The sequence below is a fragment of the Gordonibacter sp. RACS_AR49 genome (genome assembly GCF_030418435.1).
Taxonomy (GTDB): Bacteria; Actinomycetota; Coriobacteriia; order Coriobacteriales; family Eggerthellaceae; genus Gordonibacter; species Gordonibacter urolithinfaciens.
In genome coordinates this window covers 1-57671 of the sequence record NZ_JAIUDM010000007.1, presented here as the reverse complement: position 1 = coordinate 57671, position 57671 = coordinate 1, and the positions used below count along the sequence as shown (strand labels likewise).

General features: G+C 68.7%; 49 protein-coding genes and 3 tRNA genes (1 of these 52 running past the window's edge). 13 read left to right on the top strand and 39 right to left on the bottom strand.

Annotated features, from left to right (window positions below; genetic code table 11):
* From LB310_RS11540 to LB310_RS11525, 4 genes are all read left to right on the top strand, one after another.
* On the top strand, positions 1-582 hold the 3' portion of the coding sequence (locus LB310_RS11540; protein WP_096228322.1) for a RimK family alpha-L-glutamate ligase. It extends 291 nt beyond the left edge of the window; the window shows 582 of its 873 coding nt (coding positions 292-873); its start codon lies off the left edge, out of view; its stop codon occupies positions 580-582.
* Between the two features lie 22 nt (positions 583-604).
* Entirely contained in the window at positions 605-1279 is a 675-nt protein-coding gene (locus LB310_RS11535; RefSeq protein ID WP_096228321.1) for a 4Fe-4S dicluster domain-containing protein, read from the top strand.
* A gap of 175 nt (positions 1280-1454) precedes the next feature.
* Positions 1455-1994: a CarD family transcriptional regulator gene (locus tag LB310_RS11530; protein WP_096228320.1), complete on the top strand. Its 540-nt coding sequence runs from the start codon at positions 1455-1457 to the stop codon at positions 1992-1994.
* A 219-nt stretch (positions 1995-2213) separates the two neighbouring features.
* Entirely contained in the window at positions 2214-2813 is a 600-nt protein-coding gene (locus LB310_RS11525; protein WP_096228319.1) for a helix-turn-helix domain-containing protein, read from the top strand.
* A 48-nt stretch (positions 2814-2861) separates the two neighbouring features.
* Here the strand turns inward: LB310_RS11525 and LB310_RS11520 are convergent, their stop codons facing one another.
* The 3 genes from LB310_RS11520 to LB310_RS11510 form a co-directional block, all read right to left on the bottom strand.
* A complete protein-coding gene (locus tag LB310_RS11520) occupies positions 2862-3416 on the bottom strand; it encodes a flavodoxin domain-containing protein (protein ID WP_096228318.1) in 555 nt (184 codons plus the stop codon).
* Entirely contained in the window at positions 3413-4054 is a 642-nt protein-coding gene (locus LB310_RS11515; RefSeq protein WP_096228317.1) for a TetR/AcrR family transcriptional regulator, read from the bottom strand. The genes LB310_RS11520 and LB310_RS11515 overlap by 4 nt, the downstream gene beginning before the upstream one ends.
* A 274-nt stretch (positions 4055-4328) precedes the next feature.
* On the bottom strand, positions 4329-4751 hold the full coding sequence (locus tag LB310_RS11510; protein WP_015539900.1) for a DUF488 domain-containing protein: 423 nt from the start codon (positions 4749-4751) through the stop codon (positions 4329-4331).
* A gap of 296 nt (positions 4752-5047) precedes the next feature.
* On the opposite strand from LB310_RS11510, the gene LB310_RS11505 reads away from it, so the two are divergent.
* Complete coding sequence (locus LB310_RS11505) at positions 5048-6742, top strand: bifunctional diguanylate cyclase/phosphodiesterase (RefSeq protein ID WP_123674105.1); 1695 nt, start codon at positions 5048-5050, stop codon at positions 6740-6742.
* Between the two features lie 15 nt (positions 6743-6757).
* Here the strand turns inward: LB310_RS11505 and LB310_RS11500 are convergent, their stop codons facing one another.
* From LB310_RS11500 to LB310_RS11490, 3 genes are all read right to left on the bottom strand, one after another.
* A complete protein-coding gene (locus LB310_RS11500) occupies positions 6758-7750 on the bottom strand; it encodes a GGDEF domain-containing protein (protein ID WP_161959750.1) in 993 nt (330 codons plus the stop codon).
* A 224-nt stretch (positions 7751-7974) separates the two neighbouring features.
* A complete protein-coding gene (locus LB310_RS11495) occupies positions 7975-8631 on the bottom strand; it encodes a hydrogenase maturation protease (protein ID WP_301155086.1) in 657 nt (218 codons plus the stop codon).
* Positions 8631-9059: a viscotoxin-A3 gene (locus tag LB310_RS11490; protein ID WP_087190557.1), complete on the bottom strand. Its 429-nt coding sequence runs from the start codon at positions 9057-9059 to the stop codon at positions 8631-8633. Before LB310_RS11490 ends, LB310_RS11495 begins: the two co-directional genes overlap by 1 nt.
* A 176-nt stretch (positions 9060-9235) precedes the next feature.
* Here LB310_RS11490 and LB310_RS11485 point away from each other — a divergent pair, with 176 nt between their 5' ends.
* The gene (locus LB310_RS11485) at positions 9236-9796 is read left to right on the top strand and encodes an NADPH-dependent FMN reductase (protein ID WP_087190556.1); all 561 of its coding nucleotides are present in this window, start codon (positions 9236-9238) and stop codon (positions 9794-9796) included.
* Here the strand turns inward: LB310_RS11485 and LB310_RS11480 are convergent.
* The 5 genes from LB310_RS11480 to LB310_RS11460 form a co-directional block, all read right to left on the bottom strand.
* The gene (locus LB310_RS11480; RefSeq protein WP_301155085.1) at positions 9793-10818 is read right to left on the bottom strand and encodes a DMT family transporter; all 1026 of its coding nucleotides are present in this window, start codon (positions 10816-10818) and stop codon (positions 9793-9795) included. The two genes, LB310_RS11485 and LB310_RS11480, sit on opposite strands and share 4 nt — an antisense overlap.
* Positions 10815-11747, bottom strand: a complete 933-nt coding sequence (locus tag LB310_RS11475; protein ID WP_301155084.1) for an AraC family transcriptional regulator — start codon at positions 11745-11747, stop codon at positions 10815-10817. Before LB310_RS11475 ends, LB310_RS11480 begins: the two co-directional genes overlap by 4 nt.
* Before the next feature lie 235 nt (positions 11748-11982).
* Positions 11983-12681, bottom strand: a complete 699-nt coding sequence (locus LB310_RS11470) for a cytochrome b/b6 domain-containing protein (protein WP_087190553.1) — start codon at positions 12679-12681, stop codon at positions 11983-11985.
* A gap of 1 nt (position 12682) precedes the next feature.
* On the bottom strand, positions 12683-14329 hold the full coding sequence (locus LB310_RS11465) for a nickel-dependent hydrogenase large subunit (RefSeq protein WP_087190552.1): 1647 nt from the start codon (positions 14327-14329) through the stop codon (positions 12683-12685).
* Between the two features lie 6 nt (positions 14330-14335).
* Positions 14336-15619: a hydrogenase small subunit gene (locus LB310_RS11460; protein WP_087190551.1), complete on the bottom strand. Its 1284-nt coding sequence runs from the start codon at positions 15617-15619 to the stop codon at positions 14336-14338.
* A gap of 364 nt (positions 15620-15983) precedes the next feature.
* Between LB310_RS11460 and pheA the strand changes: the two genes are divergently transcribed.
* The gene (pheA, locus tag LB310_RS11455; protein ID WP_087190550.1) at positions 15984-16835 is read left to right on the top strand and encodes a prephenate dehydratase; all 852 of its coding nucleotides are present in this window, start codon (positions 15984-15986) and stop codon (positions 16833-16835) included.
* Positions 16836-16840: 5 nt separating this feature from the next.
* On the opposite strand, the gene LB310_RS11450 is transcribed toward pheA, so the two are convergent.
* From LB310_RS11450 to LB310_RS11415, 8 genes are all read right to left on the bottom strand, one after another.
* Positions 16841-17419: a manganese efflux pump MntP family protein gene (locus LB310_RS11450; RefSeq protein ID WP_087190549.1), complete on the bottom strand. Its 579-nt coding sequence runs from the start codon at positions 17417-17419 to the stop codon at positions 16841-16843.
* A 427-nt stretch (positions 17420-17846) separates the two neighbouring features.
* Positions 17847-18722, bottom strand: a complete 876-nt coding sequence (locus tag LB310_RS11445; RefSeq protein ID WP_087190651.1) for an adenine glycosylase — start codon at positions 18720-18722, stop codon at positions 17847-17849.
* Complete coding sequence (locus LB310_RS11440) at positions 18713-19261, bottom strand: Rrf2 family transcriptional regulator (RefSeq protein ID WP_087190548.1); 549 nt, start codon at positions 19259-19261, stop codon at positions 18713-18715. Before LB310_RS11440 ends, LB310_RS11445 begins: the two co-directional genes overlap by 10 nt.
* A 5-nt stretch (positions 19262-19266) precedes the next feature.
* The gene (locus LB310_RS11435; protein WP_087190547.1) at positions 19267-20898 is read right to left on the bottom strand and encodes a ribonucleotide reductase subunit alpha; all 1632 of its coding nucleotides are present in this window, start codon (positions 20896-20898) and stop codon (positions 19267-19269) included.
* A 198-nt stretch (positions 20899-21096) separates the two neighbouring features.
* The gene (locus LB310_RS11430; RefSeq protein ID WP_087190546.1) at positions 21097-21849 is read right to left on the bottom strand and encodes an HAD family phosphatase; all 753 of its coding nucleotides are present in this window, start codon (positions 21847-21849) and stop codon (positions 21097-21099) included.
* A gap of 83 nt (positions 21850-21932) precedes the next feature.
* A complete protein-coding gene (locus tag LB310_RS11425; RefSeq protein ID WP_278805752.1) occupies positions 21933-23813 on the bottom strand; it encodes an ABC transporter ATP-binding protein in 1881 nt (626 codons plus the stop codon).
* On the bottom strand, positions 23810-25972 hold the full coding sequence (locus tag LB310_RS11420) for an ABC transporter ATP-binding protein (RefSeq protein ID WP_278805751.1): 2163 nt from the start codon (positions 25970-25972) through the stop codon (positions 23810-23812). The genes LB310_RS11425 and LB310_RS11420 overlap by 4 nt, the downstream gene beginning before the upstream one ends.
* Complete coding sequence (locus tag LB310_RS11415) at positions 25963-26490, bottom strand: MarR family winged helix-turn-helix transcriptional regulator (protein ID WP_087190543.1); 528 nt, start codon at positions 26488-26490, stop codon at positions 25963-25965. Before LB310_RS11415 ends, LB310_RS11420 begins: the two co-directional genes overlap by 10 nt.
* Before the next feature lie 211 nt (positions 26491-26701).
* Here LB310_RS11415 and LB310_RS11410 point away from each other — a divergent pair.
* The 3 genes from LB310_RS11410 (at position 26702) to LB310_RS11400 (ending at position 27357) form a co-directional block, all read left to right on the top strand.
* Positions 26702-26778: transfer RNA gene (locus tag LB310_RS11410), tRNA-Asp, on the top strand.
* A 111-nt stretch (positions 26779-26889) separates the two neighbouring features.
* Positions 26890-26966, top strand: a tRNA-Asp gene (locus LB310_RS11405).
* Positions 26967-27177: 211 nt separating this feature from the next.
* Positions 27178-27357 carry a hypothetical protein gene (locus LB310_RS11400; RefSeq protein WP_087190542.1) on the top strand — a complete coding sequence of 60 codons (180 nt, stop codon included), beginning with the start codon at positions 27178-27180 and terminating at the stop codon, positions 27355-27357.
* 266 nt (positions 27358-27623) lie between these two features.
* Here the strand turns inward: LB310_RS11400 and LB310_RS11395 are convergent, their stop codons facing one another.
* Genes LB310_RS11395 through LB310_RS11360 form a run of 8 tightly spaced genes read right to left on the bottom strand, consistent with a single transcriptional unit; the run spans position 27624 to position 37540 of the window.
* A complete protein-coding gene (locus LB310_RS11395) occupies positions 27624-28343 on the bottom strand; it encodes a TIGR03936 family radical SAM-associated protein (RefSeq protein WP_162457391.1) in 720 nt (239 codons plus the stop codon).
* Positions 28336-30300 carry a TIGR03960 family B12-binding radical SAM protein gene (locus LB310_RS11390; protein WP_087190540.1) on the bottom strand — a complete coding sequence of 655 codons (1965 nt, stop codon included), beginning with the start codon at positions 30298-30300 and terminating at the stop codon, positions 28336-28338. The genes LB310_RS11395 and LB310_RS11390 overlap by 8 nt, the downstream gene beginning before the upstream one ends.
* A 31-nt stretch (positions 30301-30331) precedes the next feature.
* Positions 30332-31588, bottom strand: a complete 1257-nt coding sequence (locus tag LB310_RS11385; RefSeq protein ID WP_087190539.1) for a YcjF family protein — start codon at positions 31586-31588, stop codon at positions 30332-30334.
* On the bottom strand, positions 31572-32801 hold the full coding sequence (gene rodA, locus LB310_RS11380) for a rod shape-determining protein RodA (RefSeq protein WP_087190538.1): 1230 nt from the start codon (positions 32799-32801) through the stop codon (positions 31572-31574). The genes LB310_RS11385 and rodA overlap by 17 nt, the downstream gene beginning before the upstream one ends.
* Before the next feature lie 14 nt (positions 32802-32815).
* Entirely contained in the window at positions 32816-34990 is a 2175-nt protein-coding gene (gene mrdA / locus LB310_RS11375) for a penicillin-binding protein 2 (RefSeq protein ID WP_096228301.1), read from the bottom strand.
* A 10-nt stretch (positions 34991-35000) separates the two neighbouring features.
* Positions 35001-35525, bottom strand: a complete 525-nt coding sequence (gene mreD, locus LB310_RS11370) for a rod shape-determining protein MreD (RefSeq protein WP_087190536.1) — start codon at positions 35523-35525, stop codon at positions 35001-35003.
* On the bottom strand, positions 35522-36466 hold the full coding sequence (gene mreC / locus LB310_RS11365) for a rod shape-determining protein MreC (RefSeq protein ID WP_278805750.1): 945 nt from the start codon (positions 36464-36466) through the stop codon (positions 35522-35524). Before mreC ends, mreD begins: the two co-directional genes overlap by 4 nt.
* A gap of 18 nt (positions 36467-36484) precedes the next feature.
* On the bottom strand, positions 36485-37540 hold the full coding sequence (locus LB310_RS11360; protein WP_080142680.1) for a rod shape-determining protein: 1056 nt from the start codon (positions 37538-37540) through the stop codon (positions 36485-36487).
* Between the two features lie 108 nt (positions 37541-37648).
* On the opposite strand from LB310_RS11360, the gene LB310_RS11355 reads away from it, so the two are divergent.
* On the top strand, positions 37649-38524 hold the full coding sequence (locus LB310_RS11355; RefSeq protein WP_367316815.1) for a transposase: 876 nt from the start codon (positions 37649-37651) through the stop codon (positions 38522-38524).
* Positions 38525-38596: 72 nt separating this feature from the next.
* Here the strand turns inward: LB310_RS11355 and LB310_RS11350 are convergent, their stop codons facing one another.
* The 8 genes from LB310_RS11350 to rlmD all read right to left on the bottom strand — a co-directional run bounded on the left by LB310_RS11350 (position 38597) and on the right by rlmD (position 46738).
* Positions 38597-39889, bottom strand: coding sequence for a Ni/Fe hydrogenase subunit alpha (locus LB310_RS11350; protein ID WP_087190533.1), 1293 nt, complete (start codon positions 39887-39889; stop codon positions 38597-38599).
* Between the two features lie 9 nt (positions 39890-39898).
* A complete protein-coding gene (locus LB310_RS11345; RefSeq protein ID WP_087190532.1) occupies positions 39899-40684 on the bottom strand; it encodes an NADH:ubiquinone oxidoreductase in 786 nt (261 codons plus the stop codon).
* Between the two features lies 1 nt (position 40685).
* Positions 40686-41597 carry an FAD/NAD(P)-binding protein gene (locus tag LB310_RS11340; RefSeq protein ID WP_087190531.1) on the bottom strand — a complete coding sequence of 304 codons (912 nt, stop codon included), beginning with the start codon at positions 41595-41597 and terminating at the stop codon, positions 40686-40688.
* A complete protein-coding gene (locus LB310_RS11335; RefSeq protein WP_087190530.1) occupies positions 41587-42624 on the bottom strand; it encodes a 4Fe-4S dicluster domain-containing protein in 1038 nt (345 codons plus the stop codon). Before LB310_RS11335 ends, LB310_RS11340 begins: the two co-directional genes overlap by 11 nt.
* Positions 42625-42697: 73 nt before the next feature.
* Positions 42698-43102: a nucleoside-diphosphate kinase gene (gene ndk / locus LB310_RS11330; protein ID WP_087190529.1), complete on the bottom strand. Its 405-nt coding sequence runs from the start codon at positions 43100-43102 to the stop codon at positions 42698-42700.
* Positions 43103-43175: 73 nt separating this feature from the next.
* Positions 43176-44537 carry a tetratricopeptide repeat protein gene (locus tag LB310_RS11325; protein WP_278805836.1) on the bottom strand — a complete coding sequence of 454 codons (1362 nt, stop codon included), beginning with the start codon at positions 44535-44537 and terminating at the stop codon, positions 43176-43178.
* 52 nt (positions 44538-44589) lie between these two features.
* A complete protein-coding gene (locus tag LB310_RS11320) occupies positions 44590-45123 on the bottom strand; it encodes a peptidylprolyl isomerase (RefSeq protein ID WP_015539885.1) in 534 nt (177 codons plus the stop codon).
* Positions 45124-45394: 271 nt separating this feature from the next.
* The gene (gene rlmD, locus LB310_RS11315) at positions 45395-46738 is read right to left on the bottom strand and encodes a 23S rRNA (uracil(1939)-C(5))-methyltransferase RlmD (RefSeq protein WP_301155083.1); all 1344 of its coding nucleotides are present in this window, start codon (positions 46736-46738) and stop codon (positions 45395-45397) included.
* Positions 46739-46802: 64 nt separating this feature from the next.
* Between rlmD and LB310_RS11310 the strand changes: the two genes are divergently transcribed.
* Positions 46803-46878 (top strand) — tRNA-Arg (locus tag LB310_RS11310).
* A gap of 88 nt (positions 46879-46966) precedes the next feature.
* Here LB310_RS11310 and LB310_RS11305 read toward each other — a convergent pair.
* Complete coding sequence (locus LB310_RS11305; RefSeq protein ID WP_278805834.1) at positions 46967-47386, bottom strand: GtrA family protein; 420 nt, start codon at positions 47384-47386, stop codon at positions 46967-46969.
* A 40-nt stretch (positions 47387-47426) separates the two neighbouring features.
* Positions 47427-49643, bottom strand: a complete 2217-nt coding sequence (locus LB310_RS11300) for an ATP-binding protein (RefSeq protein ID WP_301155082.1) — start codon at positions 49641-49643, stop codon at positions 47427-47429.
* A gap of 281 nt (positions 49644-49924) precedes the next feature.
* Between LB310_RS11300 and LB310_RS11295 the strand changes: the two genes are divergently transcribed.
* Positions 49925-50869, top strand: a complete 945-nt coding sequence (locus LB310_RS11295) for a glycosyltransferase family 2 protein (RefSeq protein WP_096228688.1) — start codon at positions 49925-49927, stop codon at positions 50867-50869.
* A gap of 315 nt (positions 50870-51184) precedes the next feature.
* Here the strand turns inward: LB310_RS11295 and LB310_RS11290 are convergent, their stop codons facing one another.
* Entirely contained in the window at positions 51185-54835 is a 3651-nt protein-coding gene (locus LB310_RS11290; protein ID WP_301155080.1) for a UvrD-helicase domain-containing protein, read from the bottom strand.
* A gap of 3 nt (positions 54836-54838) precedes the next feature.
* The coding region (locus tag LB310_RS11285) for a PD-(D/E)XK nuclease family protein (protein WP_301155079.1) at positions 54839-57671 on the bottom strand (2833 nt) is incomplete at its 5' end.

Here is a 57671-nt window from a genome sequence, read left to right as displayed (position 1 = left end):
AAGCGCCTTGCGACCGAGACGCTGGCCGCGGCCGGCCTCGTCACGCCCGCCGTCTACGCCTGCGCGATTCCAAAGGACGTCGACCCCGCATCACTCTCCTACCCCTGCGTGCTCAAGCCGAACTGCGGCGGCCGCACCACCTGCACCGCCATCGCGCGCAGCGCCGACGAGGCCCGGTCGTTCTTGGCCGGGGCCCCCGCCATCGCGTTCATCGCCGAGGAGTACGTGGAGCCGGCGCGCGGCTTCCTCACGCGCATCGAGGTGGTGGACGGCGCGTGCGCGCTCGTGGTGAAGCGCTCCGTGGCGGACAACGGCCTGTCGGCCTACCGCTTCGGCTCCACCTACGCCGCCTACCCCGACGTTCCCCGCGAAATCACCGACGCCGCGGAGCGGGCCGCCGCCGTGCTGTCCATCGAGCTGGGCAGCTTCGACGTCATCGAGTGCGGCCGCGGCCCCTGCATCATCGACGCGAACTCCGTGTCGAACGTCTCCGAGGACTGCACCGAGCTTTTGGGGATGGACCTCATGCGCGCCCACGCCGAGGCCATCGCCCGCCGCTGGCGCGCCCTGCCCACGAACTGACCTGCGAGAAAGGACCCGGCCCATGCTCACCATGAAGGAAGTTTTCGACCGTTTCGACGAGATCGGCTGCTGCAGCTTCGCCACGCCCGACGGGCACGGCGGCGTGGAGGCGCGCATCGCCCACTTCTTCGCCTACGACGACGAGGGGCTCTACCTGCGCACCATGGACGTGAAGCCGTTCTACCGCCAGCTTAAACAGAGCGGGCGGCTGGCCGTGAACGGAGAGCGCACGGAGGCCAAGGTCGTGTTCGACGAGAACAACCTGCCCCTGTTCAAGCCCGGCTACCAGATGCGCGTGGCCGGCGAGGTGCGCGAACTATCGATGGCCGAAGTCGAGGCCAAAGCCCCGCACGACCGCAACTTCAACGTGGCCGTGTACGACATCGCCAAGTACCCCGAGACGCGCGTGTTCGTGCTGCACCGCTTCCACGGCGAGCTGTACGACTACGACTACGCCATGGTCAACCGCGACCATAAGCTCCACCGCGAGCGCTTCGCGTTCGGCGGCGACGCGTACGAGGAGCCGGGCCTGCGGATCACGGACGACTGCATCGCCTGCGGCACCTGCCTCGCGGGCTGCTCGTTCAAGGCCATCGTGCCCGGCGAGCCCTATGCCATCCTGGGCGAGCGCTGCGACGAGTGCGGCAACTGCTACCACGCCTGCCCCGCCGGCGCGGTGGAGGGCAAGGGGGAGTAGGGCCCTTCTCCGCGCGCCTGGCAGGAAAGCTCTTCGTCGCCGCGACCGTTCGCCGATCGCACGCGGGCGCCATCGGCGCCAAAATTGGTACAATAGCCATGCTGATCTGCGCCGTCCTTCTGACGCGATGGAATCGCGCAACCGTTTCCCCACCCAATCAGACCAGGAGGTCGCCATGGTTTCCCCCGGAGACATCGTCGTCTACCGCCATCACGTCTGCAAGGTGGCCGCCGTGCGCGAGGCGTACTTCGAGAGCCGGGACTACTTCGAGCTGCACGCGCTGTTCGAGAACTCCCTCAAGCTCTTCGTAGCCGTCCCCGAGGCCGAGCCGCCCGCGCTGCGCCCCGCCATGTCGCGCAAGGAGGCGCTCGCGCTCATCGATTCCATCGCCGACGCGCAGACCATCGACGAGGACGTCCTGAAGCCGGGTGCGAACACGCCCACGCTGCTGGAGCGGCGCCTGAAGGAGGAGTACGACAAGCGCCTCAAGACGTTCTCGCCGCAGGACCTCGTGCCCATCATGAAGTCCGTGCACGAGCGCACCGTGCGCCGTTCCGGCGCCGGCCGCCAGATCACCGCCACGGACAAGAAGTACTTCGACCTGGCCGAGAACCTGCTGTGCGACGAGCTGTCCGTGTCGCTGGGCATCGAGCGCGACGGCGTGCGCGACTTCCTCGTCGATCGCGTGAAGAAGGCCGAGGCGCGCCGCCGCTGACGCATCTCCGGGAACGGGGCCTGCCATACTCGCGGCTCCTTTGCGCGGGGCCGTGAGCCTGCGCAAAGGAGCCGCACCGTCGAGCTGCCCGAGGCCCTCGTTCTAGCCCGGCAGACGGACCACGCCTTCGCCGACCGCACTCTACGGAGCGTTCATTGCGCGCGCCGCCGCGCACGGGTATCGTGGGACGGCACGCGAAACCGAACCAGGAGGAGAACCATGGACATCAGACGCACCGGCGAGCTCATCCGCAGCCTGCGGGAGGAGCGCGGGCTCACGCAGCTCCAGCTGACGCAGCTCGTGGGCGTGGGCGACAAGGCCGTGTCGAAGTGGGAGCGCGGGGGCGGCTGCCCCGACGTGTCGCTTTTGCCCGCGCTCGCCGAAGAGCTGGGCGCCACCGTCGAGGCGCTTTTGGCAGGCAGCCTCTCCCCCGACGAGCTCCAAGGAGGCACTATGAGGCGCACGGCATTCCGCGTTTGCCCTTCCTGCGAGAACATCATCACCACCACGGGGGACGCCGACGTCTCCTGCTGCGGCAGGAAGCTCGGGCCGCTGCCCGTGCAAGCCGCCGACGACGTGCACGCCGTGCGGGTGGAGGACGCAGAGGGCGACTGGTACCTCACGTTCGACCATCCCATGGAGAAGGCCCACAGCCTGGGCTTCGCCGCCGTCGTGGGCTACGACAGCCTGGCCGTGGAGAAGCTGTACCCCGAGCAGGGCGGCGAGGCGCGCCTGCCGCACCTGCCCGGCGGCACGCTCTACACCTGGTGCACCGAGCACGGCCTCATGCGGCATCCCGCCGCGCACCCTCGCCGCTAGGCGCATCCGGCTCGGCAAGCGGTCGGCGACGGGCCGGCCGAGCACCCGTCAGGCCGGCGGCTGGCCGGCCGCGGCCGCCAGCTCGCGCACCCGGGCGACCACCGGCGCGATGGCGGCGCGGTCGGTGCCGTCGAAGCCGCCGCGCATCCCCGAGAGCATCTCGGCGGCGCGTGGGTCGGTGGCCGCCTGCTTCTCCTGCATCTTGAAGAACATCTTAATGGCCAGCTTGTTCGGCAGGCTCAGCCTCTCGTAGGCGAACCCGCCGCGCAGGTAGAACCGCTCCACGCCGTCGAGCTCCGGCGAGGGAAACTCCCGCGCCATCGCCTCGTCCACCATGTCGGTCCACTCCGGCGGCGTCGCGCCCACGGCGAACGCGACGAAGGGGGTGCCCGGGTGCGCTGCCCGGGTGCGCGCGAGCCACTTCTTCCCCACCAGGCCGCCCGCATGGAACCAGCCGCCGAACACGACCACGTCGCACGCGCCTGCATCTATCGCGTCAGCCCGCTCCACCGGCACGGCCTCGCAGCCCAGCTCCTCTGCGATCCATTCCGCGTACCGGCGCGTGAACCCTGTCTGCGACGCGTACACCACGATGGCGCTCATCGCGCGCCTCCTTCCGCCGCAGCGCCCGCAGGTGCCCCGATCGCATGTGCAGAGAAGAACCGTCCCAGGTGGTCGCGTATGAGCGGCTCCGCGTCCTCCCAGGGAACGTCCGAGAGCAGCAGCAGGAACACCGGCCCGTAGAACTCGCGCGCGAGGGCCTGGGCGTCGTCGAGTGCGAACTGCCCGATGGCCATCAGGTGCTCGAACACCGCGCGCTGGATGGCCAGGGGCTGCTCCACGAACACGAAGCGGAACGCCTCCGCAGCGTGGGCGTCGGCGTACCGGCTTGCGGCCAGCAGCCGGCGCAGCCGGACCATGTCCCCGTCCGCGAAGAAGTGCCGGAACCCCGCCAGCACCCGCCGCTCCGTCTCCTCGAACGCACCGGCGTACCCGGCGGGGTCCTCGACCGGCGCGGTCATGACGCCCTGCTCCGCGAACACCGCGCGCGTGCGCTCGAGCTGCGCGGCCAGCACCGCGTCGAAGATGGCCTGCTTGCCCGGGAAATGGTTGTAGAGCGACGCGTCCTTGACACCCACCGCCGCCGCGATGTCGCGCACGGAAACGGCATGGTACCCCTGCTCCGCGAACAACCCGAACGCCGCCTCGACGATTCGCCCTTTCGTGTCCCTGCTCCTCACGTATCCTCCTAAAACTAGTGTGCGCTAGCTATTATACTAGTAATTGCTAGTTTTGCAAGGAGACCCAACAACCGTACCGATGCTTCCCATGGAGCATCGGCATAGGGAAACGGGAAGAGCAGGGCTTGAGACGGTCTCGCAGGAAGCGGGCCCGAAGTGCGTGGATCGCACGCGCTGACGGAATCACCGCTCGGCGGATGGCAAGGCTGGCTCGGCGCAAGACCAGGCGCAGGCGGCGTGAAAGCGGGCGCCCGATGCCGGCGAAGCGAGGGCGCTAGCCCTTCGTCGCGGCCTCGAGCATCTGCTGGAGCACCTCGACGTGGCTGCGACGCTTGTGGGTGGCGGTGCCCAGGAGGCAGACGCTTTTGTACTCGCCGTAACGGTCGTAGAACTGCGGCACGGCCTCGCGCTCGCGGATGTCCTCGCGATAGGCGTCGGCGTAGGCGTCCCAGCCGATGTTGCCGTGCAGGTAGCGCTCGAGCATGGTGGGCGCCGGGGCGAACAGCTTGTCGTGCACGTAGTCGGCGTGCAGGAGCTTCGGCACGAAGTACGCCAGGTCGTTCTTCTTGGTGAAGCCTGCCAGCTGGTTCGTGTTCTTCAAGCGCGTGTCCAGCAGCAGGTCGACGTCCCATGACTCCAAGGCGCCGAAGAACTTCTCGGCAGTGGTCTCGTAGGCGCTGATCGTGTTGATTCGCATGGCGGAAGGCTCCTTCTCGGCCGCGCGCGAACGCGGGCCACGGCTTTTCGGAACACCATAACCGCGCCGCCCGCGCTCCAGAGCCGCGCGCAGCCGTTGTGGCGCAACCGCAGGCGTTTCGTCACGCAACCGCCACGGCCGAGCCCGCCGGACCCCGCGCACCGGCGCCCGGGCCGGCCGCAGCCTGCCGAAAACCCCTCTCCTTGCGTTTTCTGCTCGCCGAGAAGGCCGATTGACCTTACAATACGATCAACGTTAATTTGAATGCCCGTCAACAAGACGCGAGGTAGCCCTGCATGGACGCGAATGAAGCGCTGAACTCCTTCGACCTCGATCCGCGCCTGTTCTACGATGCCATAGCGTACAGCACGGACGACTACCTTTACATCATCGACATGAAAACGGACATGGCGCTCGTGTCCGAGAACATGCTGCACGACTTCGACCTGCCCGGACGCGTGTTCGAGGGGCTCATTCCCCGATGGCGCGAGCTCATACTTGAGCGCGACCGCCAGAGCTTCGACGAATCCATCGACGACATGCTCTGCGGCAAGACCGACGAGCACGACCTGGAGTACCAGGTGCGCAACCGCAAGGGCGAGTACATCTGGATCGTATGCCGCGGGCTGCTCATGCACGACGACGACGGCGCGCCCGTGCTGTTCTCGGGCGCCGTCACCAGCTTGGAGCGCAAGGGCAAGGTGGACGCCACCACGGGCCTGTTCATGCACGGCAAGTGCCTGCAGGTGCTCGACCGCCTGCTCGCCCACGAGCGCCCCTCGGGCGGCGTCCTGCTTTTGGGGCTCGACGACTTCTCGCGCATCAACTCGCTCAACGACCACTCGTTCGGCAACGGCGTGCTGCGCCAGTTCGCGCAGACGCTCCAGCGCCTGCTGCCCGAGAACGCCTCGGCGTTCCGCTTCGACGGCGACGAGTTCGCGGTCGTGCTCGACGATGCCGACCGCGGCGCCATGGAGGACCTGTACCGCACCGTGCACGCCTTCGCCAACCGCCAGCAGGCCATCGAGGGCGTGCCGTACTTCTGCACGGTGTCCGGCGGCATCGCCATGGTCGGCGAGGACGGCTCCACGGGGCTCGACCTCATCAAGCATGCCGAGAGCGCGCTGGAGGAGAGCAAGCACCGCGGCAAGAACACCGTGTCGTTCTTCTCGTCGGACATGTCGAGGGAGAAGCTGCGCCGCCTGGAGCTCAGCGACCGCCTGCAGGCGTCCGTCATGGACGGCATGCGGGGCTTCCCCTTGCACTACCAGCCGCTCGTGGACGCCGACACGCTGCGCATCGTCGGCGCCGAGGCGCTGCTGCGCTGGAGCGCAGACGAGTTCGGCAGCGTGAGCCCGGCCGAGTTCATCCCCGTGCTGGAGTCCTACGGCCTCATCGGCGCCGTGGGCCGCTGGGTGTTCCAGCAGGCCGTCCGGCAGTGCGCGGCATGGGACCTCGTCCAGCCCGACTTCATCATGAACGTGAACATCTCCTACCTGCAGCTGCTCGAGGCCGACTTCGTGCCGTTCGTGGAGCATGCCCTGGTCGAGGCCGGCACCAAGCCGAGCCGTATCGTGCTGGAGATGACGGAGAGCTACTTCGTCACCGACCTGGAGGCGCTGCGCGCGACGTTCGACCGGCTGCGCGCCATCGGCATACGCCTGGCCATGGACGACTTCGGCACGGGGTACTCCTCGCTCGGCCTGCTGTCGCAGTCGCCGGCCGACATCGTTAAGATCGATCGGCTGTTCATCAAGAACATCCATGCCGAGTCGTTCAACCGCGCGTTCATCGACGCCGTCATCGATCTCTGCCATAGCGTGGACATCGAGGTGACGGTGGAGGGGGTTGAGGAGCGAACCGAGCTGGACACCGTGCGCGCCATCGGTGCAGACAGCGTGCAGGGATTCCTCGTTTCGCGCCCGCTGACCGCCGGGCAGTTCGAGGAGCGCTTCCTGGGCGCGGGCGGCCCCGGAAAGCAAGAGGCCTGACCGGCCCCGCGCAGGTCAGGCCGCAGGCTGGGTACGCGGCGCCCCTTTCCGCGCGGAGCGCCGCAGGCTGCGGCGCTCGGGCGCCCCGGACAGGGCCGACGCGGGGGCGGCGGGGCCGTCCATTACGGCCACGCGGTACGCGCTCTTCCCCGTGCGCTTGATGCGGTACAGCGCCTGGTCGGCCACGCGGTAGTACGACTCGTACGACCAGCCGGGCCTCCCCACGGCAGCGCCGATGCTCACGCTCACCGGCACGCCCTCGGCCGAGAGCCGCTCGACGCCCGCGATGACGTCGGAGCATATCCGCTCGGCCACGCAGGCGCACGGGATGTCGGCCACGAACGCGGAGAACTCGTCGCCGCCCGCGCGGAACACGATGTCGGTACGCCGGAACGACTGCTCCAGCAGCTGGGCGAACCCGCGCAGCACGTCGTCGCCGCGGTGGTGCCCGTGCTCGTCGTTCACCTTCTTGAAGTCGTCCACATCGAACATGAACAGCGCGCTGCACGCACCCTCCCAGCGCGGTTCGGCAAGGGCGCCCTCCACGAGGCGCCTGCCCTGCCGCACATGGTACAGGCCGGTCAGCGGATCGCGCATGGCCTGGCGCTCCAGGAGACGACGCTCCTCGCGCAATCGGCGGTCCAGCAGAGCCTGCTCGGTAACGTCCTGGAGCACGCAGGCGCAGAAGCCCTCGCGGGGGCGGTAGGAACGCACGGAGAAGTAACGGTCGCCGGAAACGCTGCGGCAGGTGAAGTACTGCGCGGCGCCCGTGCGCGCCGTGTCGTCCAGCACTCCCAGCATGCAGCGCGCAACATCGGGGCAGGCATCGAACACCGACGAGCCCACGAGCACCTCGCGCGCGCAGCCTGCCAAGGCGATGGCGGCATCGTTTACATAGGCGAACACCAGGTCGACGGTGCGCCCCTCCTCGTCGGGGATGGTCTTGACGACGGCGAACGGCACGGGCATGGCACGCAGGTAGTCGGTCTCTTCGCTGGGGTTCGGCACGGTGCTCGGCACTCCTCTTGCTGGCTCTCTGGAACGGGAGGAGGAGGCCGCGACGCATCGGCGCCGCACCAAGGGCGGCCGAAGGGCCGCGCGGGGCATTACGGGGTTGCCTCCATAAAGGGCCGTCCTCACGAGGTCAGCATGCTACCAGCGGCGTCGGCTCCCTGTAAAGGCGCTTCACGGAACGTTGGCTGCGTTGAAACCGTGCCGTTACGAAGCCGTCCTTATCCGGCTGCACCCGCGCGCGGGACAAGCGGCGAGCCCAGTCGCGCAAGCTCGCCCGCCACCGTCTCCACCAGGAGGGGCAGCGCGGCGGCCACCTTCGGCGTGAGGCCCACCGTCACCACGGCCGGCGAAGGGTTCTCCACCTGCATGCCCAGGCACAGGCCCTCGGCCTCGTAGCCCAGCAGCGTGGCGGCGTCGAACAGGTCGACGAGCTTCAAGTCGTGCAGCGATGCCGTGGCACCCGAGTGGCGCGCCATGGCGTCGGGCTCGAAGCGGAACACGGTGCCCGGCTCGGCGTCCGTGCTGTCTACCGCGTCCACGGTGAGGAGCACGTCGAAGTCGCGCACGTACGGCAGCATATCCATGCTCAGGCAACCCACGTCGAAGAGCTCCACGTTGCCGGGCGCCTCGTAGCGCTCTACCAGCTCCTCGTACACGGCGGTGCCCAGCCCGTCGTCCAGCATGAGCTTGTTCCCCACGCAGAACACCCCGATGCGCCGCACAGCGCCGCCCTCCGGCGCGCCCGCGGCGCCGCCGCGAACCTGGGCGCTTCCTTCCGATGCGCTCGCAGCCGCACGCTCGTCGGGCAACAGGCCGTCCTCCGGCGCGCCCGTCGCGACCGCGCCGCCCGCGGCATGCTCCTCCCCCATGCCCATCACGCCCCCAACGTCGGGCGGATGGCCAGGTTGTAGTACGTGGCCCCGGCGATCATGACGCAACCCGCGACCACGCTCACCGCGGCCCATACGCGCTGACGGCGCAGGTACGCATCCTTCTCCACGCCGCGCGAGGCGGCGCGATGCGCAGCGAAGGGCTGCCCGATGAGGGAGAAGGCCACCGTGCCCGCCGTGAGCGTCACGAAAACGGCTGCCGCCACGATGAGCGCAAGCGGCGTGCGCTCCGTCCATGCCGCGTAGAACGTGTTGTCCGCGAACAGCCAGATGGGATAGAACAGGAGCGCCGCCCACATGCCATGAGCCGGCCCCCAGATGGGCGGAAGGAACAGCGCACCCACGTTGAGGCGCGGTATGCCCTCCAGGAACTTCTCTTCCCGTGCGATCTGCTGGTCCGTCAATTCAGCCACCGATATCTCCTTCGCTCTCGTGATCGCCGCCTATTATAGCGAAGCCGTCGCCTGCAGAAGGCGCAGGGGGCCAAGCGGTTTTCCGTGACGGTTCAACGCCAATCCAAGCCGCGACATGTCAAACGTGCTATCATATGACACCAAGATGATAACATTAATGGATCGAGAGGCACCTCATGGACATACTCGCCATCGCCGGATCGCTTCGGCAGGGAAGCTACAACCGCCAGCTCGCCGAGGCCGCGGGGGCTGCGCTGGGCAGGCTGCACCCCGAAGCAGGCTTCCGGCTGCTCGCTTGGGACGACGTCCCGCTCATGAACCAGGATATCGAGCACCCTGCGCCCGGCGCCGTGGCGCGCGTCCGCGACGAGGTCAAGCGCGCCGACGGGCTGTGGCTGTTCAGCCCCGAGTACAACCACGCCATCCCCGGCCCGCTGAAGAACCTGATCGACTGGCTCTCGCGCCCTGTGAGCGAGGCCGAGGGCCAGGTGCTGGCCGGCAAGCCCGTGGCGCTGGCCGGCGCCAGCATCGGCATGAGCGGGGCGGCGCATGCGCAGGAGCAGCTCGTGGGCGTGCTCAGCTTCCTGGATGCGCGGATCATGAACCAGCCGCGCCTGGCCATCCCCCACATTGCCACCCAGGCCGCAGACGGCGTGCTCGCGCTGGACTCCTCGGCACCCTACCTGGAGCGGCAGGCGCGGGCGTTCGTGCGCTTCATCGAGCGCGAGGGCCTCTAGCGCCGGTCGGGCGCAGCCTCCTCGCAGCCGTGGACTCCAGCGCCGCCCGCGGCCTCCGCGCCCACCGCGCCCGCGCAGCCGTCCCCGCACGCTGCGGCCTCCGCAGGCGGCGCGCCCTTGCCTCGCTCGGACAGCACGAGCCCGGCGCAGGTCAGCACGACGCCGACGCAGATCTGCGGCGTGAGCGGCTCGCCCAGCACCAGCACCGACGCCGCAACCGTGATCACCGGCACGAGGTAGATGTAGGCGCTCGTCTTCACGGCGCCCAGAAGCTTCACGGCGATGCCCCACGTGGCGAAGCACGCCGCCGACGCGCCCACGCCCAGGAACAGCATGTTCGCGGCCGCAACCGGATCGGTGAACCGCTCGATGCCGAACTGGAAGTCCAGCAGGAACAGCGCCGGCACCATGAGCACGAGGCCCCAGGCGAACGTGCGCTTCGTCATCTGGATGGTGTCGTCGCACAGCAGCGAAAGCTTGCGGGTGAGCACGGCGTAGAACGCCCACACGGCCGCGGCCGCCACCGCAAGCGCGTCGCCCACCACGCCGCCCGTGCCCAGCCCCTCCCAGCTGATGAGCACGATGCCCGCCATGGCAAGCGCGAACCCGGCGAAGAACACCGGGTGCAGCTTCTCGTCGCGCAGCAGCGCCGAGGACAGCAGCGCCGTGAAGAACGGGTTCACCGCCACGATCACGCCCACGTTGCTGGCCGTGGTGTAGGTGAGCGCGATGTTCTCGAACAGGAAGTACAGCACCACCCCCGTGAGCCCGGCCGCCGCTACGAGCGCCTCCTCGCGCCAGCCGCCGAGCCTCACATGGCGAGGACGGCACGCCCACAGCACCAAGAACCCTATGAGGAAGCGGTAGAACAGTATCTCGATGGGCGCGAAGTCCACGAGCAGCACTTTCGTGGCCACGAACGTCGTGCCCCACACCGCCACGGTGAAGAGCGCGAACAGGTGCCCGCGCGCCGCCGACCCTCCGGCCGCCCGCGCGACCGCCGCCGCCTCGCGTGCGCTCATATGGCATCCCCCGCGCAGGCGGCGCGGTAGCGCGCCGGCGTGAGCCCCGTCACGTTGCGGAACACGCGCCCGAGGTGGGCCTGGTCTGCGAAGCCTGCGAGGCCGGCGGCCTCCACGGGCGTGCAGCCCTGCTCCAGCAGGCTCTTCGCGTGCATGACGCGCACGGCCGCGATGTAGCGGCCCGGCGTGATGCCCAGCTCCCTTTTGAAGGCGCGCACGAGCGCATAGCGGCTCGTGCGCGCGACGGCCGCCAGGTCCTCGAGCGCGATGCGCTCGGCGTAGCGCTTATCCACGAACGCCCGTGCGGCGGCCACGGGGCCTCCCAGCTCCGCACACGCCCGCGCGCCGCCGGCCGCCGCGTCGGCCGCGTCGAGAAGGGCGCGCAGCAAACCGTCGAGCTCGTCGAGCGCCGGTGCACCCTCGTGCGCTCCCCGCTTGAAGAACGCGTCCGCCCGCTCGAACAGCGCGGGATCCCGCAGCACGGGAACGGCGAACCGTGGCGCGGGCGCGGCGGGCGCCGAACCGTCCGCGGCCCGGCCGGGCGGGCCCGCAACGGCCCCGACCTCGGCAGTCGGCGCACCTCCCGCGGCGCGGGCGCGCTCGGGCGCGTCCGCCGGTCCCCCGCCCGGCCCGGCAAGCGCGGCCATCGCGGCCACCGGCACGTTCGCGCAGCGGTACGCGAACGGCTCGTCGTCGAGCGGGTCGCAGGCATGGGGGTCGCCGGGGTTGACCAGGAACACGTCGCCGGGCTCCAGCACGTGCAGCTCGCGGGCGCTGATGGTGAGCGCGCGGCGGCTGGCGTACAGGGCTCCCACCACGTAATGGTCGTGCAGGTGGTTCGGGAACGCCCGGATGTTCCCGGCCAGCGAGCACACCTCCACGATGGACCCGTCGGGGCGCGCGAGCGCCCGCACCTCGCGCGCGTCCATGCCCCGCGGCTCCTCCGCCGCCTGCGGACCCCCGGTCCGCCCGCCTTCGCATCGCATACGCCTGCTCTCCTTTCGCAAAGGCACAGTATAGTCGATGCATGCGCCGCGGCGCTTGTACGTTATTGCACGCCCGGCAGACGGCGCACGCCTCTCCGCCCGCGAAAAAGGGAGGGGACCCGGTTTCCCAGGTCCCCTCCCTCATGGAGACGCGATGCGCGGAGCGAATGCCGAGCGCTTACGCCTTCTCGCCGTGATGCAGGTCGTCGTCGCCCACGATCGTGTGGTGCTCGGGATCGTACACGAGTCCGCCGTGCTCCTTCCAGAAGAACATGAGCAGCGTCGGGGAGATGCCCTCGATGTTCGCCAGGTAGATGTGGATGAACATGAAGCAGATGAAGACGTACATCATGAAGTAGTGGATGATGCGCATCGACATGAGGCCGCCCACCAGATCCGTGCCGGCCGCGAAGAAGCCCATGTTCATCGTGGGAGCCCACAGGGCCAGGCCCGTGTAGAACATCAGGATGATGAGGATGGGGATGGCCAGGTAGCTGATCTTCTGTGGAACGCCCAGCTTGGCGCCCAGCGGGTGGTCCTTCTTCAGGAACAGGTAGTACTTGATCCATGCGCCCAGCTGGTGGCGGTTGTCGGCCTGGGGCAGCCAGGTCTTGTAGTCCGTGACCTGGTAGCGCGTGCCGCCGGCCGGCGAGGACTTCACGAAGAAGGCCATGATCACGCGGACGATGCAGTTGATGAACAGGATGAAACCGCAGAACACGTGCACGCCGCGGGCGATGCCCATGAACGCGGGCCAGAACGGGAAGTGAATGCTGAAGCCCGTGACGATCAGCAGGATCATGCAGACGAGGTTGATCCAGTGCGTGATGACGAAGGGCATCGGATGCGCTTCGCGGTAGTGTGCCAAGTGCGCCATGCTACTTCACCCCCCAAGGGCTCGTGACGGTCTCGAAGCTCTTGCCCGTCGCCGGCTCGGTGATGTGGACCGCGCACGCCGTGCAGGGGTCGAAGCTGTGCACCGTGCGCAGCGCGTTGATGGGCTTCTCGATGTCGCCCACCGGGTTGCCGATGAGGGCCTGCTCCATCGGGCCGCTCTCGCCGTTGGCGTTCTTCGGCGCGAGGTTCCAGGTGGTCGGGATGATGATCTGGTAGCCCGTGATCTTGCCGTCCTTGACCTCCTCGGAGTGGTAGAGCGCGCCGCGCGGCGCCTCCCAGAAGCCGGTGCCGGAGCCGGTGATGGTGGCGGGCTCGCGGAAGTACTCGCTGTCGCCGCTCTTCACGGCCTCGCAGAGCTCGGCGACCCAGTCCTTCATGAGGCCGGCGATGTAGAGCGTCTCGATCTGGCGGACGGCGGTGCGGCCGAGCGTGGACTGCGCCACGCCGATCTGGCCGGGGGCGCCCAGCGCCTCCAGCAGGCCGTCTACCTGCTCCACGATGAACGGCACGTTGCGCTTGTACGCCGCGAGGATGCGGGACAGGCCGCCGGCCTCGTAGGGCTTGCCGTCGTAAGCGGGGCACTTGACCCACGTGTAGCGGTCGTTCACGTCGTAGGAGGTGAACTCGGGCTCGGTGACGAAGTACGGGGACGTGTAGGTCTCCTCGCCCCTGTACCAGGAGTGGCCCATGTACTCGGTGATGAGCTCTTCCTTCACGTCGGAGAGGTTGAGCTTGTCGTCGATGACGCCCATGGGCAGGTAGCGGTCCTTGAGCTCCATGCTCTCGTTCTCGAACACGCCCCAGGCCACGTAGCGGCCGCAGCCCTTGCCCCAGTTGAGCGCGTCGATGTAGTACGGCGCGATGGCGAGCGTGTCGGGGATCATCGTGGCCTCGACCCAGTTGTAGATCTCGTCGACGAGGTACTTGAGGTCGTCGAGCTTCTGGTCGGTGGGAACGAACGCCGTGCCACCCGGGATCAGCGTCATGACGTGCGGCATCTTGCCGCCGATGATGGCAGAGACCTGGGAGGCCTTGGCCTGCATCTGCAGCGCCTCCAAATAGTGGGCCGTGCAGATGAGGTCGAGCTCGGGCGGCAGCTTGTAGCCGGTGCCGTCCTCGGCGTCGAACCAGTTGCCCGAGAAGATGGACAGCTGGCCGTTGTCGGCGAAGTTCGACAGGCGCTCCTTCAGGGCCACGAAGTCGCTGTTCGTGGACGTGCCGGCGGCCTGGGCGAGGTCGTAGGCATCGGCCGCGTCGGCCTTGAGAGCGTTGAGCGGGTTCACGTAGTCCAGCGCAGCCAGGTTGTAGAACCACAGGATGTGGCTGTGCAGGAACTGGGCGCCTTCCAGAATGTTGCGGATGATGCGCGCGTTGTTCGAGATCTTGATGCCGTAGGCCTTCTCGGCCGCGATGGCGGACGAGTGGGCATGCGACACCGGGCACACGCCGCAGATGCGCTGCACGATCTGCGCGGCGTCTTCGGGCGTGCGGTTCTCCACGACCATCTCCATGCCGCGGAAGCAGCCGCCGGATACCCAGGCGTCGGAGACCTTGCCGTTGGTGACCTCCATCTCCACGCGGAGGTGGCCCTCGATGCGGGTGATCGGGTCGATAACTGAACGGGTCATGTAGGCTTACCTCCCTTCTTCTTCATCGGATTCGACAGCCTTCGCGTTCGCGTTGCGGCTGCTCTTCTCGCACGCGGCCTTGGCCTCGTCGCGCGTGAGGTCGTACTTCCCGATCGCCTTGTCGGGGTGGTTCTTGTCCCAGGCGCGGACCTTCTCGAAGTCGGCGCCGCCGTCCATGCGGCCCGTGATCTTCATGCCGAAGCCGTGCACGACGAGCGCGGCGGCCAGGATGCCCGTGATGCCGAGCGCGATCGTGCCGGGCTGGACCATCCAATCGCCGATGCGCAGGTCGCGATGGCGCTTGTAGAACGGGGTGTTGACCTCGACCCAGTTGTGGCCGGGATCGTTCGGCGCAGCCTCGCAGCAGCCGATGCAGGGGGAACCCGCCTGCACGCACCAGCTGCGGCGGTTGTTCCACAGCGTCACGCCGCAGTTGGACTTCGTCTGCGGCCCGCGGCAGCCGAGCGGGTACAGGCAGTACCCCTTGGCCTCCTCCTCGGAGCCGAACTGGTAGACGAACTCGCCGTTCTCGAAATGGCCGCGACGCTCGCAGTTGTCGTGGATCGTCTGGCCGAAGATGCCCTCGGGCTTGCCCTCGTTGGTGAGCGGGGGCAGCTTCTCGAGCATGATCACGTCCACGAGCACGGACACGAGCCACTCGGGGTTCGCGGGGCAGCCGGGGATGTTGATGACATCCACATCGATGCCCGCCTTCTCCAGGAACTGCTGCACGCCGAGCGCGCCCGAGCTGTTCGGATGGGCGCCCATCCACCCGCCGTTGACGGCGCAGGAACCCAGCGCCACCACGGCGTTGGCCTTCTCCGCAGCCTCGATCAGGTGCTCCGTGCCGGGCTTGTCGGCCACGCGCAGCGCCTGGCCTTCCCAACCCTCCAGCACGGCACCCTCGTACACGAGGATGTAGTTGCCGGCCTCGATCGTCTGCTCCTTGGCTTCCTCCATCGACCAGCCCGCAGCCGCGGAAAGCGTCTCCGAATAGTTGAGCGAGATCAGCTCCAGCACGACGCTCGCGGGATCCGGCGTCTCGACCTGGGCGAACGACTCGGTACATCCCGTGCACGACGCGCCTTCGATCCAGATGACCGGGTAGAGCTTCCCCTTCGTAGCGCCGATCACGGATTTCTCGAGGGCCTGCGCTATCTGCGGCGCGGCGAGCTGGGACAGCCCGGCAGCCGCGGCAACGGCGCCGCAAAGCTTCATGAAGCTCCGCCGCGTCACACCGCGAGCGGAGAGCATCTCCTGAAACTCTGAAACCGTGGCCTCTGTTTCCATGTGCACACCTCCTCAGGTGCTTCTCGTCTGACATTCACTGCTAGCATTTTCCCCGAGAAGTGTTTCTTGTGGCTTAGCGTCTACGCGAGCGCAACGTTTGGGCCGCAAATGGTACAAAAATGTTACAGATACCCCTACTCGTAACATGATTTATGCAGGTTAGGCGCGATTTTATGCAAAATCTCGCATAACGGGGCCAACCTCCTCGAACCACGTGCGATACAAGGCCGCTCATCGAAAAACAGGAGAAATGTTGGATTCCTGCATAGAAGCGACCCACTCCTCGGGCAACACCGCTCGGAAGGATATCATAAGATGGCGCGCAAAGCGACCGTCGCATCCACATCGACCGAAGGACAACCCCATGCCCGTCTCCGCACCCGTGTTCGCCTACCTCGGCCCCGCCGGCACCTACACCCACGAGGCCGCCCGCGCCTTCGCGGCGCGCCTCGGCATCGACGAGCCCGCGCTCCTGGAATGCGCGTCGTTCGACGAGGTGTTCGACGCCGTGGACCGCGGCAAGTGCGAGTTCGGCGTGGTGGCGAAGGAGAACTCGCTCGAGGGGTCGGTCACCGCCACGCTCGACAACTTCGCGTTCAAGAGCCAGGCCTCCATCCTGGGCGAGCACGTGCTCGACATCCACCACTGCCTGGTGCTGCACCCCGACGCGAAGCTGGAGGACGTGACCTGCGTGGCCTCGCACGCCCAGGGGCTCGCGCAGTGCCGGCGCTTCCTGGCCGAGCGGCTGCCGGGGCGCGCGACGATCACCACGTCGTCCACGGCCGAGAGCGCGCGCATGGCCGCCGAGGACGTGCACGTGGCCGGCATCGCCAACGCCTTCGCGGCCGAGCTGCACGGCGCGCGCGTGGCCGAGCGCGACATCGAGGACCATTTCGGCAACCAGACGCTGTTCGCCCTCATCGGCCGCCAGGGCCACCCCGCCGTGTTCCGCGGCGAGCGCTACAAGACCTCGCTCGCGCTGTTCCTGCAGGTTAACCGCGCCGGCACGCTCAACATGATACTGTCGGAGTTCGCCTACGCGGGCATCGACCTGTCCATGATCCAGTCGCGTCCCACCAAGCAGCAGCTGGGCGACTACATGTTCTTCATCGAGTTCGAGGAGAGCGCGAACGCCCTGGCCGTGCAGACCGCCTTGAACTGCCTGAGGCTGAAGCTGCGCGAGGTGAAGGTGCTCGGCAGCTACCCCGTGGATTAAGGGCGCTAGAGCGCCAGGATGCCCAGGTGCTCCAGCAGGATCTTCGTGCCGATGAGGACGAGGACGACGCCTCCGGCGATGGCGGCGGCTTTCTCGTAGCGCGCGCCGAAGCGATGGCCTACGGCCACGCCCACGAGAGCCAGCACGAACGTGGTGACGCCGATGAGCCCCACGGACAGGGCTATGTCCACGCGCAGGAACGCGAACGTGATGCCCACGGCGAGCGCGTCGATGCTCGTGGCGATGGCGAGCATGACGAGCTCCCGCAAGTCGAGCCTGCCGTCGGCAGGGCAGGACAGCTCATCGTCGTCCTCATGGAAGGCGTCCCACAGCATCTTGCCGCCGATGAGCGCCAGCAGGCCGAAGGCTATCCAGTGGTCCACCGGCGTGATGTAACGCTCGAACTGCGTCCCCAGCGCCCAGCCGAGGAGCGGCATAAGTCCCTGGAAACCGCCGAAGAACAGCGCGATGACCAGTGCCTGGCGCATGTCCAGGCGCTTCATGCACAGGCCCTTGCACACCGATACGGCGAAGGCGTCCATCGACAGCCCCACCGCGATCAAGAACAGCTCCGCGAATCCCATGGTCGTATTCCTCTCGTCTTCTCCGCGATCCCCCTGGCCGCGCCGCAGCGCCGATCCGGGCTGCAGGCAAAAAAACACCGGCGCGTGCGCACCGGCTGCAGAAGCGAGCGGTGCGGCGTCGGGCGCCACACCGCGAGTCTTGTCGTTTCAGGTTGCGCCAGCTTCGAGAAGAAGCAGCATGTTGACGCAGCCGCACCTTTCGGCGCCGACTACTCCCCCACGGGATTCGGATATTCTAGCACAGGTTTCCGCCGCCAAGACGGGAAACGCCATGCCACAGCCTCCGTTTTCGTCCGCTTCCCTGATCAGGCGCAATATGCTCTATCACCTGATCAGGAGCTTGCCGAGACGTTGACGAGAACAGAGGCTATGGCAAATACCGGCCCCGTGGGCGCCCAGTCGACGCGGACCATAGCCGCCCCGCCCCCTAAGCGAAGAGCAGGTCGCCCTCCCGGCGGAAGAAGCCCTCGGAAACCAGGTCGGCGACGATGCCGTCGAACACGTCCGCATCCACGCAGGGGCGGCCGGCAGCCTGCTCGAAGGCGTCCAGGCGCTCGGCCAGCTCCGGCACGGCGATGCCCGGAGCAGCCAGCACGATGCGCACGAGCTCGGCGCGCTTCTGCCGTCGCGACCCCTCGAAGGCCGACTGGCGCGTATGGTGGGCGCTGCGCCGCGACGGGTTCGCCACCTGCGTCTTCAGATGCGCACCGTAGTCCAAAAGCGCGTAATACCATGCCCGGGCGCCCTCCTCGGGGCACGTGTCCGCCACGAGGGGAGCCAGCTCCCGATCCCTCACGCCCTCGCGGTTCGGGAACAGCTCGTGCAGGAACACCGTGCGCACGTTCGTCTCCAGGTAGAGCGAGGGGCGGTCGAAGGCGAACGCCACGACGCCGGCCGCCGTGGCCGGGCCGATACCGGGCAGCTGCACCAGCTCCTCGGCCGTGCAGGGCAGCTGACCGCCGCGCTCGGCGGCGCAGAGGTCGGCCGTCCTCTTCAGCGCAAGGGCACGGCGGTTGTAGCCGAGCCCCTGCCACTGGGCCAGAACGTCGGACGTGTCGGCCGACGCAAGCGCGTCGATCGTGGGGAACAGCGCCATGAAGCGCTCCCAGAACCGCCCCACGCGCGCCACCTGCGTCTGCTGGAGCATGATCTCAGACACGAGCACGGCGTAGGGATCGTCGAGGTTGCGCCACGGAAGGTCGCGGTAAAGAGCCGCCCCCCGCTCGCGCACGAGCGCCGTGAACGCCTCGCGGTCGGGCACGGCGGGCGGCCACGCGGGCCGCGGGCCGTCCGTCAGCGGCATGGGCCCTGCGTGCAGGTCCGGCGCGCGCACGCGCAGGCGCTCGCCCGCGCCTCCGACGCGTCGCGGGGCACGACGGCGCCGACGGCCGGCGAGGGCGCCTCCCCTGCTCCCATGGCCCCCTCCACCACGGGATGGGTGGCTCCCTGTTCGAACAGGTCCTTGAGCGTGATGGATGCAAAGTAGCCGTTGAGCAGCCTGTCCGCGCCCTGCCACACCTTGTTGTAGGCGCATTCCGGCTGCTTCTGGCAGTAGTCGGGATCCAGGGCGCACAGCGAGATGCTCACCGGCCCCTGGATGGCCTCCAGCACTTCCAGCAGCGTCACCTCGGCCGGATCGCAGTTGAGTATGAGACCGCCGTGCGCGCCGCGCACGGTCTTTATGAGGCCTCCCTTCACCAGGTCGTGCTGGATACTGCGCGCGAACGCGTAGGGTATGTCCTCGTCCTCGGCGATGTCGGACACGGATACGTAGGCGTCGCCGCTCTTGTAGGCGGCCCGGAGGATACGGCAGGCGTAATCGCAGCGTCGCGTGATATCCATAAAGTCTACTCCTCGGTTCCTTTCAGCAGATCGTCGAGATGGTCGAGGTCGCGGCGGAAGTCCCGCACGACGGCGTCCTCGAGGGCACGGTACTCGTCCGAGTCGAGCGGCTGGTATGCCGCCAGCTTGTCGAACAGGTTGTCTGCGGTGACGGGCACGTAGCGCCGTGCCACGAGGCTGGCCTTGTAGGCTTCCTCGATGGCCTCGCGCGCCGCCATGTAGATGTCGTAGCGGGGCATGCCGGAGGACAGACGCACGAGGTCGACCCGGTTCACGCCGCGCAGCGACGGATGCTCGCGCGCGATCTCCATCCAGATGTCCACGCGCTCCTCCGGCGTGGGATAGTCGATGTCCACGATGGACAGCGGCTCCAGCAGGTCGTAGAAGAACGGGTCGATCTCCCCCGCCTCCGCCGCCGAGGCCAGCACGAACACGTCCGGGTTCTCCACCGCCGAGCGGACGAGGCCGATAGCCTCGCGCGCACCGCGCGACAGGCTGGAGAACACGAAGCCGCCGAAGTCGTCGCCGCCCTCGGTCATGGGCGACGCCCACAGGTCCAAGTCCTCCAGCATGAGCACGCCCGGCCCCTCGAAGGCGTTGCGCGCGGCGTTGAGCTGGGGCTGGTTGTCGGCCTGCGCCATGACGCACAGCACGGGCATGCCCTGGAGGTTCTCCTCCATGCGCATGCGGATGGCCGGCATGTCCAGCTCGCCGAGCGTGGCCGCCATGAAGCGGTTCGCGTCCTCGCGGGCGGGCGAGCGGAAGAGTATCGCGTCGGCAGCCGGCATGCGGTCCAGGCCGTGGCGCGCGTTGAGCAGCTCCACAAGGCTCTGGAACTGGGGGTCGTCCTGCATTCCCAGGCCGAAGTCGCGCATGAGCGCTACCGCGTCGTTGTAGCCGACGATATCGGCGTAAGAGATGCGCTCGATCGCCGACACCACGGCGTGCGCGTCGGCATCGGCGCCCATGGCGTCCTCTACCGCCTTGGCAGCCTGGGCGAGCGCCGCGGCATGCTCGGAAGATGCGCCCTTCCCCTGGTCGCCCTTCGTGCCGCCTGCCTCGCGCCGCCAAGCTGCGGCGCCCTTGTCGGCTTCACCGGCGTTCTCGGCAGCCTTCGCCGTATCGTCCCCGGCTCCGGCAGCCTCCGCCTCCTCCGGGTCGGGCAGCGCCGCACGCGGTGATCGCGGGAGCGTGACGTGCTCCACCTTCATGAGCCGAGGCGCATCGATGCCGAGGAAGTCCTGGGAGATCATGTCGGTCATGTCCTCCAGGTCCTCGCGCGTCAGCCCGAACTCCTCCAGCTTGTCGAGCGCAAGGCGCTGCAGCTGCTCGGCGCAAGCGGCCACCTCGTCGGAAGCCAGATAGGGCTCCAGCTTCTCGAAGATGTACTCGGCAAGCGAGCGCTCTTTCAGCTTGCAGGCCAGGGCCCATGCCTGGCGGAGGCCCCCCACGGCCTCGTCGTCGGGCGCGTAGGCGCCGTGCGCCCCCTTCTCGAAGGCGGCGAGGTACAGGTGCATGCCCAGCACCGCGTCGCCCGCCGCGCAAGCTTGCGCGGCGCGGTGCAGGTAGTCGGCGGCAGAGTTGCCGTATTCGTCGTTTTGGCTTGGTGAGCTGTTCGCGTCAGCGTTCTCGAACATGGACCCACCTCCTTCGCAAGTATGTTTCGCCTGTCAGATGCGCAATTGTATATGGTCAAGTCGCATTTTACCGGACTGGAGGGCAGGCGCATAGGGCGCGCCGCAAAAACCTCAAAACGTCACGGGATGGAAAGGGATGGGACAGGGGGACGGGGATGCCGCCGCAAGCGAATGAGACGTCATCCCCGTCCCCCTGTCTCACCAGCCGAGAACCGTCCAGCCCTTCTCGCGGGCCGTGCGGGCGAGCGGTCGGTCGGGGTCGACGGCAAAGGCGTGCCGGGCGGCGCCCAGCACCGCGCGGTCTGAGTGGTGGTCGCCGTAGGCGCTGTCCAGCACCCAGTTCCCCGGCCCGAAGCGGTTGTCGCCGAAGCGCTGCACGGCCGCAATCTTCTCCTCGCCCTCCACGGGCAGGCCCTCCACCTCGCGGGTGTACGTGCCGTCGGGCGCCTTGCGCATGCGCGTGGATATTTGGAACGCGAAGGGATGGTGCTCCATGGCGCGCAGGATGATGGGCTCGAAGGTGGCCGAGATGACCACCACCGTGTCGCCCGCCGCCGCATGGGCGCGCATGGCGGCATCGGCTTCGGGGCGGAACAAAAGCGCGATGCGCTCGTCGTAGAAGTCGGCCAGGAATCGGTCCACCTCCTCGGCCGATCGCCCTTCGAACGCCGTGAACACCAGGCTGCGCACCTTGCTCTCGTTCTGGGGCAGGCGCAGCTTGTAGGCCGCCGCCCACAAGAGGATGCGGAAGATCACCCGCTTGCGCAGCATGCCGCGCTCCATGAGGTGCTGCACGAGCAGCACGGGCGAGTTGCCCTCGATGCTCGTGCCGTCGAAGTCGAACACTGCGAGCCGCGCCGGCCCGGTGCCCTCGCGGCCCGTGTCAGGGCCGGCGAACGGCACGCCGTCGCCCTGGTGTTCTTCCGTATTCGTCTCCCCCGGTCGGGACATAGGCCATCCTCATCGTCGCGACGAGGTCCGGCCCGCATGCCCGGCCGCGGGCCCGCGCGCGGCGGGCCCCTCCCGCGGTCGCGCTAGTCCTCGATCTCGTCGATAGTCTCAGCGAACTGTGAATTATACAGCTCCGCGTAGAAACCGCCAAGTTGAAGCAGCTCCTCGTGCGTGCCCTGCTCCACGATATCGCCGTCGCGGATGACGAGGATGAGGTCCGCGTTCTTTATGGTGGACAGGCGGTGCGCGATGACGAACGAGGTGCGCCCGGCCATGAGGTTGTCCATGGCCTTCTGGATGCGCTCCTCGGTGCGCGTGTCCACCGAGCTCGTGGCCTCGTCCAGGATGAGCATGCGGCGGTCGGCCAGGATGGCGCGCGCGATGGTGAGCAGCTGGCGCTGTCCCTGGCTGATGTTGCTGGCATCCTCGTTGATCTCGGTGTCGAAGCCCTCAGGCAGCGTCTGGATGAAGTGGTGCACGTAGGCCGCCTTCGCCGCCGCCTCCACCTCCTCGTCGGTGGCGTCCAGCTTGCCGTAGCGGATGTTGTCGCGGATGGTGCCGTGGAACAGCCACGTGTCCTGCAGCACCATGCCGAACATCGAGCGCAAGTCGTCGCGCGCGAAGTCGCGGATGTCGTGGCCGCCTATCTTGATCGAGCCCGACTGCACGTCGTAGAAGCGCATGAGCAGCTTCACCATCGTGGTCTTGCCGGCGCCGGTGGGGCCCACGAGCGCCACGGTCTGCCCCTCGGTGACGCGCGCCGAGAAGTCCTCGATGACGGGCTTGGCCGGATCGTAGCCGAAATGCACGTGGTCGAACTCGACCTCGCACTCCACCTCGCCAGACGTCACCGTCGCATGGTCCGGCTCCTCCTCGGGCTCGTCCAGGAACTCGAAGATGCGCTCGGCGGCGGCGGCCATCTGCTGCAGCACGTTCGACACCTGCGTGAGCTGCGTTATGGGCTGCGTGAAGTTCTTCACGTACTGGATGAACGCCTGGATGTCGCCCACGGTGATGACGCCCTGCACGGCCAGGAAGCTGCCGGTGATGGCCACGGCCACGTAGCCGAGGTTGCCCACGAAGTTCATGATGGGCTGCATGAGGCCGCTGAAGAACTGGCTCTTCCACGCTGAATTGTACAGGCGCGCGTTCGTCTCGTTGAAGTTGTCCACCGTGCCGTCCTCGCGGTTGAACGCCTTCACGATGGCGTGGCCGGAGAACGTCTCCTCCACCAGGCCGTTGATCTCGCCCAGCGTGCGCTGCTGCGCCAGGAAGAACTTCTGCGAGCGCTTCACCACCACCATGATGAGCACCACCGACACCGGAAGGATGACCACGGTGATGAGCGTCATGAGCGGGTTGATGGTCAGCATCATGACGAGCACGCCGACGATGGTGGTGACGGACGTGATGAGCTGCGTGACGCCCTGGTTCAGGCTCTGCCCGAGCGTGTCCACGTCGTTGGTGATGCGCGAGAGCGTGTCGCCCACCGAGTTGCGCTCGAAGTAGCCCATGGGCATGCGGTCGATCTTCTCGGCGATGGAGCGGCGCAGCTGGTAGCTGGTGCGCTGCGACACCGACGACATGATCCAGCCCTGCACGAACGAGCAGGCCGCGGACAGCAGGTACAGCCCCAGCGTGAACAGCAGGATCTGCGCGATGGCGTCGAAGTTGATGCCGCCCGAGCCGTCGATCTTCGCCACAATTCCGTTGAACAGCTCGGTCGTGGCCGTGGACAGCACCTTCGGCCCGACGATGTTGAACACCGTGGAGCCGATGGCGAACACGAGCACCACCACGAGCGCCGCCTTGAAGCGGCCCATGAAGGCGATCATCTTCTTGAGCGTGCCCTTGAAGTCCTTGGCCTTCTCGCCGGGCATCATGCCGTGGCCGGGCCCGTGGCCGCCCATGGGGCCGCGGCGCGGCGGGCGGCGCGTGGCCGCCCCATTCGCCTGAGCGCTCATGCCGCATCACCTCCGTTCAGTTCCTCGGCCGAGAGCTGCGACATCGCTATCTCCCGGTACTCCTCGCAGCTCTCCATGAGCTCGCCGTGCGTGCCCTGGCCGACGATCCGGCCGTCGTCGAGCACGACGATCTTGTCGGCGTGCAGGATGGTGGAGATGCGCTGGGCCACGATGACCACCGTCTTGCCGCCCAGGCGCGTGTGCAGCTCCTGGCGCAGCGCCGCGTCGGTCTTGTAGTCCAGCGCCGAGAAGCTGTCGTCGAAGAGGTACGCCCGGGCCTCGGTGGCGAGCGCGCGGGCGATGGCCAGGCGCTGGCGCTGGCCCCCCGACACGTTCGTGCCGCCCTGCGAAACCTCTGCGTCGAGCCCCTCGGCCTTGGAGGCTATGAAGTCCGATGCCTGGGCCACCTGGGCCGCCAGCTCGACGCGCTCCTCGGGCATGCCCTCGTCCGAATAAGCGATGTTCGATTGGATGGTGCCGCTGAACAGGAACGCCTTCTGCGGCACGTAGCCCAGCTGCGCGCGCAGCGCCTCCTGGCTCACGTCGCGGACGTCCACGCCGTCCACGGTGATGGAGCCGCAGGTGACGTCGTAGAAGCGCTCGATGAGCTTCACCACCGTCGACTTGCCCGACCCGGTGGAGCCGATGATGGCCGTGGTCTGCCCCGGCTCGCAGGCGAAGTCCAGGTTCTCCAGCACGCATTCCTTCGAGTCGCCGTACTTGAAGCTCACGTCGTCGAACACGATGCGGGCGCCGCCCGTGCGGCCGGCCAGCTCGGCGTCGCGCGCCGTCTCGGGCGCGGGGTCGCAGATGGTGGGCTGCTTCTCCAGCACCTCGTTCACGCGCTGCGCGGCCACGTCGGCGCGCGGCAGCATGATGGAGATCATGCCGATCATGAGGAAGCTCATGATGATGACCATGGCGTAGGTGATGAACGCGATGAGGTCGCCCGTCTGGATGGTGCCGTTGTCGATGTAGCCGCCGCCCACCCACACGATGAGCACGGACACGCCGTTCATGATGAGCATCATCAGCGGCATCATGAACGTCATGACGCGGTTCGTGAACAGCTGCGTCTTCATGAGGCGCGTGGAGGCCTCGTCGAAGCGCTGCTCCTCGAAGGGCTGGCGGTCGAACGCGCGGATGACGGGCAGGCCCGTGAGCATCTCGCGCGACACGAGGTTCACGCGGTCGATGAGCTTCTGCATGATCTTGAACTTGGGCATGGCCACCTTCATGAGCACGGCGATGAGGATGCCGATGACCACCACGGCCAGCACGATGATCCAGCTCATGGCCAGGTTAGTACGCGACACCATGATGATGCCGCCGATGGCCAGGATGGGCGAGTACAGCACCATGCGCAGCAGCATGACGGTGACCATCTGGATCAGCTGGACGTCGTTGGTGCCGCGCGTGATGAGCGAGGCGGCCGAGAAGGACTGCACCTCGGCGTCCGAGAACGACACGACGCGCCGGAACAGCTTCGCGCGGAGCGTCGCGCCCACCTTGGCGGCCGTGCGGGAGGCGAGGAAGCCCACGAGGATGGCCACCGCCATGCCGAGGGCCGCGAGGCCCAGCATGGTCAGGCCGATGCGCACGAGGTAGCGCATCTGGATATCGGACAGGTTGTAGCCGAGCTGCTCGTACTCGGCGCGCGCGGCTGAGATGGCCTGCTGGTCGACGATGGAATCCCCCATGTCGCCCATCTGCTCCTTCGCCTTGTCCAGCATGTCGAGTATCTGCTGCTTCTGCACGGCGCCCGCCTGGTAGGCTTGCAGGGCCTGGTCGAGGTCGAGGTCGGGAACCTGATGGGAATAGTGGATGGCCACAAGCGGAAGAGACACCATGCGATCGAGCTCGGCCTGCTCCTTCTCGCCCTGGGCGTTCAGCTTGTACGTGCCCTGGTCGGTCTTGGCGTAGGCGGCATCGAACGTCTTCTCGTCGCCCTCCGGCAGCATCATGGCCACGAGGTCGTGGGTGCGGGCGGTCATCTCCTCGGTGGCGGCGTGCTCAACGCCCGACTGCTGGATGCCCACGTCCACGATCTGGGACGTGTAGTTCGGCAGCGCCAGGTCGGTGAACGCCTGCACGATGAGCAGGCACACGATGAGCACGACTGCGATCTTGGAGTTCTTGAGGTAGCGGACTATGCGCACGGGGCATCTCCTCCTTCGGGGTCGCGCGGCACAGAGGACGCGGCGCCAAAGGGGCACGGCGCCGACCCGTCGCTCGTGTGCGTGAGGTCGTGGAACGCCATGACGCGTTTGAGGATGCGCACGAGGTGCGCCATGTCCTCCTCGCCCACGAACGCCATGACCTGCTCCATGTGCTCGTCGCGCATACGGCGCCCCTCGGCGGCGAACCGGCGCCCCTCGGCGGTGAGGTTCACCGTGACGGCGCGGTAATCATCTCCCGAGCGATGCCGCTCGATGAGGCCCTTCTCCTCGAGCGCCTTGAACGTCTGCGACAGCGCGCTGGGGGTCGTGTGAGAGAGCTCCGCCACACGACCGGGCCTGATAGGCTCGCCGTGCTCCTCCAGCATCGCCACCGTCATCATGGTGCGCGCCTCGGAGGGCGTCACGCCTTCGGGCGTGGGCGGCGTGATGCGGTCATGCCGCATGCGCTGCATGAGCTCGTACAGCTCGCGCTTCGTCTCGGCGAACGATTCGTCCACGGCGTCTCCTTTCCCTGCTCTTTATAGTTTAGCTGCTAAACCTTAGCATAATTTATATTTTAGACTCTAAATTGTTTACACGTACACACAACCTGCACGGATGCCGCGCGGCCGCCCTCTCGGCAAGGCCGAATCGCGATCCGAAATATTTCAAAATAGGGTATTGCGCCGAAGGGACGCTACCGGTAGAATAATCCGCGCTGCAAAGCACGGGGTGTTAGCTCAGTTGGTTAGAGCGCCGGCCTGTCACGTCGGAGGTCGCGAGTTCAAGTCTCGTACATCCCGCCATTCGAATCTGGAAAGCCCGCCTTCGGCGGGTTTTTTCTTTGAGGCGAAAAGTCTGGATTAGGGTATTGCGCGAGAAGGCAACACCCGGTAGAATAACCACCACTGCTTCACGGGGTGTTAGCTCAGTTGGTTAGAGCGCCGGCCTGTCACGTCGGAGGTCGCGAGTTCAAGTCTCGTACATCCCGCCATTCGAACCCAAGGGCTCCGAGCGAAATCGCTCGGAGCCTTTTTCTGTTGGCGATGCCCCGGGGCGCCTCCGGGCTGCCCATACGGCCGCGGGATGCGATTGCACTGGAATTAGTCCTCTGGGCATATACCTCCGTCCGGTCGCATTCACTATACTCGGGGAAAAGCGCCCTACGGCGCGCCTGCGCACTCGCAACCGAAAGGAAGGTCCCCGTGAAGGAGAAGCCCCTCGCCTCGCCCGGCGCCGCACCGGCAGACGGCTCCATCCCCGAACCGCGGAAGAACGTCGCGCGACCGTCGCGCGACGGCATACCCAGCCGCAGCGACAAGGAGGCTTACGAGGCGTGGCTCAAGCAGCTGAAGGCGCCCGACCGCTCTAACTGCCGGGCTTGATAGCCGTCCGCGGCATCGGTCGATGCCGGAAGAACCCCGCTTCGCCGCAAGCGGTCGAAAGCGAGAAAGGGAACGGAGGCTGCATCGAAAGCTTCGCCTCGCCGCTTCTAACAGGTTGGGCGTAGGGCAAGGGCCCTTCCCTTGCCAGCAAGCGGGACCGCCCCGTAGGGCAGGGGCAGGGCCCTTGCCCTACGGGGCGGTCCCATGACGGGCCTGCGTTTTAGGGCTTTCGATACGGCCCCTGCCTCCCCCCATCGAGCAGCGTGTCAGGCGCGTTGCTCGATGCGCGTGAGGGTGACGATGCGCAGGCGCTCGCCCGGCGCGCAGGGCTCGGCGGAGAGGCTGCCCTCCGGAAGGCCGCCGGTCACCGTATCCGCCGCAGCGCTGCCTGCGGACATATCCGCCTCTGCGGCGTTGTACGCGTCCACGCAGGCGCGCAGCAGCACGTCGGGGCGCAGGGAGCCCGTGGGCTTCGCCTCGAGGGTGAACGTTGCCACGGCGCCGGCAAGCTCGATGCCGCCTACGAGGAAGCCGGCCGTGCGCAGCACCTTCTCCTTCTTCTTGCGCACGACGGTTATCTCGTCGGGCACCGGCAGCGCGGCGGGCGCGCACGACAACAGCGCGCGGTACGTGCTCAGCGGGTACGCGACGGAGGCGGCGGGTGCGGAAGCCTCGATGTAGCGGCATTCCTTCGCCATGAGATCGGGGGCGCTGGCCGCCTGGAGCGCCTCGAGCGCCCGCTCGGGCGGCACGTAGCGCGTAAGCTGCAGGTCGAACACCTCGTGCAGCCCTCCCACGCCCACGGGCAGGGCGGCCCCGAAGGCGATCTTCATGTGGGGCGAGAAGCCCTGGCTGATGGCGAACGGCAAACCGGCGCGCCGTACGGCGCGCTCGAGCGCACGGGCCACCTCGAGGTGGCTCAGCAACGCCAGGCGCCCCTGCTTGCAGAACTCAACGCGCAGGCGGAAGTTGCGAGGATCAGCCACGGGAGACCTCCTTACCTTCGGCGGTCGCAGGCGCGGCCTCATCGCGGCCTCCTCCGGCAGGCTCGCCCGCGGCATGCTGCAGGGCGGCGGGCGCCGTGCGCGGCGCGGCCAGCTCGTTGTCGGCCCCGAGCGCGGGGCAGGCGCCGCACGCCGAGCACCGGCCGAACGTGCAGTCCGGCGTCGTGCGGCCCTCGTCGGCCAGGCGTCGCTCCCGTGCGAGGAAGCGCGGGGACACGCCCGTGGAGATATGCTCCCACGGCATGACGCGGTCCGTCGGGTAGCCCGTCTGCGCGATGGCCTCGGGGTCGACGCCCGTCTCGTCGGCAGCCGCCCGCCACGCCTCGCCGTCGAAGCACTCCGTCCAGGCGTCGAAGCGCGCGCCGCGCCGCCAGGCAGCCTCGACCCACGCCGCCGCCTCGCGGCCCGCGCGGCTCATGACCGCCTCCACGAAGCTCGTGGCCGGATCGTGCCAATGCACGTCAACGGCCTTGTACTTCACGCTGCGACGCAGGATGCCCACGCGACGCAGCGCCTCCTCGGGCGTGATCTGCCCGTCCCACTGGAACGGCGTCTGGGCCTTCGGCACGAAGAGCGCGCACGACACGCTCACGCGCACGTTGCCCCGCTGCTCGGGCGGCACGGCGGCTTTCGCGCGATCGTAGGCACGGCTCGCCAGGCTCGCAATGCCCTTGATGTCGTCGTCCGTCTCGGTGGGCAGGCCTATCATGAAGTACAGCTTGACGCGCCGCCATCCGGCCGCGAACGCCGCGTCCAGGGCGCCGAACAGATCCTCCTCGGTCACGTTCTTGTTGATGACGTCGCGCAGGCGCTGCGTGCCGGCCTCGGGCGCGAACGTGAGTCCGCCCTTCTTCTGGCCCGCCACCAAACCCGCCATGTCCACGCCGAACGCGTCCAGGCGCTGCGAGGGCACCGAAATCCGCACGCCCTTGCCGTCGCAGGCATGGTTGAGGCGCGTGAGGATGTCCGCGATCTGGGAGTGGTCCGTCGACGAGAGCGACGTCAGGCTCACCTCGTCGTAGCCCGTCGCTGCGAGCCCTGCCAGCGTGGACGCCACCACGTTGTCGGCCGAGCGCTCGCGCACGGGGCGGTACATCATGCCCGCCTGGCAGAAGCGGCAACCGCGGGCGCACCCGCGCAGCACCTCCACGTTCAGGCGATCGTGCACCACCTCGGTGAACGGCACGATGCACGGCTCCCAGCCAGGGCTTTCCGCAAAGCCCCCGAACAGGCGCTTCTCTATGCGCACCGGAAGGCCCTCCTCGAGGGGCTCGATCCACGAGCCCGCTTCCTGGGCCTCGGGCTCGCTGCGCCAGCGGTAGAGCGACGGCACGTACCAGCCCGGTTCGTGGGCAAGCGCCCGCAGGATGGCCGCGCGCGGCGCGCCCTCGGCGCGCAGGCGCCTGACGAGCGCGAGCGCCTCGGGCACGGCTTCCTCGCCCTCGCCGATGCTGAAGGCGTCGAAGAACGGCGCGTACGGCTCGGGGTTGAACGCGCAGGGGCCCCCGCCCAGCACCAACGGGTCGCCCTCGCCGCGCGCGTCGGCATGCAGCGGGATACCGGCCAGGTCGAGCGTCTCCAGCACGTTCGTGGCAGCCAGCTCGTGCGGCAGCGTGATGCCCACCGCGTCGAACTCGGCCACGGGAGCGCAGCTCTCGATGGAGAACAGCGGCAGGCCCTCGGCGCGCATGGTGTCGCAGAGCGTCGGCGCCGGCAGGAACGCGCGCTCGGCGGCCATGCCGTCCACTGCGTTCACCGCGTTCACGAGGATGCGCACGGCCTGGTTCGCCTGCCCCAGCTCGTAGGTGTCGGGATAGACCATGCAGAAGCGGAAGTCCGCGTCGGGCTTGTATACGCATCCCCATTCGCGGTTGATGTAGCGCGCGGGACGCTCCGCATCGCCGAGCAGCGCCTCGAGGCGCGGCCAGAGATCCGTCATTGGATTCGACCTTCTTTCGTTGGGAAGCGCGCTAGTGCGCGGAGGGACGCGTGACCTTGAGACGCGAGCGCGCGGCGCCGGCCACCGAGCGCGCGGCGCTCCGGGCCGCCGCAGGCGCTTCCACACCGGCAGCCTGGGCGCCGGCCTGCACGACCGACGAGGCGAACGGCACGGCCGACCCGGCGGCGCTGCGCGCGACGCCGGCCACCCTCGTCGCGGCCGAGCGCGCGGCATCGGCCACGCGACCGCCGCCCCGCACAGGCGCCGCAGCATGGGCCGGCGCGGGAGAAGGCTCGCCGCACACGGTCTCGCGGGCGTCCTCGGCCAGCTCGACGGCTTTGTCGCGGGCCCGGACCACCACGCCGGCGAGGCCCGCCATGCTGCCGCCCTCCTCGAAGTACTCGATGGCGGCGCGGCCCATGGCCTGGGTGCCCGTGTAGCCGATGGCAGCCTTCACGGCCCAGCCGAGCGCAGGCACGAACGCCACCACTTGGCGTGCCACCGAACGCAGCGCGAATGCGCCGCCCACGACGGCAGCCAGCTCCTTCACGCGCTCCATGCTCATAGGCTCGCCGTACGCGGCGGCTATCTGGAGCAGCATCTTCGCCTGGTTCAGCGTCATGATGGGCAGGTCGGCGCCGGGAATGAACACCACGAGGCCGACGCCGGCGTTCTGCATGGCCGTTGCGTTCACGGCGTCCACGGACAGCGGGCGGCGCACGAACGGGAACGCCAACGCGAACGCCAGGCGCTTGTCATGGCAGGCGGCGATGATCCACTCGCCCATACGGCGGTCGAGCGAGGCGGCGGCGTGCTCGTCGAGCACGTACGGCTCGGCGGCGGCCACGGGCGCCGCGCCGTCCGTGCGGGCGGGCAGCAGGCGCCCCCCGCGCCCCGGCGCATCGGGCGCCACCACGTCGGCATGCGGGATGGGATGGCCTTGCGACTGCGCGATCTCGGCCACGAGCGAGGGCATGGTGGTGGCAACCATGACGGGCACGCCTGCGGCGCGCAGCTCATCGGCATAGGCCCCCACCTGGTCGGAGAAGCCTGCCACGATGACAGCCATGTCGTCGCCGGCATACGGCGCGAACGGACGCCCGTCCAAGTACATCAGCGACACCCGCGCATGCGGGCTCGCGCTGGCGAACGCGCCGCGCACCCGCGCGACGACGTCGCCGGGGGCGCTCTCGTCGATGTACACGCTCACCGACAGCGGCGTCTGCCGCGCCTCGTCGATGTTCGTCGCCTCGTCGATGACGGCCTTCACGTCAACGGGTATCTGCATAGCTGCCCTTCTTCCCGGTCGCAGTGTTGTGGGCCCATACCGAGCCTACGAGCCCCAGCATGATGAAGTTCATGATCGTGCCCGTCGAACCGTAGCTCATGAACGGCAGGGGTATGCCCGTGATAGGCATGAGCCCGCAGGTCATGCCTATGTTCTCAAGTATCTGGAACAGCCACATGCCCACCACGCACATAACGATGAGCAGGCCGAACAAGTCGCCGGCCGAGCCGGCTATGCGGAAGCTTACCAAAACGAGTGCCAGGTACAGCCCCAGCAGCACCACTACACCGAAAAACCCGAGTTCCTCGGCCAGCACGCAGAAGATGAAGTCGGTGGGCGCCTCGGGCAGTATTCCCAGCGCATGCTGGGATCCCTGCATGTAGCCCTGGCCGAACAGGCCGCCCGACCCGATGGCTATCTGCGCCTGCTTCAGGTTGTAGCCGTCACCTGTGGGATCGAGCTCGGGGTCGAGGAACACGAGCAGGCGGGCGCGCTGGTAGTTCTTGAGCAGCTTGTACTCCACGGTGCCGTCGGCGTTGCGCACGGCCAGCACCTCGTCGAGCGCGAACACGCAGGCCACGGCCACGATGCCGGCAGCCAGCGTGACCAGCAGGAACTTCGGCCGCGCGCCGCCCACCACGAGCGCCACCGCGCCGATGAACAGGTACACGAGGCCCGTGCCCAGGTCGGGCTGCGTCATGATGCACAGAAACGGGATGAGCATGATGCCGAGCGCCTTGAGGTACTCGCGCAGATCGTCGAGCCTGCCGCCGTAGCGCGCCATGACGCTCGCGTCCAGCAGGATGACGGTGATCTTCGCGAACTCGCCGGGCTGGACCTGTATGCCCAGCTTGATCCAGGACTGGGAGCCCATGCCCGCATCGGTTCCCAAGCCGGGGATGTGCGGCGAGAGGATGAGCACCACGTTCACGATGAGGAACAGCGTGGTGAACTCGGACAGGCGCCGGTAGTCGAAGCGCCAGAGCACGATCATGACCACGGCGCCCGCCGCCACCAAGGCGGCCTGGCGCGGGAAGCTGTAGTCGGGGTCGCCGTACACGGCCGAGTACACCACGACGAGGCCGTAGCCCGCGAGCAGCGCCACCACCACGACGAGCGGCAGGTTGAGCGAGGGGAAACGGCGCGAGCGCGTGGCATCGACGACGGCCTTGTCGGGCGTCCTCACCGAGTTTATCTGCGGCGGCTGGGCCATGGCTGCCTCCCTTCCTAGTCCGTTCGCCCCGACGAGCCGGACGTCGCCAGCTCCTGCGACTTGCCCGTGGACCCCGCGACGGAGCCCACGTCCGTGAGCGCGCCCGCATCGGCGTTGAGCGCGGCGGCCAGCACCTCGATGCCGAGCGGCGCGCCGACGGCCGAGCCGCCGCCGCCCTGCTCGACCACGCATGCCACGACGTACTTCGGGTCGTCGAAGGGCGCGTAGCAGGCGAACCAGGCGTAGTCCTCCTTGCCGGAGACCTCGCCCGTACCCGTCTTGCAGGCCACCGTGGCGGGATCGAGGCCGAACTTGTTGAACAGCGCCACGAGCTCGGCGTTCTCGGTGGACACGCCCTTCAGGGCGTCGCGCATGACGGCCAGGTTCTCGGGCTTCACGTCGGGCGTGCCCACGACCTCGGGCTCGAACGACCTCACCACCTCGCCCGAGGAGTTGCGCACCTCCTTCAGCAGGTGCGGCTTCATGAGGTTGCCGGTGGCGATGGCACCGTAGGCAACGGCCACCTGGATGGGCGTGACCAGCACGTCGCCCTGCCCGATGGCCATGTTCGTGTTGAAGCCGCCCTTCCACACCGCCTCCGTCGGGTAGTCGCGGAAATGCTCCGCGCGCCATTCCGGCGTGGGGATGCGGCCGACCTCCTCGATGTTGCCCAGGTCGATGCCCGTCTTCTTGCCGAACCCGTACTTCGCGATCTCGTCCTGCATGGCCGTGTCGCTGATGGAGCCGCCCTGACTCCTGCTGGCCTGGAAGAACTGCTTGCCGATATCGTAGAACACGACGTCGCACGAGTTCACGACGCCCCCGCGAAAGTCGAGCACGCCATGCCCGCTGTGCTTCCAGCACATCTGCCGTTGACCGGTATTGAAGCCATCCCACGAGCCGCCGCAGTCCCACGTCCTCTTCGTGTCGGCGAACCCGTAGGCGAGCGCCGCGAGGCCGGTGAACGCCTTGTAGGTGGATGCGGCGGGGTACGTGCCCGAAACGGCGCGGTTCAGCATGGGGTGGTACGACTCGTCGGTGTTGAACAGGTCCCAGGTCTCCAGCGATATGGTCCCCGTGAACGTCTCCGGCGAGAACGTGGGGTAGCTCGACAGCGCCACGATGCCGCCGTCGCGCACGTCCATGACCACGACGGCGCCGGCGCAGCCCTTGCCCGTGCCGATGACGCCGTCCTTCGGGGCGATGAGCTCGGCGAGGGCGCGGTCGCACACGTACTGCACGGGGGCCTTCACGCACAGGTACACGTCGCTGCCGCGCTCGGGCTGCGTCTCGCTCGCCACCTCCACCACGTTGCCCTCGGCGTCGGCCACGACGGTGCGCTGGCCATGGTCGCCCGCCAGCAGGTGGTCGTACACGCTCTCCACGCCCGCGCGGCCCACCGTGTCGCCCAGCTCGATCTCGCGCCCGTCGGGGATCACGGCCAGGTCGTCGGCCGTCACGGAGCCGGTGTAGCCCACCGCATGCGCCGCGAGGGCGCCGTAGGGGTAGTCGCGCACGGTGCGCGTCTGCACGGCCACGCCGGGGAACGCGTCGGCGTGCTCGGAGATGAAGGCCACGTCGCGCAGGCGCACGTCGCTCGCCACCACGCGCTGGCTCTGCGCACCGCCCGTGGCGTCCTGGATGCGCTGGCGCACCACGTTGTACGGCACCCCCAGCACGGTGGACAGTCGCTGCACCACGTCGCGGTCGTTCGCCACCTCGGCGTCCGCCAGCACGGTGAGCGACGAGCGGTTCTTCACGATGGCCACGCCGTCGGCGTCGTAGATGTAGCCGCGCGGGGCGGGCGTGGGCACGACGGTGAACTTGTTCTTCTGGGCCGCGCTGGAGAACGTCTCCGAGGCCAGCACCTGCATGCTCCAGAGCTTTGCTCCGAGCGAGCCGAAGATGGCCGCCGTGAGCACGCCCATGGCGAGGAAGCGGGGCTTCAGCCCCTCGGAGGCCGCCTTGGAGGCCGGCTGCGACGAGTTCACGCGCGGTGCCGCGGCGCCGCCCGCGCGCTTGCCCGCGCCGCCCAACGTCGAGGACACGCCCACGTTGCCCACCGAGCGCACGTCCTTCTTCTGGCCGGCGTAGGGGGTCTTCGTGCGGCTGCGCACGACGAGCACCGCCACGATGACGGCGACGGCCGCCACGAGCGTGACGGCGGCTGCGATGAGGGCGGCGATCACGGGCGGCCTCCTAGCGCAGGCGCGGCGTGCCGGGCTGGGCCGGCGCGGCGCCCGCAAGGACGCGCGCGGCAAGCGGGTAGAGCACGAGGCCTATCACGCAGTCGTAGAGCGCGCACGGCAGCGCGCGGTACAGGAACACGTCGAGCGCGCCGGCGTCGAAGCCGAGCGCCAGCAGGAACGCGGCGTAGAGCGCCTCCACGAGCACCGTGGCCGCCACGAAGATGACGAGCGGCATGAACAGCGTGTCGTTGTCGAGCACGGCGAAGGCCCGCGCGGCCAGAAACGTCATGAGCACCAGCAAGAAGGCCATGGCCCCCACCGGGCCGCCGGACACCAGGTCGAACACGAGGCCCAGCACGAACGGCATCACCGGGCCGGCCGTCGCCGGGCGCACGATGGCCACGAGCAGCGCATAGGCCACCACGAAGTTGGGCATGGCGCCGAACAGGGCGATGTTGGGAGCCACGACGATCTGGAGGAGCACCGCGATCACGGCGCCCACCGCGACCGCTATGCCGTCGCGCGTCACGTTCACGATTCACCGCCTCCTTCGCCGTCTCCGTTTTCGCCCGCCGCGTCGCCGTCTGTCGCGCCGGAGCCGCCGGCGCCGGCCTGCGGCGTCGAGCCGAGCGCGCCCTCGGAGTTCAGTCCGCGCACCACCAGCACCTCGGAAAGCGACTCCGCCGTGTCGTTGGGCTTCACCACGATACGGCCCGTGGCGTTGCCCGCCGCGGCGTCCACCCGCACCACCGTGCCGATGATGAGACCGCGCACGTAGCTGCCGCCCAGCCCCGAGGTCACGACCACGTCGCCCACCACGGGCCAGTTGGCCTCGTCCACGTTCTCCAGGTACAGCAGGCCCTCGAGCGAGCCGCGCACGATTCCCTCGCCGCGGTTCGACTGGATGATGGCCGCCGCGCCTGAGTTCTGGTCGGTGAGCAGCCGCACCTCGCAGGTGCGGGCGTCGGTGCTCCTCACCTGGCCCACGACGCCGGTCGCGCCCATGACGGTCATGCCGCTCTCCACGCCGTCGTCGCGGCCCACGTCCAGGGTCACGGTCTGGTTGTACGCCTCCACGCTCTTGCCCACGACGCGCGCGGCCACGCCGTCGATGTCGTAGGATTGCTTGAGGTCGAGCAGGCCCTCCAGGCGCTCCGCCTCCTGCTTGTACTCGTCGGCCTCGGCAAGGCGGCGGCGCAGCTCCTCGTTGCTCTCGCGCAAGCCGGAGAGCGTCGACTCGTCGGCCGTGAGGTTCTCGATCCCCTCGCCCGCCGAGGAAACGCCCGCGTCGGCCGCGGCGCCGACGAGCTTGAAGGGCCCGACCGCCACCGCCACGGCCCCCTGCACGGCGTGCAGCGGCCCGCCCTCGCCCTCGCGCGCGTACAGCGTGGCGAGGGCCAAGGAGACCACGAGCAATGCGACGAGCAGCACCCGCTTCGCCGATGCCGATCCGCTCTGTTGGAAGTTGAGGGCCATGCGGTGAGGGGCGCTGCCTTACTTCGACCGCATGAGCGTCTGCTTGAGCGCCGTGGGCGTCTCGAGCACCTTCAGGCATCCGGTGACGACGTTCGTGAGCGCCGTCTCGCTTACCCACACCGGGATCTCCAGCTTGTCGGTGAGGTAGCGGTCCAGCCCGGACAAGAGGCCGCCGCCGCCCGTGAGCAGGATGCCGTTCTGTATGATGTCGGACGCGAGGTCCGGGTTCGTCTTCTTGAACGTCTCCTTGATATGGATGACCATCTCCTCGCAGGGGCCGATGAGCGCGGCGCGCACGTCCTCGGACTGGATGGTCACCTCCTTCGGCTGCTCGGTGATCACGTCCTGGCCGGAGATGATCATGTCGCGTTCGCGGCCGTCCTCGAACGGCAGGATGGAGCCGATCTTGATCTTGATGATCTCGGCCGTGCGCTCGCCGATCTTGATGCCCAGAAGGTCGCGCAGGTGCATGGCGATGGCCTCGTCCATGCGGTTGCCGGCCAGGCGCAGCGACGACGACGTGACGATGCCGCCGAGCGAGATGACGGCCACCTCCGTGGTGCCGCCGCCGATGTCCACCACCATGGAGCCCGTGGGCTCGGTGACGGGCAGGTCGGCGCCCATGGCCGCGGCCATGGGCTCCTCGATGAGGTAGGCCTGGCGCGCGCCGGCCTGGATGGCGGCCTCGAACACCGCGCGCTTCTCCACCGACGTGGCGCCGCACGGGATGCAGATGACGATGCGCGGCTTGGCCTGCCACGGGTACTTGCGCACCGCGGCCTTGTTGATGAACGCCGAGAGCATGGCCTCGGTCACGTCGTAGTCGGCGATGACGCCGTCCTTGAGCGGATGTTCGGCCGAGAACGCCTCGGGCGTGTGGTTGATCATGTTCTTCGCCTCGTGGCCCACCGCGAGCACCCGGTGCGTGCTCTTCTCGATGGCGACGACGGAGGGCTCGTTGATGACGATGCCCTCGCCCGTGATGGCGACCAGTGTATTGGCAGTCCCGAGGTCGATGGCCATGTCCGTAGACATTTGGCCGGTCAGCCCGGAGAACGCGTCTAAAAAGGACATAGAGGCAAACCCCTTGAATTCTCGTATTCCAAGTAAAAACGCATTCTAGCACAGGCGTTGCCCCGGCGTTGAAAATCCACGAGGGGCACACCCCGCCCGGCGGGCGGAATGAGACACGGGGACGGGGATGATGTCTCATTCTGGATTCGCGGACACAACCCCTCCTTGCCGAGCACAACCCCCCCCCATCGTGCAACAATCACGGCATCGCGAATAGCGCCGAGGACAGGAGCCGACATGCCGAGACAAGCCCGTCGAGAATCGAACAGCGGCATATACCATGTCACAGCGCGAGGAGCGGGGCGACGCAGGCTGTTCGAAGACGACAAGGACCGTCTGCGTTTCGTCGAAAGGCTCCGCGCGCTTCCCGAGAAAGACGACGTCAGGCTGCTTGCCTGGTGCCTTATGGACAACCACGCACACCTCCTGGCGCAGGCTTCCGTCGCCTCTCTGTCCAACGGGCTCCATCGGTTGGCAACATCGTACGCCCACTACTTCAACGGAAGGCACGGACACGTGGGCCCCGTATTCCAAGGCCGTTTCGACAGCGCCCCCGTCGAAACGGAAGCCCACCTTCTCGCCGCGATCCGCTACATCCATCTCAATCCGCTGGACACGGGGGCCTCGCATCCACGCGACTGCCCCTGGAGCAGCTACGGCGAATACGTCGGAAAGCCGCGAATCTGCGACACATCGCTGGTGCTGGAGCTGGTTGGGGGCGCAGAATCCTTCGAGGGATACTGCGACCCGTCGCAAGGCCACGACTACCTGGTAAGCCTGAAGGAGCGGGGGCCCTATTTAAGCGAAGCCGAGGCGGAGCGGGTAGCCGCCTCCCACCTCGGAGCCGATTTCGCAGACCGGCTCGCTTTGCTCGACAAGAGCGAGCGGGATCGCGCCCTCAGGAAGCTGCGGGCGCTGGGACTTTCCGTACGACAGATCGAACGGCTCACGGGTGTCGGACGCAACATCGTTGCCCGAGCCTGACAGTCGCAGCGCACAGCCAACGCGTTGCAGGGGGACGGGGATGAGACATCATCCCCGTCCCCCTGTCTCATTCTAGTGAACGCTGCAGGACAGGCAGGGGTCGTAGGCGCGCACGAGCTTCTCGATCTCCAGGCGCACCTCGTCCTCGTCGGCACCGTCGGCCACGAGCTGCTCGGCCAGCAGGCGCATGTCGGCCTCGAGGTTCGCCACGTTCTGGGCGGTGGGCGTCATGATGGAGGCGTGCACAACCCGGCCCTCGGCGTCCAGCTCCAGGTCGTGGAACAGCGCGCCGCGCGGGGCCTCGGTGAAGCCCACGCCGCGACCGGCCCGCACCTCGAAGTCCACCGGCTCGCTCGAGCCCTCCACGGCGCCCGGCTCGGCCAGCGCGCGGCAGATGCCCGCGCAGCGGTCGAGCGCATCGACCAGCTCCACGGCCTGGGCCACGTTGTTCATGAAGGGGTTGCGCTCGGGCGGGCGCAGGCCCGCCTTGGCGGCGGCCACCTTGGCGTTCTGCCCCAGGTGCTGCCACGAGGCGTTGATGCGGGCGAGCGCGCCCGTGAAGAAGGGCGACCCCGTCTCCCTCACGCGCGCCAGCAGCGCGGCGGAATGCGGCACGGCGTACTCCTCCAGGTGCGCTTCCACATCGTTGGCGTCGAACTCGATGCCGGCGTCCAGGAAGCGCGCCGTGTCGGAGCACTCCACCGGGTAGTAGTCGGGCTCCACCATGGCCAGCAGGTCGCCGGACGTGGCGATGCGCGGCACCGGGAAGCCGGCAAACAGGTCCACGGCCGCAGCCGCGAACGCCGCGAACGAGTCCATCTTGTCGGCAAGGGCGCGGTACTCCCCCGCCCCTATCTCGTGGGTGAAGCCGCCCACCACCGCCGTGATGGGGTGGATGGACCGGCCGCCCACGGCCGTGCACAGCTCGTTGCCGAGCGCCTTCAGCCCGAGCGCCCCCTCGAACAGCGCCGGGTCGCTCTCGGCCAGCGGGAACACGCTCTTCTGCCCCACGAAGTCGGGCGCGGCCAGCACGAACAGGTGCGTGGCGTGGTTCTGCAGGTACGAGCCGTATACCAGCAGCTCGCGCAGGGCCCGGGTGCGGGGCGTGACCTGCACGTCGAAGATGCGCTCGATGGCCTTGAGGTCGGTGACCACGTGGCTGGCCGAGCAGATGCCGCAGATGCGCGAGGAGATGTAGGACACCTCGCGCCAGCTGCGGCCGCGCACCATGCTCTCGAACAGGCGCGCCGGCTCCACCACGTTCATCTCTACGGTCTTCACGGCGCCGTCCTCGATGACCACGTGCACGTTGCCGTGGCCCTCCACCCGTGCGATATGGTCCACGTGTATGGCGGTTTTCGTCATGGAAGCTCCCTACTCGCTCGCCGCTAGGGCGGGATTCACCTGGTTGAACATCTCCAGCGCCTTGTCGAAGTCCGCCACGGGCACGCCGTAGCGCTCGCACGCCTCGCGCGCCGAGGGCAGGTTCGCGTCGGGCGACAGCCCGCGGCACCCGTTGCAGGGCCTCCCCAGGTTCACGCAGCGCGCACCGCACCCGGCACGCGTCACCAGCCCCAGGCACAGCTGCTGCTTGCCGAAGAAGCAGCTCGTCTCGTTGCGCTTGCAGTCGCCGCACATCGTGCGCGTGGGCACGGCCTTGTTCGAGCCGTAGAGCGCGCGCTGGAGCACGTCGATGAAGTCGAGGGAGTCCACCGGGCACGTGCGCACCTCGAAGTCCACGTCGATGACGGCCCCCACGGGCTGCGGCGCTATCATGTCGCCACAGGCCTCGGGCACGAGGTCGTACACCTGGCCCGGCCGCTCGGAGAAGCCCGCCGCCGCCATGCCGGGTATGCCGGCCGTGGTGGCGCAGGCGCCGATGGCGATGACGGCGCCGGCGCGCTCGCGCAGCTGCCGCACGGTCTCCTCAGCCTCCTTGGTGGTCACCGCGCCCTCGATGACGGCGACATCGAAGGCTTCGGGCATGGGCTCGCTCGAGGTCAGCTGCCAGTAGCGCAGGCCTATCTGTCCGAGCACGTCCAGCAGGTGCTCCTCGACGTTCGTGATCTGCAGCTGGCAGCCGAAGCAGCTGGCCAGGCCGACCACCACGACGCGGGGAGGCTGCGGTTTCTCTTGACAGGCTATGCAGTATCCGCTCATATCACATCGACCCCTGAATGTTCTTGGCTTCCCAGTAGTTGAACACGGGCCCGTCGATGCACACGTACTGGTGCCCGATCTGGCAGTGGCCGCACTTGCCCATGCCGCATTTCATATGGCGCTCGAAGCTCACGTAGATGCGGTCGTAGCTGATGCCCTTCTTGCGCATCTCGTCGATGGCGAACCGGTACATGACCGGCGGCCCGCACAGCGCCCCGAACGTGTTGGACGCGTCGATCTCCAGATGCTCGAACGGCTTCGTGACCAGGCCCACCTCGCCATCCCACGTGTCGTCGGGTTGGTCGACGGTCAGGTAGAGGTCGAAGTCCTTGCGATGGCGCCACATCTCGAACTGCTGGCGGAACATCACCTCGGAGGGGTTCTTCGACCCGTAGATGATGGTGACCTTGCCGAACTCGGAGCGCTCGTCGTGGATGTTGTTGATGAGCGAGCGCAAAGGCGCGATGCCGAGGCCGCCCGCCACCAGCAGGATGTCGTGGCCCTTCATGTCCTCGATGGGGAACCCGCGCCCGAACGGGCCGCGCAGCCCCACGACGTCGCCGCACTGCATCTCGTGCAGCACCTTGGTGAATGCGCCGGCGCGGCGCACGCACAGCTCGATGAAGCCGCGCTTCGTGGGCGAGCTGGAGATGGAGATGGGCGCCTCGCCCACGCCGAAGATGGACACCTCGACGAACTGGCCGGGCTCGTGGGAGAACGCGTCGCGGATGCGGTCGTCGATGAGCCGGAACTCGAACAGCTTCTCGGTCGCCGTCACGTCGATGATGGACGTGATGCGGGCAGGCCAGGGCCGGTACGGGTTGGCGGCCATCATCTCCTCGCCGGTGAGCGGTGCGGGCCCGCCCTCCAGCGGATGCACCTGAACCGTGGAAACCGCGCAGCTACTCGGCATCGCAGGCCCCCTTCCTCTCGAAGAACTCCAGCACCTCGATAGGGTTGATGTTCGCCTTGCACGCCGTCACGCAGCGCCCGCAGCCCACGCAGAGCATGCGGTCGTGGTTGGCCAGGAAGCCGTTGAGCTTGTGGTACATGCGGTGCCGGACGCGGTTGCGCCCGTCGGCGCGGAAGTTGTGCCCGCCGGCCACCTGGGCGAACTGCGGCGAGGTGCACGAATCCCACGTGCGCTCGCGCACGCCGGTGCGCCCGTCGGGGTCGAGCGTGTCCTGGATGTCGAAGCAGAAGCACGTGGGGCACACGGCCGAGCACGCCGTGCAGGCCAGGCAGCGCCCGCCCAGCTCCTCCCAGTACGGGTCCTTGTGGAACGCGTCCATGAGCATGGCCACGTCCTGGATGTCGGGGATGTCGCCGTTGAAGGCCTCCTGGCGCCGCCGCGTGGCATGGCGGAACTCGATGCGGTCCTCGTCGGTGGCCACGCGCGGGCTGCACGCCGCCTCCAGGATGTTCGCCGCCTCCACGCTGGAGATGCTCACGAGGTACTTGCCGCCGATGTCCTGCAGGAACAGGTCGTAGCCGAAACGGGCCTCGTCGGCTCCCCACAGGTGGCAGAAGCACGTGTCGGTGGGCACGCAGCTCACTCCCACCACGAGCGTGGCCGCCCGGCGCGCCACGTAGTAGGGATCGGGGTAGCGGCCGTCGCGGAACACGAGGTCGAGCCGGTTCAGCGCGTTGATGTCGCAGGCATGGGCGCCGAAGATGACGCGGGGCGTGATCTCGGCGGCGAAGGACGCCACCTCTTCCGCGCGGGCATCGAAGGGGAAGAGCGTCTCGGTGGGTGGCAGGAAGTACTTCTTGGGCGATGAGATGGTCGTGTCGTAACCCAGCTCTATGTCGTCGTACGATTCCACGGCCTCGAACACGTAGCTCCGGTCGCGCTTGACCGGAGCTACCACTTCATAGGATTCCATGAAAGCCGACACGAGCGAGGGAAGTTCTGAGGCATCGATGACGCGATAGAGCATGCTCTCGTCCTTTTCTCGTCTGGTGACCTGCTAATGCGAACAGAATACCCGCCCAGCGGGCCAGCCGCGAGAACTATTCGAAGAAGATGCCGATTTCTCGCTCAGCGGACTCGGGGCTGTCGGAGCCGTGGATGACGTTCTCGTCCATGATGAGGCCGAAGTCGCCGCGGATCGTGCCGGGGGCCGCCTCCGCCGGGTTCGTGGCGCCCATGAGCGAGCGGCACTTCGCCACCGCGCCCTCGCCGGACACGACCATCTTCACCACGGGGCCGCTGGTGATGTAGGAGATGAGGCCCTCGTAGAACGGCTTGCCCTCGTGCTCGGCGTAGTTGGCCTTGGCCTGCTCGTCGGTGACCATGCCCAGCTCCATGCGCTCGATGCTAAGGCCCGCGCGCTCGAAGCGGTTGACGATCTCGCCGATGTGGCCGTTGCGCACGCCGTCGGGCTTGATCATGGTGTAGGTCTTCTGCACTGCCATGTGGTTCCCTTTCTCTCTTTTATACAGACATGAAGAAAGTGCGCGCACGCGCGCGCACTTTCGGTGAACCCGGTTAGTTCTGGCTCGGGAAGTAGAGCTCGACGCTCGACACCTTCCAGCCGATCATGTCGCGCACGAGCGACACCTTGTACTGCACGTCGCCGCCCTGCTCGGTCTTGGCCGTCACGTACACGGTGGAGTCGCTCATGGACTTGTCCACGCCGTCGATGGCAGGGTTCGCGTCGGCCACGAGCGGCTCGACCATGGTCTTGGCCTTGTCGGCGTCGACCTCCTTGGCGAACACGGTGGAAGACGCGGCCTCGGGGTTGGCGAACAGCTCCTTGACCACGGTCTCCTGCGTCGGGTAGCCCCAGCCCTGCGTGTACAGGAACACGGCCGCGCCGAACGCCACCACCACCAAAAGCACGATGGCCACGAGCACCTTCAGCCCCACATTGCGGCGCTTGCGGTCCTGCTTGGCCAGGCCCTTCGACCATTTCTCCAGCTCTTCGTCGCTCGCGTTGAAGAAGTGGTCGCCCGCCTCGGTGCCGGAGTACGCCTGCTCGCCGTAGGCGTCGGCGTAGTAGTAGGGGTCCTGCTGGCCGTAGGCGTAGGCGCCCTCGTCGGCGTACATGGGGGCGCCGTCGGCCGCCACGTCCAGGCCGGACAGGTCGCCGGCAGAGGCCACGGCGGGCATGACCTGCGTGATCTCGGAGGTGCCCTGGGCCACGGCCGCGATGGCGCGCTGGTAGTCCACGCTCGCGGAGTCGGACAGGTAGTACGTCTTGTCGGCGATGGACTGCTCGAAGGCGTTCACGGCCTTCTGCATCTGCCCGCACGCCACGTAGGCCTGCCCGAGGTTGGCATAGAGCTTGTTCTTCGTGTCGGGCTGCATGCCGAACTGCAGCGCGCTCTCGTAGGAAGCCACGGCGTCGGCCGGACGGTCGAGCGCCATGAAGCACACGCCCAGGTTCAGCAGCGCCTTCGTGGGGTCGGGGTTGCCCTCGTCGAGTGCCGCCTCGCGGAACGCCACGCCCGCCTCGGCGGACTTGCCCAGCTTCAGCAGCGCGTTGCCCATGCCGGTGTAGGCCTTGTACGGCGTGTCGTACTTGGCGTCGGACACGGCTATCTCGAAGTGCTTGACCGCGTCCTCGTAGTCGTGCAGCGCCGCGTAGGCCATCCCCAAGTTGTAGTTCACCGCGCCGCACGCGTCGTAGGCCGCGTCGGCCGTGGCCTGCGTGTAGGCATGGATGGCCTCGTTGCAGTCCTTGAGCTTGACGAGGCAGTTCCCTATCTGGTGGTAGAGCAGCCCCGCCTCGCCCGGCGCGAGCGGGTGGCTTCCATCCTGCAAGCACTGCGTGAACGCCTGGAGGGCGCCTGCGTAGTCCTTCGCGGCGTAGGCCGCGCGGGCTTGCTGGAATAGGTCGTTGTTCATCTGCTTCCTTACGTTTGGTCGAGGGCGCCCGGCTGGCGGGCGCCCTGATGCGCTATTCGGCGGCGTTCTCGATCTCCACGTGCTCGATCACATCGCCCACGCGCAGGCTGCCGATGACGTCGAGTCCCTCGATCGTGTCGCCGAACACCGTGTAGCCCGAGTCGAGCATGGGCTGGGCGCCCAGGCAGAAGTAGAACTGCGAGCCGGCGGAGTTCGGATCCTGCGAGCGGGCCATGGCCAGCGTGCCGTCGTTGTGCTCGTTGTGCGGGTTCGTGGTGTACTCCTCCTTGATGGAGTAGCCCGGGCCGCCCGTGCCCAGACGGGAGCGGGGGCTCTTCGTCACGTTCACGACCTCCTCGGAGGACAGCTCGCGCGTGTTCGGGCAGCCGCCCTGGATCACGAAGCCCGGCACGTAGCGGTGGAACTTCAAGTCGTCGTAGAAGCCCTTGCGCGCCAGCTCCACGAAGTTGCCCACGTGGATGGGGGCGTCCTTGCCCTTGAGCTGCACGCGGATCGTGCCCTTCGACGTGGTGATGACCGCGATCTCGTCGCCGGTCGGCTGGTATTCGGGCGTGTACTGCGCCATGGTGGCTCCTTTTCCTCACTTGCGTTACGTCGCGTCGCACCCCGGCCGGAGCCGGTTGCGCCGCGTTGGCGAATTACCACATACGATTGGGAATTTTAGCAGGTAACGCCCGGCCCAGGTGAAAAATCGTATAACATTCACGCGCCTGTGGACGGGGCGTTTGGAAGGGTTTGAAAGGCGCGACGCACGTTGCCGCCCCCGCAAAACCGCGCGGCGGCCCCTCGGGGCGGGCGCGCCCGAGAGCGGCGCCCCCTCTACGCGAACGGGAGCGTCACTCCCGCTCGAACAGGCTCGCCACCTCCACGTGGTGCGTCTGGGGGAACAGGTCCACGGGTTGCGCGCGCACCAGGCGGTAGCCGTTTTGCTCGAAGCGGGCCACATCGCGCGCCCAGGTGGCGGGGTTGCAGCTCACGTAGGCCACGCGCGCGGGGGCCGCCTCGGCGATGCTCTCCGCCACGCCGTCGGCGAGGCCGGCGCGCGGGGGGTCCACCACGAGCGCGTCCAGCCCGCCCAGCTCGGGCAGCTCGCGGGCGGCGTCGCCGCCCACCACCTCGATGTCCACGCCGTTCATCTCGGCGTTGCGGCGCAGGTCGCGCACCGACGACCCGGCGGCCTCGATGGCGATGACGTCGGCCCCGGCCTGCGCGAGCGGCACGGAGAACGTGCCGCCGCCGGCGTACAGGTCGGCCACGAGCAGCCCGTCCAGGCCCTCGGGGCCCTCCTCGCCCATCCGGCCGCCCAGGCCATCCACGACCTCGGCTGCCAGCTTCTCGGCCTGGGCGGTGTTCACCTGGAAGAACGACGGCGCGCTGGTCAGGAAGCGCGCACCGGCCAGCTCCTCGCCCCAGCAGCCCTTGCCGTCGAGGGTCTCCACTCCCTTTATCTTGCGCGCGCGCCCGGGGTCGGCCAGCACGCGCACGATGCTCGTGGCCTTGAGCGCGCTCTTGAGCGTCTTCGCCACATGGGCGCGGGGGAACGCGCCGGGCTTGGTCCACAGCGCGATCTCGGTCTCGCGCGTGCGCAGGCTGTGCCGCACGCCCACCCGGAAGATCCCCAGGTCGGCCGAGCCCTGAGCGAACCGCAGCGCGCCGCGCAGGGCCTTGGGCGCCTTGGCGACGGCATCATGGGCGAGCGGGCAGACGGCCGGCGTGGCGATGTCGTGCGTGCCCTCGCGATGGAAGCCCAGCAGGAACTCGCCGTTCTCCGCGCGCGCGGCGCCCAGCTCCAGCTTGTTGCGGTAGCCCCACTGCCGCTTGCTCGGCAGGCAGGGGCGCACGAGGTCCTCGGCGCGCGCGGCGTCGAAGCCCGTCGTGTGCACGAGCGCGCCTACGACGTTGGCGCGCTTCGCCTCCAGCTGGGCCTCGTAGGACAGGTGCTGCCACGGGCAGCCGCCGCAGGCGTCCCCCTGCGGGCAGCGCGGCTCCACACGCTGGAGGGAGGGCTCCTCGACCGCCACGATGCGCGCCCGCGCGAACGAGGCCTTCTCCTCCACCACCTCCACGCGCACGGCGTCGCCGGGCGCGCCGCCCGCCACGAACACCGCCTTGCCGCTCGCCAAGCGCCCCACGGCCTCGGCCCCGTTCCCCATGCGCTCGATGCGCAGCGTCTCTTCCATGAATTTGGATTTCCTTAGCTTTGATCGACGTTTTCGACCATCATAGCGTATAATCTGCCGTCGTGCCCTTGTAGCTCAGGGGATAGAGCGTCTGCCTCCGGAGCAGAAAGCCGCAGGTTCGAATCCTGTCAAGGGCACCAGCAGAGAGCATCGAGGCCGGGCGCAGCGCCCGGCCCTTCTTTTACCGGCCGGCTCCTCCTGGGCGCCCCGTCGGTCCCGCCGCGCTCCCTACTCGATGTCCGAGAGGATCTCGCCCGGCTCGTCGCCGGCGTCGAGGAACTTCTTGCGCGTGACGAAGTTCCACACCATGACCACAGCGGTAGCGAATATCTTCACCACGAGGTAGTGGACGCCCAGAAGTTCCACGCCCGCCCACATGCAGAGGTTGTTGATGGCAAGGCCGATGACCGACAGCACCACGAAGATGACGAACTCGCTGCGGCGGCTCATGCCCTCCTTGTGCCTGAACACGTAGCGCATGGAAGCCACGTAGTTGAACACCACGGACACGGTGAACGAGACGGTGGCGCTCACCAGGTAGTTCACGCCGAACGCCTCGGTCAGGAGCGCAAGGAGGCCGTAGTCGATCGCGAAGGCGATAACGCCCACCACGCCGAACTTCATGATCTGGGCAATGAGCTTCTTCACGTTCGCGCCTCCCCGCCGCCGGCCGCACGGCGGCCGGGCCTCAGCGCCCGTTGCGGCGCTTCTCCAAAAACCCGTCTATTGTGGCATAAACGCGGCGAATATCAAGGGGCTTGCTCAAGTGGCCGTCCATCCCGCTCTCCGCGCTGCGCTCCTCGTCCTCGGTGAAGGCGTTGGCCGTCATGGCCAGGATGACCACCGTGGAGGCGTCGGGGCGGTCCATGGCCCGGATGGCGCGCGCCGCCCCGTATCCGTCCAGCTCGGGCATCTGCACGTCCATGAGCACGAGGTCGAAATGGCCCACATCGGAGGCCGCGAACGCCTCTACCGCCTCACGGCCCGTGGAGGCCGTCTCGACGCTTGCGCCCGCCATGGTCATGAGCTCCACGGCAATCTCCTGGTTCAGCGCGTTGTCCTCGGCCACGAGGATGTGCGCGCCCGCGAAGTCGTGCGCTTCCGGCTGGATGCCGACGGGCACGGCCCCCTCCTCGGCGTCCGGCTCCTCGACGACGGAGGGCTCGCCGGTGGCGCGGCCGAGGGGCACGTCCACCGCGAACGACGAGCCGTGGCCCACGACGCTGGCCACGCGGATGCGCCCGCCCATGAGCTCCACGAAGCGCTTCGTGATGGCCAGCCCCAGCCCTGTGCCCCCGTGCTTGCGCGCCACGGAGGAGCCGCCCTGCTCGAACGAGGCGAATATCTTGTCCAGGTGCTCGGGCTCGATGCCGCAGCCCGTGTCGTCCACCGAGAACCGCAGCCAGATGCAGCCGTCCCCCGCATCCGCGAGACGCTCGATGCGCAGCGTGACGCTCCCGCCTTCGGGAGTGAACTTGAACGCGTTGCCCATGAGGTTGTAGATCACCTGGTTGAGCCGCAGCGGATCGCCCACCACATGGCCGGGCACGTCGCCCTCCACCACGGCGGCGAAGGCGACGTCGCGCTCGGAGGCCTGTGCGCGGAACACGGCCGCCAGCGACCCGATGAACGTGGACAGGTCGAACGGCTCTTTCTTTATCTCCACCTTGCCGCTCTCGATCTTGCTCATGTCGAGGATGTCGTTGATGAGCGACAGCAGGTGCTCGGAGGACAGCGTAACCTTCTCCAGGCACGTGCGCACCTTGCCGTCGTCGCCGATGCTCTCAAGCGCGATGGCCGTCATGCCCATGATGCCGTTCATGGGCGTGCGTATCTCGTGCGACATGCGCGACAGGAACTCGGTCTTGGCCAGGCTCGCCTGCTGGGCCTCGGCGAACGCGCGCTCGGCGCGGTCCTTCTCCTCGGCCAGCAGGCGCGTGTTGCGCCTGGCCATCCGGTAGTAGATAAGGAACACCAGCAGCACGAACAACAGCACGGCCACGCCCACGATGGCGGCGTTTGCGGCGATGGTGCCGCTAAGGTCGCCGATATCTCCCTCGATGACGCTGTAGGGCATGACGGTGCACAGGTACCATTCCGCATGCCCGAGCGGGTAGAAGTACAGGTACTCGCTGCGTCCATCGAACACGATGGGCACGTTGACGGTGTCGCCGCGCGCGAGAACCGAGCGGATCCTTTCCTCCTCGGCGCTGCCTCCGACAAAGGAGCCCCGCTCGTCGATCAGCGAGAACAGGCTCTCGCCTGGATTCAGGCCGCTGTTCCGGTCGCTCACCACGCAATCGCCGTTGCGGTCGATCATGATGGAGCGCGAGAAGCCGTCGAACAGCGTGAGGTTGAGGCGGTCGCCCACGCCCAGGGAGGCGAAGCCGCAGACGGCGGCCACGATCGTGTCGTCGCCGCAGCGAAACGGCTCGACGTCGTCCACCAGCACTATCATGTTGTCGTACAACACGACCCGGCGCCCCTGTGCATCGCGGTACGCGGGCAGCTCACCGTCGTCGTCGTCGCAGGCGCGCACGTCGCCGTCGGCGGAGACGAGCTCGCCGGAGGAGGTCCGCACGGCGAGAAACGCGTAGTCGTCGTTGCCCGCCTGCGTCCGCAGGTAGCCCGCCATCTGCTCCCGGCTGTCGGGAGCAGCCAGCTCCAGACCGCTCGCCACCGTCTCCAGCTGGCTGAACTTGTTCTCCACGCCCGTATCGAAGTGGAAGACCAGCTGCTTGCTAAGCTCGCCGAGGTACACTTCGCTCACGTTCGCGATGACCTCGTCGGTGGCCTTGCGCGTGGAAACGATGGTGTAGGCCAGCACCAGCGCCACGGCCACGGCCACCGCCACGATAGCCGCCGCCACGCGCCTGCGCCCGTGCGAATCGAAATGCACGCCCATGCTGAAAGCCTCACCCATCTTCGTCGTCGGAACCTCGGGCATTCTACCATCGCCGCGGACGGCACCCTCCCCCGCCGTCCTACCGCTTGGCAACGGCTTCCTGACGGCCGGCCGGGAAAGGGCGCCGGGGAAGGCTCCGCCCTTGCGAATCCACGGTGAAACGCCCTGCGACGGCTGGCGCGCGAGGGGCCTTTCGGGTAGGATAGGTGCATTCGAGAATCGAGGAGCGAAACGTGCAAGAGACGAAGGACGCGCAGGCCGGGGCGCCGCGCACCCAGAACGTGCCCGAGCAGGGCAGCGTGGCCGTGCTCATCCCCTGCTACAACGAGGCCGTGACCATCGGCAAGGTGGTGGACGACTTCCACCGGGTGCTGCCCGATGCCACCGTCTACGTCTACGACAACAACTCCTCGGACGGCACGGGAGAGATCGCGCGCGAGCACGGGGCCGTGGTGCGCGCCGAGCGGCGCCAGGGCAAGGGCAACGTCGTGCGCCAGATGATGCGCGACATCGACGCGGACTACTACCTCATGGTGGACGGCGACGACACCTACCCGGCCGAGGCCGCGCCGGAGCTCCTCGCCCCGCTCATGGCCGACGAGGCCGACATGGTGGTGGGCGACCGCCTCTCCAACGGCACCTACGGCGAGGAGAACGACCGCGCGTTCCACGGCTTCGGCAACGACCTCGTGCGCGTGCTCATCAAGTGGATCTACGGCTTCGAGTTCTCCGACGTCATGACCGGCTACCGCGCCTACAACGCCGTGTTCGCCAAGACCATGCCGGTGCTCAGCCCCGGCTTCGAGATAGAGACGGAGCTGTCCATCCACGCGGTGGACAAGCGCTGGCGCATCGCCGAGGTTCCCATCGACTACCGCGACAGGCCCGAGGGCTCGGAGAGCAAGCTGGACACGTTCTCCGACGGGTGCAAGGTGCTGCTCATGATCCTGTCGCTGTTCAAGGACTACCGGCCGCTGGCCCTCTTCAGCTGGGTGGCGCTGCTGTTCTGCGTGCTGGGGCTCGTCGCGGGCGTGCCCGTGGTCTGGGAGTTCGCCGCCACGGGGCTCGTGCCGAAGCTGCCCTCCGCGCTCTTGGCCGTGGCGCTCGTGTTCATCGGCATCTTGAGCTTCACCTGCGGGCTCATCCTGGACACCGTGGTGAAGGGCACCCGCAAGCAGTACGAGCTGCAAGTGACCGAGGCGTACCGCGAGCACGGGAGGCGGTAGCGCACGTTCGCGCGGTCCTCGAAAGCGCAGGGGCGGATACACGATGCTCGCGTCGGGCTGATGCGTTGCCTCGCTCTCTTCCGCCCCTCTTTGCATTCCGCATAATACCTGCTCGTCCTTCAAAATTGCAGTCGTGATTAGTCGCCCCCGACTTCGCATAATAAAAGGTTCGGGCTTTTTCACTCAGGCATTGGGCGATGATATCGCTACGTAACCTATAGGTTACACTACGAGCACAGGAGGCGGGAAGGAGGCTCTCGCAGCGAGCGGGAGCACCAAGGCGACCGGTCTTGGCGAGCCGCAGTTCGGTCGTGCTCAGGTGCTGGCGGCACGGGCTCGCACTATGGCATCCCGCAGGGCCTCGAGGTCGGGTTGGGCGAAGCGGTACGACACAACCTGGGGTTCGCCAGGACCGACCGCGGACGCGGTACCCGCCCCGCGCGGGCGCTCGGGGCGCTCGACGCGCACGAAGCGCAGCTCCACCTCGTCGAAGCCCTGCGACAGCAGCGCATAGGCATAGCATTGGGCCTGCAGCAGGTGCTTTCCGTTCAGCTGCGCGGGGGTCTCGGCGTCCGAGCCGCCCGTCTTGTAGTCGATGGCGAGCACCGTGCCGCCCGGTTCGGCGCCGTGCGTGCACAAAAGGTCGATCTCGCCCTCCATGAGCGCATCGTCCAGCGCCACGACGAAGGGCACCTCGGCGCGGCGCAACTCCCAAGCATGGGTTTCCGCGCAGGCGGCGCTGCCGAACCAGCGCGCGCAGGCATCGGCAAGCCGGCCGCGCTGCGCAGGCGAGAGCGCGAGGGCATCGGCGATCGCCGCGAGCCGCGCTTCGTCGGGGACGGCGCCCGCCTCTACGGCGAACTGCGCGGCGCGGTGGAACGCGCTGCCGAGCGCCGTGGCCTTGTCAGCGTCGGCTTCCAGGTGCGCCTCCTCCCCTTCGTCCCGGAGCGTCGACGGCAGCGCACCGACGATGGGGTCGACCGAGGACGGCGCACCGACACCCGTCTCCGCGGCGGCCCCCGGCGCTTCGTCGAAAGCTGGTGCGTATGAGGGGGCTATGGACGAGTAAGAGAAAGCATCCTCGCCAGCCGGTCGCCAGGGTCGGCGCGGCAGAGGCTCGAAACCGGCCATGCGCGGCACGGCGAACGGCGCGCGTGCCGCATCGGAGCCGCAGGCCGGCCCTTCCGCCTCCGCATCGGGACCGGCGTCGCCGAATGCGACACCCGCCACCTGCACGGCGATGCGCTCGAAGCGCGCCGGCGCGCTGCCGCCGTACTCCAGCAGGGCCTCGCCCTCCGGGAAGTCGGCCGCGCCGCAGAGCGCGCTGCGGACGTCGTCCACGAGCGCCGGGTACGCGGGAGGCTTGCCGGCCGCGGGCGCCTTCGCGTCCATGGCCACGACCAGCGCCTCGCTCGCCCGGGTGAGCGCCACGTACAGCTTGCGGCGCGCCTCGGCCAGCTCCTCGGCCGCTGCACGGCCGCGCAGCGCCGCGCGGTAGGCGTCCTGGGTGCACGCGGGCGCGCCCCGGCCGTCGCGCGCGGGGCCGCCCTCCTCCAACAGGCGCCGGGCGGCGGCCAGGTCGGCATCCTCATCGTCCTCGAAGCCACCGGCGCCCGCCCGCTTCGCCACGCCGGGAAAGGCGTCCAGCGAGCCGCATGCTGCAAGCGAGGCGTGCGCGGCCGCACCGCACGTCTCCACCACGAGCTTGCCCGGGGGCAGCGCCGGGCCGGCGAAGTCCGCCACGGCCACGATGGGGAACTCGAGGCCCTTCGAAGCGTGGATCGTCATGATCCTCACCACGTCTCCACCGCTGCCCGAGAGCGCGCCGGGCGCCTCCTTCATCCCCGCTGCCAGCTCGGCCGAGAACGCGCGTGCCGCGCTCGCCAGCCCCAGGTCGCGCTCCCCCTCCAGCTGCTCGATGAGGCGCACGGCCTTGAGCACGTTGGCTGCGCACGCCAGGCCCGCGGCGCCCTGGCCCTCGAGCCGCGCCATCCAGCCCGAGCGCACGACGGCATCGCGCACGACGCGCGAGAGAGGGCGGGTGCGCGCGTCGCGCTGGGCGCGCGCGAGCAGGCGCACGGCATGGGCCAGGCGCGGGGGCAGCCCGTCCGCGCGCTCCGCCAGGCGGGCAAACCCCTTGTCCAGGTCGCGGCGGCGCAGCTCGCCCGTCTCGTCGTCCCGCTCGGTCGCCAGCTCCAGAAGGTCGTCGGCCGACAGGCGCACCATGTCGCTCGTGAGCACCTCGAACAGCGCCGCCGTGTTCGCCGGGTTCGCCAGCGCCTCCACGAACCGGGCCACCACGCGCACCTCGGGAGCCGCCGCGAACAGCGACCCTCCCGTCACGGCGCACTCGAAGCCCTCGTCGCGCAGCGCCCGGGCGTACGTCTCGGCACGCGACATCTTGCCCAGCAGCACCACCATGTCGCCCGGCGCGTGCCCGCACGCCCGCAGCGCGGCGAACCGCCGGGCGATGGCGCGGGCGCAGGCGGCCTTCGCGTCGTCGACCCCCACGCCGCTCCCGCGCGCGGCGGGGCGCAGGGCCAGCACCAGATCGATGCGCGGGCCGTCGCCGCGGTACGCCGACGGGCGCCCCTCGTGCGGCTCGAGCGACATGAAGCCGTCCCCGAACACGTGGGGCTGCTCGAACACACGGTCCACGAACGCGAGCACGTCGGCATGGCTGCGGAAATTCTTCGCAAGCTCCACGTAGAGCGCGCCCACCTCGCCCGAGCGCATCGTGCGCTTGTGGGCCTCGTACACGTTCACGTCGGCTCCGCGGAAGCGGTAGATGGACTGCTGCGCGTCGCCCACGGTGCACAGGCGCGCAAGCCCCGGCCCGGCCAGGTGGGCCACCAGGTCTATCTGCAGCTGGCTCGTATCTTGGAACTCGTCCACCATGACCAGCTTGAAGCGACCTGCGTAGCGGCCGGCCACGTGTGGGTGCTCCTCGAAGGCGGCCAGCGTCCTCACCAGCAAATCGTCGTTGTCCAGCTTGCACAGGGCGCGCTTCTTGTCCTCGTAGCGGCGCGCCACGTCGCGCGCGAGCGCCATGAGCTCGGCCGCGCGCGGCCAGGCCAAGCCCAGCGCCAAGCTGCGGCACACGTGCGCGTGGACCTGCTGGTATGCCGCCACCCGCTCCTTCACGTCGGAGCCGCCGAACGTCTTCGGCAGAAACGTGCACCCGTCCACCACGGCCGCGAGGTCGCGCAGGCAGCCGTCCGGCTGCCCGGCGATGAACGCCGAGAGCGCCTCCTGGGCCTCGGTCGCCTGCACCCGCGCCCGCTCGGCCGCGGCGCTCTTGCCGGCCTGATCGAGCGCGCCCGCCACGTCCTCGTACGCCAGCAGCAGCTCGCGCGCGAGCGCCGATGCTGCCGGCGGCTCCGGCCCCAGCTCAACGGCGTCCAGCCCGTCCCTCAGACCCACGGCCTTGTCGAGCAGCGTCTGCAGCATCGACGCCACCGAGGGCGCCGAGGGCAGTGCCGAGCGCGCCGGGAACTCGTCGAACAGCGCCCCGTACGACCCGCGCTCGATGATGTCGTTGTCGGCGCCGAGCGCCTCGTCGATGCTCGCAGCCACGAGATCGGCGCGCTCCGCGTCGCCCACGATGCCGAACGCCGGGTCCAGCCCCAGCTCCAGCGCGTGCATCCGCAGGATGCGCGCGCACATGCCGTGGATGGTGGATATCCAGGCGGCGTCCACCTTCAGGGCCTCCTCGCACATGCCTTCGGCGCGCAGCGTGCGCTTGACGCGGGCCTTGATCTCGGCGGCGGCCTTCTCGGTGAACGTGATGGCCAGCACCTCGTCGATGCCGCCCGCCGCCGGCCCGCTCTCGGGCAGGAGTGCGTAGGCGATGCGCTGCGTGAGCGTGAACGTCTTGCCCGAGCCCGCCCCGGCGGACACGAGCAGCGGGCCGTCCACGCGCATCACGCTCTCGCGCTGGCCCGACGTGCAGGAATCCAGGTTCACGGCCTAACGCCTCCTCTCGCAGGCGAGCACGGGGCAGAAGCCGCACGGGTCAGCGCCGCGAGGGTCGGGCGACACCTGCCCCGCCCCCATGCTGAGGGCCGCCCGGGCGATGCCCTCCTCCACCCGGTCCGCCAACTCGGCGAACGACCCGGCGCCCACGGCCTCGGCGGCCGGCCCCGGCGCCCCGCAGGCTTCCGCGTCGATGCCCGGCACGTCGGCCGCGCCCACGAAGGTGCGGTCGAAGGCGCCGGCGACGCGCCCGTCCCTCCCGTACGACACGTAGAGCGCTCCCACGACCTCCAGCCCCAGCAGGCGGCGGGCCACCTGGGCGTACACGAGCGCCTGCACCTTGTGCGGCAGCACCGCCCCGCCGGCGGTGGCCGCCGGCGACGCCGAGGCCAGCGCGTAGTCGGGCGAGAGCGATCCCTTGTAGTCGATGACCACGGCCTGGCCGCGCCCGTTCACGTCGATGCGATCGACGCTGCCCCGCAGCTCGAAGCCCCCGTACGCGAACGGCTCCTTCGCACCGAAGTCGAGCTCGAAGTAGGCGGGGGCAAAGCCGGGCAGCAGCGCGGCCTCGCGGTCGAGGTAGGATACGAGCCGGCGCTCTAGGCCGTGCGCCTCGGCGCGCTCGAAGGCCGTGAGGGGCAAAAGCGGGTTGGCCTTGCGCTTGAGCTCGGGCTGGAACGCCAGGTGGCGGGCGAACGTCTCGCGCATGAGCGAGCGCGCCTCTTCCAAGTTGCCCGGCGCCACCTTCGCGTTGCCCGCCTCGATGAAGTGCTCGTAGAAGCTCTTAAGCACGCCATGGGAGAAGCTGCCCATCTCCAGCGGCCCGAAGCCCGCGTCGGGCTCGGACAGGCGCAGGCGCCTCAGCGAGAACCACTTGCAGGGGCACTCGAGGTAGCTCTCGATGGCCGAGGGCGACAGGACGGGCGTCGCCGGGCGGTCGCCGGAAGCCGACCCGCCCTCGCGCGGCAGCACGACGCGCCCGCGCGCGGCAGGCGACACGTCCCCGCTCGCAGGAACCTCCCACGCCTCCGCATCGGACGCATCGTCGCCGGGCGCCAGGTTCGCGTGAAGGGCATCCTCGCCCGCACGCTCGGCGAAGGGCGCGAGCGCCTGGGGCAGCCCCGTCGCGCGGTCGAGATCGCCCATGCGCGTGGGGTCGGGCCGGTAGCAGTCGATCAGCTCCTCGTACATGACGGCCGGGTAGGCCTCGTCCGCGTCCGCCGTGCTCAGCACGCGCTCGCACACCACCGCGTCGCGCGCGCACGACAGCGCCCGGAAGAAGCGGCGGCGCGAGGCCGCCAGCGCGTCGCCGCACGCCGCAAGCCCCAACCTCTCCAGGAGCAGCGTCGCGGCGTCCTCGGCGGGGCGCACCGGATACGAGCTCGCCTCCAGGTCGCACAGCACGAGCACCGCGCACGAGCACGGCAGGCGGTCGGCGGCGTCGGCCAGGCTCGCGAACAGCACGGAGGGCTCGCGCGGGGCATCCGGCGCCGCGCCTTCCGAGGCGTCCTCCCACGCACCCGACGACACCGGCTGGCGCGCGAGCAGCTCCAGCGCACCTGCCAGCGGCTCCCCCGCCTGGGCGCAGGCGGCCGCGAAGCGCCGCGCGCAGGCGACGGCGGCCAGCTGCCCGGCGCGGTACGCCTCGTCCAGGCCGCCCATGCGGCGCAGGCGCTCCTCCAACACCGCGAGCGCCGCGTCCGCGTCATCGCGCCCGAGCGCCGGCAGCGCCGCGTCCAGCACCTCGCTTGCCGCGCGCAGGTCGGCCTCGATGCGGGCGTGGTCGGCCGTGCGGTCTCCGCGCCAGGCGGCGTCGAGCGCCCAGGCCGCACGCTGCGGCACGCCCGAGAACGGGCTGAGCGCGAAATCGGCGGCCTTCGCCGCGCAGGGCCCGGAACCCCAGGCGAACTCCGCGAGCGCCAGGAACGCCCGGCCGAAACCGGTCTGCGCGAACGGCGTGCGCGCCGACACGGCGGCGTCCACGCCGCGGCGCGCCAGGAAGTCGGCCGTCTCGGCGAACAGGGCGGCCGGCTCTCGGCAGGCCGCGCACACGCACAGCGGCGCGCGGCCCTCCCGGCGGGCCGCGGCGCGCTCCGCGAGCGCGGCGTCGGCCAGGGTGCGCGCCACGAGCGCAGGCGCGGCGTAGCGGCCGGCCGGAAGCAGGAAGCGCACGGCCCCCGTCGGCTCCACGGCCGTGCCGTCGGCGGGCGCGAACAGGCGCCCCAGCAGTGATTGCAGCTCGCCGTTGCGCCCAGGGGCGCCGTCGGGCGCGCTGCAGGCGTCGTCGACGCGCACGACGTCGGCACGCTTGGAAAGCGCATCCAGCAGATGGCCGAGGGCGCAGCCGGGCTCGTCGAATCCCAGCGTTACGACCGGCGACGCGGGAAGCGTCCCGGAGAGCGCCTGCGCCGCCTCGGAGAGCTCGCAGAGCCCGGCCGCGCGCAGCTTCGCGGCGTAGCGCGCGAGCGCCGCCACGACGGCCCGCTCGCCGTCGCTCAGGCTCGCCTCGCCCGAAGGGACCGCGTCCACGAGCCAGGGCAGCGCCTCGCGCGCGAGGCCCGCCACAAGGTCGACCGTCCCCGGCGTCGCCTCCAATGCCTCCAGGGCGGCCGGCGCGAGCCCCCGTCCGGCCTCGGCGGCGCCCGCATCCGCCAATGCGCCGCCCGCCGCCGCGCCGCCGTCCGCAGCCTCGCCGATGGCGCGCCGCACGAGCAGCGTGCGCTCCGCCGAGGACACGAGGCGGCGCCCGTCCCCGAAGAGCTCCCAGCGATCCGCGATCCACGAGGAGAACGTCGCCACCCGCACGCCGAGCGCGCCGCCGCCGTCC

Bases quoted from the DNA above. Each gene is read 5' to 3' on its own strand.
- LB310_RS11535 (WP_096228321.1), top strand. From the start codon at position 605: ATGCTCACCATGAAGGAAGTTTTCGACCGTTTCGACGAGATCGGCTGC.
- LB310_RS11530 (WP_096228320.1), top strand. From the start codon at position 1,455: ATGGTTTCCCCCGGAGACATCGTCGTCTACCGCCATCACGTCTGCAAG.
- LB310_RS11525 (WP_096228319.1), top strand. From the start codon at position 2,214: ATGGACATCAGACGCACCGGCGAGCTCATCCGCAGCCTGCGGGAGGAG.
- LB310_RS11520 (WP_096228318.1), bottom strand. From the start codon at position 3,416: ATGAGCGCCATCGTGGTGTACGCGTCGCAGACAGGGTTCACGCGCCGG.
- LB310_RS11510 (WP_015539900.1), bottom strand. From the start codon at position 4,751: ATGCGAATCAACACGATCAGCGCCTACGAGACCACTGCCGAGAAGTTC.
- LB310_RS11505 (WP_123674105.1), top strand. From the start codon at position 5,048: ATGGACGCGAATGAAGCGCTGAACTCCTTCGACCTCGATCCGCGCCTG.
- LB310_RS11495 (WP_301155086.1), bottom strand. From the start codon at position 8,631: ATGGGCATGGGGGAGGAGCATGCCGCGGGCGGCGCGGTCGCGACGGGC.
- LB310_RS11485 (WP_087190556.1), top strand. From the start codon at position 9,236: ATGGACATACTCGCCATCGCCGGATCGCTTCGGCAGGGAAGCTACAAC.
- LB310_RS11480 (WP_301155085.1), bottom strand. From the start codon at position 10,818: ATGAGCGCACGCGAGGCGGCGGCGGTCGCGCGGGCGGCCGGAGGGTCG.
- LB310_RS11475 (WP_301155084.1), bottom strand. From the start codon at position 11,747: ATGGACGCGCGCGAGGTGCGGGCGCTCGCGCGCCCCGACGGGTCCATC.
- LB310_RS11470 (WP_087190553.1), bottom strand. From the start codon at position 12,681: ATGGCGCACTTGGCACACTACCGCGAAGCGCATCCGATGCCCTTCGTC.
- LB310_RS11465 (WP_087190552.1), bottom strand. From the start codon at position 14,329: ATGACCCGTTCAGTTATCGACCCGATCACCCGCATCGAGGGCCACCTC.
- LB310_RS11460 (WP_087190551.1), bottom strand. From the start codon at position 15,619: ATGGAAACAGAGGCCACGGTTTCAGAGTTTCAGGAGATGCTCTCCGCT.
- pheA (WP_087190550.1), top strand. From the start codon at position 15,984: ATGCCCGTCTCCGCACCCGTGTTCGCCTACCTCGGCCCCGCCGGCACC.
- LB310_RS11450 (WP_087190549.1), bottom strand. From the start codon at position 17,419: ATGGGATTCGCGGAGCTGTTCTTGATCGCGGTGGGGCTGTCGATGGAC.
- LB310_RS11445 (WP_087190651.1), bottom strand. From the start codon at position 18,722: ATGCCGCTGACGGACGGCCCGCGGCCCGCGTGGCCGCCCGCCGTGCCC.
- LB310_RS11440 (WP_087190548.1), bottom strand. From the start codon at position 19,261: ATGGATATCACGCGACGCTGCGATTACGCCTGCCGTATCCTCCGGGCC.
- LB310_RS11435 (WP_087190547.1), bottom strand. From the start codon at position 20,898: ATGTTCGAGAACGCTGACGCGAACAGCTCACCAAGCCAAAACGACGAA.
- LB310_RS11430 (WP_087190546.1), bottom strand. From the start codon at position 21,849: ATGTCCCGACCGGGGGAGACGAATACGGAAGAACACCAGGGCGACGGC.
- LB310_RS11425 (WP_278805752.1), bottom strand. From the start codon at position 23,813: ATGAGCGCTCAGGCGAATGGGGCGGCCACGCGCCGCCCGCCGCGCCGC.
- LB310_RS11390 (WP_087190540.1), bottom strand. From the start codon at position 30,300: ATGACGGATCTCTGGCCGCGCCTCGAGGCGCTGCTCGGCGATGCGGAG.
- LB310_RS11385 (WP_087190539.1), bottom strand. From the start codon at position 31,588: ATGCAGATACCCGTTGACGTGAAGGCCGTCATCGACGAGGCGACGAAC.
- rodA (WP_087190538.1), bottom strand. From the start codon at position 32,801: ATGGCCCAGCCGCCGCAGATAAACTCGGTGAGGACGCCCGACAAGGCC.
- mreC (WP_278805750.1), bottom strand. From the start codon at position 36,466: ATGGCCCTCAACTTCCAACAGAGCGGATCGGCATCGGCGAAGCGGGTG.
- LB310_RS11360 (WP_080142680.1), bottom strand. From the start codon at position 37,540: ATGTCCTTTTTAGACGCGTTCTCCGGGCTGACCGGCCAAATGTCTACG.
- LB310_RS11355 (WP_367316815.1), top strand. From the start codon at position 37,649: ATGAGACACGGGGACGGGGATGATGTCTCATTCTGGATTCGCGGACAC.
- LB310_RS11350 (WP_087190533.1), bottom strand. From the start codon at position 39,889: ATGACGAAAACCGCCATACACGTGGACCATATCGCACGGGTGGAGGGC.
- LB310_RS11345 (WP_087190532.1), bottom strand. From the start codon at position 40,684: ATGAGCGGATACTGCATAGCCTGTCAAGAGAAACCGCAGCCTCCCCGC.
- LB310_RS11340 (WP_087190531.1), bottom strand. From the start codon at position 41,597: ATGCCGAGTAGCTGCGCGGTTTCCACGGTTCAGGTGCATCCGCTGGAG.
- LB310_RS11335 (WP_087190530.1), bottom strand. From the start codon at position 42,624: ATGCTCTATCGCGTCATCGATGCCTCAGAACTTCCCTCGCTCGTGTCG.
- ndk (WP_087190529.1), bottom strand. From the start codon at position 43,102: ATGGCAGTGCAGAAGACCTACACCATGATCAAGCCCGACGGCGTGCGC.
- LB310_RS11325 (WP_278805836.1), bottom strand. From the start codon at position 44,537: ATGAACAACGACCTATTCCAGCAAGCCCGCGCGGCCTACGCCGCGAAG.
- LB310_RS11320 (WP_015539885.1), bottom strand. From the start codon at position 45,123: ATGGCGCAGTACACGCCCGAATACCAGCCGACCGGCGACGAGATCGCG.
- rlmD (WP_301155083.1), bottom strand. From the start codon at position 46,738: ATGGAAGAGACGCTGCGCATCGAGCGCATGGGGAACGGGGCCGAGGCC.
- LB310_RS11300 (WP_301155082.1), bottom strand. From the start codon at position 49,643: ATGGGCGTGCATTTCGATTCGCACGGGCGCAGGCGCGTGGCGGCGGCT.